Genomic DNA, 57,671 nt, shown 5'->3' on the forward strand with positions numbered 1-57,671 from the left:
TTATATGACTCCTAATCAAGAGAATTAAAAAAGTCCCAGCAATTAAGCCAGGACTTCCAGGTTGTTACATGAATTCTTTTACTAGTGCGTTGAATTGTTCTTCGTCTAATTGAAGATCTGCTTTTGCAAGAGGCTCTTCGCTATAATTAGGAACCAAATCTTGATAAGACTGTTGGTCCTTATTCTGATAGATCAAACCAGTTACTAGGCCATTATGCTCCATTAGTGTCTGCATCGCAGAAACTTTGTTGTGAGCGTCATAACCTTCAATGTCAGCCAATTTTGTCAAATTTTCTTTAAACCAGTCATATGTGTTCACTTTATTATATGTAACACACGGGCTAAACACGTTAATTAGAGAGAACCCTTTATGCTTGATTCCTTGTTCGATCAAGGAAGTTAGGTCTTTCAAATCAGTAGAGAAGCTTTGCGCTACAAATGTCGCTCCTGCTGTTAAAGCCATTTCCATTACAGACAGTGAGGATTCAATGGAACCTTGTGGTGTAGATTTTGTTTTGAATCCTACTTCACTACGTGGTGATGTTTGGCCTTTTGTTAGTCCATAAATCTGATTATCCATAACGATGTATGTAACATCAATATTTCGACGAATTGCATGGATGGTATGACCTAAACCGATGGCAAATCCATCTCCATCTCCACCTGAAGCGATAACCGTAAGATCTTTATTCGCCATTTTCACACCTTGTGCGATTGGTAGAGAGCGACCATGAATACCATGGAAACCGTAGGAATTGATGTACCCGGAAATACGTCCAGAACACCCTATTCCAGATACTACTGCAAGATTTTCAGGCTCTAAACCAACATTTGCGGCAGCACGTTGAATGGCAGCTTGTACCGAGAAGTCTCCACACCCAGGGCACCAGTTAGGTTTTACATTATTTCGAAAGTCTTTAAACGTTGCCATTTATAACAACTCCTTGCATTTTGTGTGGATTTCTTTCGGTAAGAATGGATCCCCATCATACTTTAAGAGACTACGGATTTTCTCATGCTCGCCAACATTCATTTTAAGGATGTTTGCAAGTTGTCCAGTAGCGTTATACTCCACAACAATAACTTTTTTAGCCGCTTTTACCAGTGGCGCGATTTCTTCTGTCGGGAATGGGTGGATCAGGCGGACTTGTGCATGGTTAGCTTTAACACCTTCCAATTCCAATCTTTCCATTGCCTCTTCGATCGTTCCGCGCGTCGAGTTAAATCCAACAAGTAGTACATCCGCTTCTTCATGCTTTGCATTAACATGAACAGGCGTATTGAATTTAAGGTTATTCAATTTACGAAGACGCTTGTCCATCTGTGCTTGACGGTTCGCAGCAACTTCAGAAGGCTTACCTGTCTCTTCGTGCTCTACACCAGTAACGTGATGGATACCGTGTTTCATGCCAGGAATCACACGGGGAGATACGCCATCTTCTGTTACTTCATATCGTTTGAAATATGCTTTATCGTCAGCAGCCGGAAGCTCTTGATTGATATCCAGCTTTCCGCGTCTAATTTCAATGTTTTTGTAATCTAATGCTTCTACCGATTGCTTCCCTAGAGACAATTGAAGATCAGTTAAAAGAATGACAGGTACTTGATATTCTTCTGCAATGTTAAATGCCTCGATTGTATCGTAGAAAGCCTCTTGTACAGTACTAGGAGCCATTACCACTTTCGGGATCTCTCCGTGAGTACCATAGATCATCGCCATAAGGTCAGACTGCTCAATCTTTGTCGGTAACCCTGTACTTGGTCCTCCACGTTGCGTGTCCACAACTACAAGCGGTGTTTCTGTCATACCAGAAAGTCCAATTGCTTCCATCATTAAGGATAGTCCCGGGCCTGCTGAAGCAGTCAAAGTACGTACACCTGCATAGTTGGCACCAATTGCCATGGTACAAGCAGCAATCTCATCTTCCGTTTGAATCACAGTACCGCCGAATTTTGGAAGCTTTTTGATTAAGTATTCCATAATTTCAGATGCTGGAGTAATTGGGTAAGCCGGCATAAAACGAGATCCTGCAGCAACTGCACCCAATGCAATCGCATCATTACCGATCATGAATAGTCGTTTATTGCCGTCTGCTTTTGCAAGCTGCATTGTTTCTAAATTTTCAGCTTGATCTTTAATGAATTGAACACCTGCTCGGATCGCTTCCATGTTTTTCTCAACAATGGATTCGCCTTTGCGTCCGAAAATTTCTTGCACCACTTCACGGAATGATTCCGCATCTAAATCAAGGATGGCACTTGAAGCTCCGACAGCAACCATGTTCTTCATCAATGATGTTCCAAGCTCAGTAGCAATTTCAGTGAATGGTACAGCGTACAATGTAGCTTTCCCGTCTTCAGGTATGCTTGGTTTAAACTTTGCATCTGCAATTACCACTCCACCTTCGCGGAGTTCATGATAGTTTACGTCGATTGTTTCTTGATCAAACGCTACTAATATATCAAGGTCGTCCGAAATGGAACGGACCTGAGTCGTACTCACACGAATTTTGTTGTTCGTATGTCCACCTTTAATACGAGAAGAAAAATGGCGATAACCATATAAATAATAGCCTAAACGATTTAATGCAATGGAGAAAATCTCACCGGTACTTTCGATACCTTCCCCTTGTTGCCCTCCAACTTTCCATGAAAGTTGATTGATCATGTGCCTTACACCCCTTTAACTGCGTTCGTTTTCAGAATTTTGTACAATATTTATTGTAGCATTATTCCCTTTATATAACTAGAAGTTACCTATTAAATATAAAACAGACTTAAAAACCGCTGAATATGTACTAAACGCTTTCATTGTAGACCTATTTATTTAAAAATACAAGTCTTTGAATTAATTTCTTTCGAAAAATTTGGATATTTTAACAGTATAGTACTTAAAGGCAAAATCCTTATAATTCCCGGTCATTTAGGGAACCTTTTATAAAAATTATCAAACAAAAACCCTCTGATTTCTGTTTCAGAATAGTATTTTAATAAGCTATTCACTAAATTACTATAATCTTCAATTTTGCCCAGTCCCTGAACTGTCTGGTCAATTCCGTCAAAGTCTGAACCAAACCCTATATGATCTACTGCACCTAATGTACAGAAGTGTTCTACATGACGAAGTATATCTGTAATACTCGCCTGTGAGTTGCTTGACAAAAATTGCGGGACAAAGGTGACCCCGATTGCACCATCCTTTTGAATGAGCGCTTGTACTTGTTCATCGGATAAATTCCTCGGATTATGACAAAGATCCTTGCAATTGGAATGTGAAGCAATCACATATTCACCTAATTCCATTACATCCCAAAATCCTTTAACAGACAAGTGGGAAACATCTGTCCAAATAAAATGGTCGTTGTTCAGCTTCACTACACTTTTCCCAAAAGAACTTAACCCGGCACCTCTTTCTTCTAAAATCCCGTCTGCAACTGCATTAGCATGGTTCCATGTTAATCCGACAGAAGAAATCCCTAATCGATACAAGGTTCTCAATTTCTCTATATCAGTTCCTATAGCGTCACAACCTTCTAAAGTCAAAATGGCTCCTATCTGACCTTCCTTAAGTTCCGCTATATCCCTCTTCGTTGTAATAAGCTTCATGTTAGGAAACCTCTGCAAGATCTCTTCATAAAAGATATCAATCATTTCCAACGCTACATCAAAAGCAGATTCTTTCCTCACTTTTTCAGGAACATATACAGCGAAACATTGCACCTTCGCAGCTGACTTCTTTAATCCGTCCCATGTCACATGCAAAATTTCACTATCTTTAAATGAAATCTCTCTATTTTCCCACATTCTCCAAAGCACATCACAATGTGCATCAAATATTCTCAAGAACAGCCCCTCCATTATTTGAACAGCAAGCATATGCACTATTGAATTAGAATAAAACAAACCTGTTTGCAAGTACAAGCAAACAGGTTTAGTAAACGAATATTTTTATCTCGGCTCCACTATCAGCTTGATGGCCGTTCTTTCTTCTCCGTCAATCAGAATGTCTGTAAATGCCGGGATACAAATTAAATCCACTCCACTTGGCGCAACAAATCCCCGAGCAATGGCAACTGCCTTCACTGCTTGATTAAGCGCACCAGCCCCAATCGCTTGGATTTCGGCACCTCCACGCTCTCTTAAAACCCCTGCTAAAGCCCCTGCTACCGAATTTGGGTTTGACTTAGCTGAAACCTTTAATATTTCCATTTCTAGCTCCTCCTTAACATTTACAGTATATGGTGAAAGATCCATAGATGAATGAATTGTTAATAATTTCATTCCTACTATATTCGGGAAGAGCTCTGTATATGCCTTAACTTATTGTGTAATCGTCAAAATATTCTATCTTCTCGGTTAATCAAAGAAAGGGTGGTCCTCATTAATCATCAATGGTTGGATTTTCTTGGCCTTACCTGTTTTCATGTCTACATCTATTAGAACCCCGTTTAATTGGGCCCGTCCCTCTGTCACTTCAAACCTCACAGGAAGCGCAGTTGTGAATCGTTTAAGCACTGCCTCTCTATCCACACCTAAAATACCATCATAAGGCCCTGTCATGCCTACATCTGTAATATATGCCGTGCCTTCTGGAAGAATACGATAATCATTTGTTTGCACATGTGTATGTGTTCCAACAACACCTGTAACTCTTCCATCTAAATACCAACCTATTGCTTGCTTTTCACTCGTTGCTTCAGCATGGAAGTCCACAAAGATAAACGGCGTTCTTTTCTTTGCTTCTTCTACAAGTTCATCCACTTTGTTGAAAGGACAATCTATTGGAGGTAAAAAAGTACGGCCTTGAAGATTGATGACCGCAAGCTCCTTTCCTTCAAATGGCAGATAGGCAATTCCTTTTCCAGGATTTGAACTTGGGAAATTTGCCGGCCTGATCATATGCTTTGCGCCTTCAATAAATTCAAAAATCTCCCTGTTGTCCCATGTATGATTTCCTAGTGTTACTAGATTGGCACCGGCTTTTAAAAATCCTTGATAGATTTTTTCCGTTATTCCTTTTCCGCCCGCTGCGTTTTCTCCGTTCACTATGGTAACTGCCGGTTTATATTTACTTTTTAGTTTTGGCAGGTATTCGCTCACCATTTTTCTTCCTGGTGATCCTACTACATCTCCAATAAATAATATTCTCACATTCACTAATCCCTTCTTACAATCAATTTCTCTTTTTAGTTTTACATATGTAGGCGCGGTATGCAAATAAACGAAAAAAAATAAAGCGGTGCAAGCACCACTTTATTTTGCATACTCTACGGCTCTTGTTTCACGAATGACCGTCACTTTAATATGTCCTGGATAATCCAGTTCTTCTTCAATGCGTTTTCGAATATCCCGTGCCAATCGATGAGCCTCAAGGTCGTCAATAGTATCAGGTTTCACCATGATACGAACCTCACGTCCTGCTTGAATCGCAAAGGACTTTTCTACACCTTCATAGCTTTCGGAAATCTCTTCCAACTTTTCAAGTCTGCGGATATAGTTTTCCAACGTTTCACTACGCGCTCCTGGTCTAGCCGCAGATAGTGCATCTGCTGCAGCAACCAAGACTGCAATGATGGAAGTTGGCTCTGTATCACCATGGTGGGAAGCAATACTGTTAATGACAACTGGATGTTCTTTATACTTTGTTGCCAATTCCACACCGATTTCCACATGGCTTCCTTCGACTTCATGATCGACAGCTTTTCCAATATCATGTAGTAAACCTGCACGGCGGGCAAGTGTTTCATCCTCACCAAGCTCAGCAGCCATAAGACCTGATAGAAATGCTACTTCCATAGAATGCTTCAGAACATTTTGCCCGTAGCTTGTACGGAACTTCAGTCGTCCCAGAATCTTGATTAAATCAGGATGTAGACCATGTACACCAACTTCAAATGTTGTCTGTTCGCCCATTTCACGAATATACTCATCTACTTCACGTCTTGATTTCTCAACCATTTCCTCAATACGTGCAGGGTGAATACGTCCATCTTGGACAAGCTTATCTAAAGCAATGCGTGCAGTCTCACGTCTGATTGGATCAAAACCTGATAGAATAACTGCCTCTGGCGTATCATCAATAATCAAATCGATACCAGTAAGTGTTTCAAGAGTACGAATATTACGTCCTTCACGACCAATGATTCGGCCTTTCATTTCATCATTAGGTAAGTTAACGACGGATACTGTTGTCTCAGCCACATGGTCTGCGGCACAACGTTGAACGGCTAATGAGAGGATCTCCCTTGCCTTTTTATCCGCATCTTCTTTTGCTCTGTTTTCACTTTCTTTGACCATAAGAGCAATGTCGTGGGATAATTCGTTCTCAACACGATCCAAAATGATATGTTTGGCTTCTTCTCGTGTTAATGCTGAAATGCGTTCTAGCTCTTCTTGCTGTTTACGCACTATATCATCCACTTTGCTTTCTAATTCTTCAATATGCTGTTGTCTATCGTTTAAAGAATCTTCACGCCTTTCTAATGCTACTTCTCGCTTATCAAGCGATTCATCTTTTCGATCCAGATTCTCTTCTTTTTGCATTAAACGATTTTCTTGTTTTTGCAGTTCGCTTCTACGGTCTCGAATATCACGTTCAGCTTCAGTTCGAAGTTTGTGAATTTCGTCCTTTGCTTCCAAAAGTGCTTCTTTTTTAAGCGATTCAGCTTCGCGTCTGGAATCTTCCACAATTTGATCTGCGACACTTCTTGCGCCAGCAATCTTCTGTTCTGCAATGGATTTACGAACATAAAAGCCAACAACTACACCGACGATTAGGGCAAGCAAAGCGGAGATAATAATTGGCATAAAATTATCCATCATTACACCTCCTCTTGCTATGAACTTTTTTCTTGCTAGATTTCATTGTCGGCATGTACATTGTAACAATGTTTGTCAATATACAGCTCAAGGGCTTTTGCTTTTTTATAGCTCTAAAATTCTAACAAAATGTAAATTATACATACTAATTGTAAATCTGTGAAAAATTATTGTCAAGCCTGTCCCGCTAAGGATATGACCTTTTTGGTAAACTAATCCTGTTTTTAATGATTTTTTTATAAATTTAGTGAAATTTTATAAAATTACAGGCCCTGTATTGATGTACAGGGCCTGGTTTGAGTATTAAAAATCTAATTCTTCTTGATCCATTTCTTCTTCCGCTGGTGCGGTTAAATCTTTATCCAATCCGTGATGATCACGGATTTGCTGGTGAATTTCTTTTAGGATATCTTTATTTTCTTTTAGGAATTGCTTTGCATTTTCGCGTCCTTGTCCAAGTCTTTCTTCATTGTAGGAATACCATGAACCACTTTTTTGGACAATATCCAAATCGGATCCCATATCAATTACTTCCCCTTCTCTTGAGATACCTTCACCGTACATGATATCCACTTCTGCTACTTTGAAAGGAGGAGCAATTTTATTTTTTACAACTTTAATTTTTGTTTTATTCCCGACAATATCATGACCTTGTTTCAACTGCTCAGCACGACGAACTTCTAAACGTACGGAAGAGTAGAATTTCAGGGCACGGCCACCAGGAGTCGTTTCCGGATTACCAAACATAACCCCGACTTTTTCACGAATCTGGTTGATGAAAATAGCAATGGTTTTTGATTTATTGATGGCACCAGAAAGTTTACGAAGTGCTTGGGACATTAAACGAGCTTGAAGACCAACGTGAGAATCTCCCATTTCCCCTTCGATTTCCGCTTTAGGTACTAGGGCCGCTACAGAATCGACAACGATAATGTCAACCGCACCACTTCTTACAAGAGCTTCTGCGATTTCCAATGCTTGCTCACCAGTATCTGGCTGAGAAAGAAGAAGCTCATCAATGTTTACGCCAAGTTTTTGTGCATATACTGGATCCAACGCATGCTCTGCATCGATAAACGCAGCCTGTCCGCCTTGTTGCTGTACTTCAGCGATAGCATGAAGGGCTACAGTTGTTTTACCAGAAGATTCAGGACCATATATTTCTACCACTCTGCCTCGAGGATATCCGCCAGCACCCAATGCAACATCCAATGCCAACGATCCACTTGGAATAGTGGAAATCTTACGTTCTGTTTGTTCCCCTAATTTCATTATGGAACCTTTTCCGAATTGCTTTTCTATCTGTTTTAACGCCATATCTAAAGCCGCTTTACGATCACTCACACAATTTCCTCCTCTTATCTATTAAACTAAATGATTAGTATCTATTAACTACTCTTACTATACCCTTTTTCAATTCGTTTGGCAACCAAAAAACGAACATCCATTCGGTTTTTTTATAGTGAGATTTTTGCGTAAAATATTGAATTTGCTTTAAGGGGAAAAAGGGATTTTGTGGGTGAGATTTTGGTGAAAATACAAAATTGGTTTTTTTGTCTCAAAAGAAAAAGCAGTTGAAGTTCCCCTCAACTACTTGAACAATTCTTTCAATAGGTAGTGGCAGCCATATTTAGCTGATCTATGTCTTATACCGTCTCTCGTTCCTGCTAGATGAATTTTATGAACGGTAGTTTCACCGTTAGGAAGGGCAATTCCGATAAACACTGTTCCAACAGGTTGATTATCCATTGTACCAGGCCCTGCAACTCCGGTAAAACTGATGCCGATATCTGTTTGCAGTAATTTCTTCACGCCGTTTGCCATTTCTTTTGCAGCCTGCTCACTTACTGCTCCATCGGTTTCAAGGGTGTGTTTTTTAACTCCCAGTACATTTTCCTTCACGCTATTAGTATAGCTGACAATGGCACCTTCAATCACTTCGGAGGCACCGGTGAAGCTTGTCATTTTCTCAGAGAACAAACCGCCCGTAAGGCTCTCGGCACTGCTTAGAGTGTAGTGGGAATCTTGAATCTTTTTAAAGAGAACAGAATAAATGGTATCTTCGTCATATCCAAAAAAGAATTCTCCCACTCTATCCAAGATCTCTTTTTCGCATTGATCTATTAAACGGTTTGCTTCATCAATAGATTGATGCTTTGCAGTTAATCGCAGTGTGACCTCGTTGTCTCCTGCTAGTGGAGCAATGGTTGGGTTTGTCTGCCTGTCAATGATATCTTCAATATCTGTTTCCAATTGTGATTCCCCAATACCAAAAAAGCGGAGCACTTTGGAGACAATTTGCTCTTTGACTCCAAGCTTATCTAGCAGGTACTCTCTGCCGTGGACTGAAAACATTGGCTGAAGTTCTTTTGGCGGACCAGGTAAAAGCATGTATGTATGAGAACCTTCAGTCAGCGCCATCCCCGGAGCCATTCCAAACTCGTTTACCAAAATAGAGGAGCCTTCTAAAACAAGCGCCTGCTTTTTATTGTTTTCACTCATCACTCGTTGTGATTTTTTATAATAATCCTTAATGTTGGTTAGAGCTTCTTCATCCATAACCAATTGTTTATCGAGCACTCTTGATATGGTTTCTTTAGTCAGGTCATCTTTGGTCGGACCAAGACCTCCAGTGAATATAAGAAGATTGGAACGTTGTTTTGCTGTTGTTATTACTTCTTCAAGTCTAGAAGGATTATCTCCGACCACTGTATGATAAAAGACGTTTATTCCTAATTCTGCAAGTTGTTTTGAAAGGTATTGGGCATTTGTATTACAGATTTGTCCCAATAGTAATTCAGAGCCTACAGCTATAATCTCTGCGTTTCTTATCATAGCACTCTCCCCTTTTACTGGTTCTGGATAACGTCGCTGTTGATCTCCGCAAACGGCTTCGCTTTCCGCGGGGCGACCTTGAGCCTCCTCACAACGCTTCAGGGGTCTCAACATTGCCGCTACTTCCCCGCAGGAGTCTTCGCCTTTTGCTCCAATCACCAGCTATAAGCTACTATAAAATAATCTTTTTTTGTCTATTTAGAATTAACAAATGCTTGTCTGTTTTTGTAGAAATAGTCCCAACCAGAGTAAATGGTAAAGATCATCGCTACCCATAGAGCAATAGTGGCAAATGGGAAACCGATCAGTTCAAATGGCAAGTTATGTAATAGTAGTGCAGATACCGCAATAATTTGAGCCCAAGTTTTGATTTTGCCTAGCATATTCGCCGCAACAACTTCCCCTTCACCTGCTAGAACTAAACGCAGACCGGTAACAGCGAATTCTCTGCTGATGATGACAATGACGATCCACGCTGGAGCCAATTGCAACTCGACAAGTGCAATCAATGCTGCCGACACCAATAGCTTATCTGCAAGTGGATCTAGGAACTTTCCAAGGTTGGTAACAAGGTTTAGTTTTCTTGCATAATAACCATCTACCCAATCGGTGATGGATGCTATGATAAAAATAAGTGCAGCAAGAAGATGTGTGTATGGAATCGACTCATCTCCAATGGCAAGATCTCCCCAATTTAAGGGTGCAAGCATTAGAATCATAAAGATCGGAATCATAAAAATTCTTGAAACAGTAATTTTGTTAGGTAAATTCACGTTCATTCCTCCAGCATTCAATATTGCTTTTCCACTATACATAAAATATACAGGTTTGTCTAATGTTTGCTTAAGGGTTTTAGGTCTATTATTTGCTTTGGTGAAAGCATTCTCCTATAGGTCTGTACAAAAAAAGCCATCATCCTGATGACTTTATTGTTGACCATTAGGTACAAATTTAATAGTGACTTTCTGTGTTGTTACGTCTTTAACTGGAAATGGAAATTCAAATGCTTCGCCGTTTATCTTAATTTTAGTGGCTGGAACCCAACCTACATTTAATAGAATTTCTTTTTCTGAAGATAAGTCTATTGTTTCCGAATTCCCGTCTTTAAGCTCTTTGTTAAGGTAGTAATCTCCGTCTGCATTGTTAACTCCTACCCAAGTGTTTCCGCCGTCTGCTGCAATCTCCACTTCAAATTTATCCGTATCCTTTAGTTCCAAGATCGCATTCGGACTGTTTGAACTTACTTCTGTTAAAGTACCTGTTGTCGGTTTTTCTTCAACAGGTTCTTCCTCTTCTACTGCTTCTTCCTCTGTTTCTTCAGGCTGTTCTTCTTTAGTATCTTCTGTTTCGTTTTCATCTTGTCCTTCATTTGCTGTGTCTGCAGGGTCATAGACTACATTCTTGTTATCCTGTTGAGTGTCAGATGAGCTTCCTACACCCCAATTTTGAAAGAGCACATAGATGATGGCAACCACTGCAACAAATGCTAAGAACATTAGAACTTTTGGGATAAAATTAAATACCTTTGTGTTTTTGGACGACGTTGGTACCTGTTTTCGAGTTTTCACTCTTGATAATTGTGGAATTTCATCTTTGTCATTTGCAGGAATATCATTTTGGTACTCCTCAAAGATAAGTTCCGGGTCAAGCCCCACAGCTTCAGAATATTGTCTGATAAATGCACGTGCATAAAATTGACCAGGCATGATGGAATAATTGCCTTCTTCTATTCCAATTAAATATCTTTTTTGTATTTTTGTAACGGTTTGTAAATCTTCCAGTGACAAGCCTTTTTCTTCTCTTGCCTGTTTCAGTCTATTACCTAGTTCTGTCAACAATTACACCTTCCAACATTTTTAGAAATCAAAACCCCCGAAAGGATTCTCATCAAACATATTATTTGGTTGCACCACATCATAGGTGATTTCTTCATCTTCATTATTTCTAAGTTCAATAATATAATCGAAATCATCTAGTTTATATTCTGTATTTTGCACGAAAATATCAGGATGTTCAACCACTTTTACAGCAGATATTCGCATTATTTCACGAATTAACTGCCAATGTTTTTCATTTGCCCTTTTGGTTGATACGATACCATCTATAATAAATAGGTTGTCCACATTATATTCATCTTCTATCAATTGACTTCGGATAGTTTGTTTTAGCAACGTGCTTGATACAAATAACCATCTTTTGTTAGCACATACACTAGAAGCAACGATTGATTCCGTTTTGCCTACACGCGGCATCCCCCTAATTCCAATAAGCTTATGACCGTCCTGTTTGAATAGTTCGGCAAGGAAATCAACCAATAAACCTAATTCATCACGTACAAAGCGAAACGTTTTTTTATCATCAGCATCCCTCTGTATGTATCTTCCATGTCGCACCGCCAAGCGATCGCGCAATTTTGGTTCACGCAGCTTTGTAACAGTTATATTATCCATTGTATTCAAGATAGATTCAAGACGGACTATTTGCTCATTTGAATCACTGAGCAAAAGCATTCCCCTTCTTGCATCATCCACCCCGTTTATTGTAACAATATTGATGGATAGCATACCTAAAAGGGATGCGATGTCTCCAAGTAGCCCTGGCCTGTTAATATGTATTTCATATTCTAAATACCACTCTTTTTTCTCCATCAAACCCCTTCACCCTCTCTAACTATTCGTTCTGCTGTATGTTACTTCTATCATATCCAATATTTCTTTAATAAGAAAGTAATTACTTATGAATAATCTCGAATTTTGACAAACAAAAAAAGAGAGGTAGAGGCCTCTCTTAATGCGTTGAGTCGTTTTGAACCAATTTTACCATCATATTAGCAATAGCATGTTGCTCTTCTGGACTTGCAACTTTCCAAAGGTCAGCTAGAACTCTCTCTTGCGGGTTTTTCGCTTCTACTTCTTTTGCAAGATAGTCACCGATTTCATAAGCAAGTTGAGAAATAGCCCCATTGTCCATTCCTTCATGTTCTGCATGATTCAAACGATCACCTAAAAAACCTTTCCATTGATCCCAGTTATCAAGTACTGACATATTAACTCCTCCTTCCACATTTGTTCAAGAGTTAGTATGTGAAGCTCCTGTCTCATTTATTCATCGTTTGTTAATTCCATCCGCCATTTACTCCTAAAACTTGTCCTGAAATATAAGAGGACTTTTCTGAAAGCAAAAAGCTTACAGAATCGGCAATTTCATAAGGTTGAGCTAATCTCCCCATTGGAATATCATCACTTATTTCCTGTTTTTCTTCCTCAGATAAATTATTCAACATTTTTGTTGATACGGCTCCAGGTGTTATCGCGTTTACTCTAATTCCATTCAAAGCCACTTCTTTGGCCAACGCTTTTACAAAAGAGAGCTGTGCACCTTTTGTCATCGAGTAAAGCACTTCACAAGAAGCCCCTATTTCCCCCCAGATCGAAGAGACAACGACAATATTGCCATTTTGCTTTCTAACCATTTCGGGTAGAAAAGCTTGGATGGTTGAATATAATGATGTTATGTTAAGTTGTATCATTTGTTGCTTTGTTTGTTCGTCGACATCTGTCATCAATCCATAAAAGGTAGTCCCTGCATTATAAATAATCGTATCAACAAATGTGTACGTGCTGTTTTTAAGCTTATGTACGCCATCTTCAGTGCTCAGGTCTGATTGGATGGGAATAACCTTTTCTTCGCCAAATTCATTCTGCAGCTTATGTATGGATTGATTGTCCTGGTTATAGTGGAGATAGGTTGTGTAGCCGTCTTTCAAAAGGTTTTTGGCAATTTCTCTGCCAATATCCCCGCTTGCTCCAATTAAAAAGTGCTGTTTTTCTCATGTATATCATCCTTTATAAAAAGAAGCCGGTTCGAATAGTGCCGAACCGGACTTCGTTGTATCTTTATTTTGGCACAACTTGGCACGTTGTGAATGCTTCTTCCTTGATAAAGTCCTTAGCAACGGCTTTTAGGTCTTCAAGCGTAATTTTCTCAAGTTGAGGCGTAACCTCAAAAAGATCCATATTATTAAAAGCATACCGGGTAAATTGGTTTGCAATGAATTCTGGTGAGTTAAGTGCTCTCAGGAAAGAACCAATTTTCTTCTTTTTAATTCGTTCCAGTTCCTGTTCTTCAATTGAGTTTGGATCAAATTGCAGCAATATATTTTGAACTCTCTCTGCTAATTTATCCGGTTCTGAAGTATCTCCGCCAAGCATGGCAAAGCCGAATCCATTTTCTCCAGTATAATCATAAGCAAATGTTTCATCAATCAGACCGTCATCATAAAGTTTTTGGTAGTGATCAGAACTTTTCCCGAACAATAGGTCGAGCAATATGTTCACTGTCAGTTCATGCTTGAGAAGTTCTGGTCCTTGTTTAGTTGGATTAGACTCTTTTATTCCAACCATACATTTTGACGTATGGACATTCATCTTTAGAACTTTCTTCTTTTCGCTCACGGAAGTTGGTTCTTCATCAAATTGACGTTTTATTTCTTCTTTTTCTTTGAACGTTTTCTGCGCTTGATTATCTTTGATAAATTGCATCATCTCTGATGTATCCATTGGACCGACAATGAATAAGAGCATGTTGCTCGGATGGTAAAACGTCTCGTAGCATGTGTATAAGGAATCTTTTGTTATCTTAGAGATGGAATCAATGGTACCTGCAATATCTATTTTAACAGGATGTGAATGAAACATGCTTTCAATCAATCCAAAATAGGCACGCCAATCGGCATTATCTTCATACATCGTAATCTCTTGTCCGATAATTCCTTTCTCTTTTTCCACAGTTTTTTCCGTAAAATACGGTGCTTGCACAAAGTCCATCAAAGTTTCAAGATTTTTTTCCACATTTGATGTACTGGAGAAAAGATAGGCCGTTCTAGTAAAAGATGTAAAGGCATTAGCAGATGCGCCTTGTTTACTGAAATCTTGAAAAACGTCCCCATGCTCTTTTTCGAAAAGCTTGTGCTCTAAAAAATGAGCAATTCCATCCGGGACGGTTACAAAATCGTCCTCGCCAAGTGGTACAAACTTATTATCTATAGAGCCGTACTTGGTTGTAAATGTCGCATATGTTTTATGAAAACCGGATTTTGGTAAAAGATACACTTCTAATCCATTGTCTAGTGTTTCGTGATATAAGTTTTCTTCTAGTTGTTTAAATTCGATCTTTTCCATCTTTTACGCCTCCTTTCCTGTCAAAAAGTAGGTAGTATCGAGTTCAACCATCTTGGCAACTTCCTGGATTTCCTCTTTTGTAACATTCTCTACCCCTTCAAGGAATGCCTCTATTGGTTTGTCAACTTCTGAAACTTCATTATTATAAAGAACTTCAATCAATCCTCTTGCAGTATCAATTGTTTCAAGAATTTGATTTTTAATGACCGCTTTCGTCTGGGAAATTTCACCGTCTGTATATTCCCCTTTTTTCATCGCCTCAATTTGTTGATTGATGATGGTCACTGCTTTTTCGTAATTGGAAAAGTCAATCCCAGACATAACAAGTAATAACCCTTTATGACTCTCTACTCTGGACGCAGCATAATAGGCCAAACTCTCCTTTTCCCTTACATTAATAAAAAGCTTAGAATGAGAAAAACCGCCAAAGATGCCATTGAAGACTTGCAAAGCATAGTAAAGATCATCTTTAAATGTCACGTTTGTTCTGAAGCCAATATTTAATTTACCTTGTTTAATATCTTGGCGTTCTATGACTTCGTTCGGTTCTTTCATATCTTTATTAGGCTGTTGGATGGAAGAGGTAACTTTGTTTTCCTGGTCAGGCAATACAAAGTACTTTTTAACGTATTCGTCTACTTCTTCTTCTTTTATATCTCCCACCAAATAAAGGTGAATATCATTGGTTTTCAACATGTTTTGATAATAGCTGTAAAGAGATTCTGATGTTATTGCCTCTACTTTATCCTTTTCACCGTTTGCACTTAGGCGGTAAGGTTCCTCTGCACACATTTCTTCGATAAGACGCTGACTTGCATAACGCATTTTATCATCGTATACAGATTGAATTCTTTGTTTTAATGCCCTTTTTTCCTTTTCCACTGTGGCTAGTTTGAAGCCATTTCCTTCTGTTACCGGCTTCAATAGTACTTCGCTTAACAATTCAATCCCTTTTTCAAGGAGTGGTGTGGAATCTTTTAGAAACTTTTCATTGGCAATCTCTAACCTTATGGATATGATGTGATCTTCGCCTTTTTTGCTAAGGTCCACAGCAAGGCTGGCACCATATAATTCATCAAGATATGCCCTGAATTGGGAAGGTTGCGGATGGGACTCTGTTGCGTTCTGAAGGACATACGGCAATATAGCACGAACCGTAACATCTTCTTCTGATAACGGAGCCTTTACTTTCAATACAATAGTATTCGTTTTGAACTTATTCGTCGGAATAGTGTGAACGTTAATTCCATTAAGCGTGTACGTTCTTTCATCAACTAGTTTCAAGAAATCTCCTCCTTTACTTTGATGCTTAGCACAACAGATTTTCATTCTGTTATTAATCGTATAAAAATATAGACAGTACTATTCTTTCTATAACGTTCAAAAAATAGTCCTAAACCCAATATAACGTTAAATTAGAAAGATTTACAAGTCAGATAGCCCAGAAATGCTCAAAATAAAAACACCACGAATTTGTGGTGTTCCGTAGTCTTTATGGACGCTTTCTTAAAACATGGAAGCTGAATTTGTCTGCTCTAAAATAGTTGAGTGAATAAAGAATTGGTTCGTCATTTTGATCATAATGCATTTGTTTTAATACGAGCAATGCCGTCTCAGGTTCACATTCAAGAATCGGTGAAATTTTATCATGGTAACCGATTGGTTCAATATGGGTTACCGCATAAGAAATATATCTACCCGCTTCTTTTTCAAGAAGTTTTAGGAGAGATTCGTTCTTATAGGATTGATAGTCTTCTACGATCGTGGTAGGAATTTTATCAATACAGTAAACAACCGGTAAATCATTGGCTGTTCTTACACGCTCAAAGTGAAGGACTTCACTGATTTCTTTGTTATTGAATTTTATTAATTCTTCATCGCTTGGTGTTTCAATGGTGGAAGTTAAAAAGACCGTCCCCGGCTTCATTCCAGCTTGTGAGATCATTTCCGTTACAGAATTTAGCTGTTCGATCCCTGATGAGAATACCGGCTTAGAATTAACAAAGGTTCCGACACCGTGTCTTCTTACGACAATATTTTCTTCTTCTAATACACGCAATGCTTCTCTCAATGTTGCTCTGCTAACACCTAGACGTCGAGACAATTCGAATTCGGAAGGTAATTTTTCTTTCTCTTTATACACCTTATTCTCGATATCTTGCTTTAATTTGTCTACAACTAGTAAATACAAATGTCTGCTGTCTGACCGAATCGTCATAACTGATCCCCCATTAACCGTTTACAAAACACTTTCATGTTTTCCTATTAATCCAAAATAATATAACACTTTTTAGGGGTAAAATAAATAGAAATTATAGTTTTTTGTCGAAAAAGTAAGCGTTTTATGCATTTTTTCATTTATATATGATAAAAAGGCGGCTTTTGATAGCCGCCTTTCCAATTGCTTTTTATGAACCCACATCTTCACTTTGATTTCCTGATATTAATACCGTTCGCGGTTTGCTGCCCTCATAAGGTCCAACTACTCCCCTTACTTCCATGGCGTCGATTAACCTTGCAGCTCTTGTGTATCCTATCCGGAATCGACGCTGAAGCATGGATACAGAGGCAGTCTGCATCTCTAGTACCAGCTGCACAGCATCATCATAAAGATCATCATTCACATCTTCCACTTCTTCATTGATATCCTGAGGAATCATTTCCTCCTGATATTGGGCCTTCTGCTGTTCGATGACAAAGTCTACAATGCGCTCCACCTCTTCATCAGATAGGAATGCGCCCTGTACCCTTATAGGTTTGGAAGCACCAACCGGCAGAAACAGCATGTCCCCTCGTCCAAGAAGTTTTTCCGCTCCTCCCATATCCAAAATCGTTCTAGAGTCTGTCTGTGACGAAACGCTAAAGGCGATCCTAGATGGGATATTCGCTTTAATAACCCCTGTAATAACATCAACAGATGGTCTCTGTGTGGCAATAATCAGGTGGATCCCTGCTGCACGAGCCATTTGGGCAAGCCTTGTTATACAGTCTTCGACATCGGAGGAAGCGACCATCATTAAGTCGGCAAGCTCATCTACAATTACCACAATGTATGGTAAGGAAGGCTGTTTTGCTTCTTCATCCTGATTGTGTCTCTTTATGTAGTCATTATACCCCTCGATATTTCTTGTACCCGTGTGGGAGAACAGCTCATAACGCCGTTCCATCTCATTTACCACTTTCTTCAGTGCTTGAGAGGCCTTCTTAGGATCCGTTACAACTGGTGCCAATAGATGTGGTACCCCATTATACATATTCAACTCTACCATTTTAGGGTCGATCATCATCATTTTTACTTCATGTGGCTTTGCACGCACCAAAATACTAGTGATAATTCCGTTTATACATACACTTTTACCACTTCCTGTTGCACCGGCCACAAGAAGATGGGGCATTTTATTAAGCTCTGCCACGACAGACTCTCCAGAAATATCACGTCCTAAGCCAATCAATAACTTCGCATCCGGCTTTTCGGCCTGTTTGGTATCTAAAACTTCTCTTAGGGATACCATTGCAACTTCATTATTTGGCACTTCAATTCCAATAGCCGACTTGCCCGGTATTGGGGCTTCAATTCGTATATCTTTGGCTGCCAGTGCAAGTGCCAAATCGTCACTTAAGTTTACAATCTTGCTGACTTTAACACCGACATCTGGATATACTTCATATTTTGTAACAGCCGGACCGAGATGAACCTTCGTTACTTTAGCTTTTACCCCAAAGCTAGCAAACGTCTTCTCTAACTTTCTAGCGTTCTGATAAATGTTTTCATGCTCTGTTGTCTGATGATTCGCAATCGGCTTGTTTAAAAGATCAAGAGACGGAAGAACATATTCCTTATTTTCTACTTCCGTAAAGGCCATAGGACCTGCAATGAGCTCCCCGGCTCCTTCTTGTCCAGCCTCTTTGTCTTCACTTGAAGATGCTACAGGTTCTGCTTCAACCTGGTTTACTTCTGACTCCCGGTCGTTAAAAGACGAAATGATAGGCGGAGAGATGATTTCTTCTGAAGTATCTTCCACAACAAGGACTTCTTCTGTTTTTTCTTTTTTCTCTGATTTTTGCTTTTTCTCTTCTGCTTGTTTCTCTTTTTTTCGTTTATTGCTGTCCTCTTTCCAACCTTTCATATCTTCCATAAATGCAACCCATTGATTTTTCGCAAAACCGAATAAGCCTGCAGCAACTTTGATTACCGTGTCATTGAGGGATTTTCCAGTGACTAATATGATACCAATCACGATGAATATCATAGCAATCCACTGTGCACCTCTTGCATCAAATAGCAGGTGGAACAGGGCAAACAATACCGCTCCCATCATACCGCCGCCAAGGTCTGTTGTACTTGTTTCTCCGTTGACTTCTAGCCAAAAAAGCTCCCATGTATTGCCGATAACGGATGGATCAGCAAATGAGCCTCCGCGTGACAACATCCTGAAAAGCGTAACATGGCTAAGTAATAAAACAGACATCATAATAACGTACACACCAACCAATTGCCTTGAGAAGAAGGTAGGAAGCTCCCTTTTCCAGATGATATAGCCCGACAAGAGCAATAACCCAAGAAGCATAAGCATATACCATTCTCCAACTAAAAAAACGAAATAACAGAACAAATGTTTGTCCTACCATACCAAGTTTGGCAATCGCTATACATGTAATGGCCAACAACAGCAGCCCCATCACTTCAAAGGTGACGGTGCGTTTCCATTCATCCCGGTTTTTGGTCTTTCTTTGTCTCTTTTTTCGTTTTGACATATTTCTCACCTATCTGACCATAATGAGAAGAAGAAAGCAGCCAACAAATACTGGCTGCTTTTTCCTCTGATGCTTGTATTATAACATAAGCCCTAACACTTGAAACGTTGTTAAAGAAAATTAATCGTTTGACCTGGAGAATACTCGCTACTAAGATAATGTGCCGGGTCTGTGCTCAAATTTCGGACAATCTGATAGTTGTTCATCTCTGTTTGTTGAACAACTAAGGAGACGCCGTTAAAATCAATCACACGTTGTTTTTCAAATTCGCCATTTTCCACTGGAAAGATCAATTCCTGCGGCATGGTCGTATAGAGAATCATTGCAACATCTTCCCTTCTTGCGTTTTATTTGGATTTTTTGCTTCTACCATCTCATTCAGCTTTCGAATCGCTTCACCAACTCCACCAACTTGATCAATTAGCCCGTACTCCACAGCATCTGCACCAACTACATTCGTTCCGATATCACGGGTGAGATTTCCTTTTGAGAGCATCAACTCCTTGAATTTCTCTTCAGGAATACCGGAATTTTTGGTTACAAAGTTAATGACCCTGTCTTGCATTTTATCAAGGTATTCAAAAGTTTGGGGAACACCAATAACCAAACCTGTCAATCGAACAGGATGAATGGTCATTGTGGCAGTTTCCGCAATAAAAGAATAGTCACAAGAGACCGCAATAGGTACACCGATGGAATGCCCGCCACCAAGCACGAGTGAGACGGTTGGTTTTGACAAGGAAGCTAGCATTTCCGATATAGCCAACCCCGCTTCGACATCTCCACCTACCGTATTTAAAATAACTAGCAGGCCTTCAATATTTGGATTTTGCTCAATTGCAACTATTTGAGGAATAACATGTTCGTATTTGGTTGTTTTGTTTTGAGGAGGTAATTGGACATGCCCCTCGATTTGACCGACTATGGTAAGACAATGAATTTTTGAGTCAGGTGGCATTTGGGCAACATTCGTTTGACCAAGCTGCTGGATTTTATTGACTAAGGAATCCTTCCCTGCATCCTGCTTGTTTGGCTCCCCTTGTGTTTGTTCTGATGATTGATATGTAAAATCAGACATGTGATAATCTCCTTCCGTCCCATCTAGAATAAGTTTTCTCAAGTATAGTATTGACGCGATGTTTTTTTTCATTCGCAACTAAAAGAAAAACAAAACCCGCAGTGCGGCATTAACTGCCACACTGCGGGTAAGAAATATTATACTTCCATGATGATGGGAAGGATCATTGGGCGACGTCTAGTCTTTTCATATAAGTGCTGATTGAGGGATTCTCTTATTTTCAGCTTCAAGCTTGACCACTCGAGAACTTGTTCTTTTACGGCATTGTCGAGAATTTCTGTCACAATCACATTTGCTCTGTCTAGAAGTTCCTCTGACTCCCTTACATAAACAAAACCTCTTGAAAGAATTTCTGGACCTGCAATAATTCTTTTTTGGCTCTTGCTGATGGAAACGACAACCACCATAATACCGTCTTGAGACAACAATCTACGATCTCTTAATACGATATTTCCAATGTCCCCGACCCCAAGACCGTCAATTAACACATTTCCGGCATATACTTTTCCAGCATATTTTCCAGTACCTTTGTTAAACTCAACAACTTCTCCTTTATTCAATAAGAAGATGTTATCTTTATTAATTCCAACGCTTTCTGCCACTTTAGAGAGCGCTCTTTGCATTTTGAACTCCCCTTGGATTGGAATAACATACGTTGGCTTAAGCAAGTTCAACATTAACTTAAGTTCTTCCTGACAACCGTGCCCTGAGGAATGAATTTTCTTTTGACCATAAATAACAACAGCACCGGCGCGGTATAGCTTGTCTATCACCTTAGCTACCGTTACTTCTGTCCCAGGTGAGGGCGAAGCTGCAATCATAACAATGTCTTGTTGTTTTATTTGAGCATGTTTATGAGTGCCTTTGGCCATTTTTAAAAGAGAAGACATAAGTTGGGAATGCGTCCCAATCGTAAGGACTACTACATTTTCATTCTTTTAGGCTGCCAAGTTCATTAACAGGTACAAGCAGGTCATCCGGTATGTGTAAGTATTCTAGTTCTGTTGCAATCGTGAAGTTTCGGTCTGTTGGATGAAGAAACAACAACAAGCTTTCTGTTGCTGTCTACAGCTGCCTGAACAATTTGTTGAATTCGTCCGACGTTAGTGGAAAGGCATGCAGCAAATACGCGTCCCTTTGCATTATATGTTACATCTGCAATTTCTTGTTTGACAACGGATTCGGAAACCGTATACCCAGGCTTCTCTGCATTGGTGCTATCTGAAAGAACACATAAAACACCTTTGTTGCCTATTTCCGCAATTTTCCCCAAATCTGAATTCTGTGATAACTGCGATTGATCAAATTTAAAGTCACCTGTATGCACGATTGCACCTTGTGAAGTATGAAAGCATATACCCACAGAATCAGGAATGCTATGGTTCGTTCTGAAGAAGGTCACTGTCGTTTGAGGTAACTCTAAGACAGTGGTATCATCTACCTCTTTAAACTCTACTTGTCCCTTAGATCCAAGCCCGTTCACAAGTTCTTTTGCAAGTGCCAAAGTAAATTTAGTACCATATACAGGAGCTTTAAACTTCCTTAGGATGTATGCTAGTCCGCCCATATGTTCTTCATGGCCATGCGTGAGGAAAATACCCTGAATCTTGTCCTTGTTATCCTCAAGATAAGTGGTGTCTGGTATTACCATATCAATACCAAGCATCCCGTCTTCCGGGATCATGACACCAGTATCCATGATATAAATGGAATCTTCCATCTCTAATACGTACATATTTTTGCCGATTTCCCCGATCCCCCCGAGGGCAAACACTTTAAGTTTCTCTATCTGTGGTGTATTCACTTTTTTACCTCCTATATATCTGTAACACGAATTATGACGATAATGCACGCTTTGCATCAAGAGATCTATTAAATTTTCAGCTACCTAGTGCCAAATCAATATCCGCTCCATGTCATTTGAAATTATTATAACGTATGAAAGAATTGGAATACAAGAAATATTATAATAACTGGAATTTAATGGGTTGAAAAAGAAAAAACCGGCAAACCGCCCGGTCTTTTTAGTTGCTTGCTTATGCTCCGCTGTTGATTTCCGCAAATGGCTTCGCTTTCCTAGGGGCGCTGCTGGAGCCTCCTCGGCAAGCCTGCGGGGTCTCCACCTAGCGCTATCTCCCTCAGGAGTCTTCGCCTTTTGCTCCAATCAACAGCTATTAATTACTAGAACGAGAAGTTACTGCTTTTACAGTTAACTCAGGTAAATACCTCTTCATAAACCAATAAGTTAATGAAGCCACCTAGTTGATTGGAGTGGAAGGCGGGCAGACGCCCGCGGGAGGAAGGGACAGGTGAGACCCCGCAACGGAGTGAGGAGGCTCACGGACCGCCCGCAGGCAAGCGAAGCGCCTGGAACGGAAATCAACAGTTTTACTCCCTACAAAAAAAAAACCAAAGCTTTTAACTAGCCTTGGTTTTTAGTATATTATACAGATTCTAATAATTTTGTTAACGTATATCTTTCTTCTTCTGTTAACGGCACCAACGGTAGTCTGACACCGCCGACATCCATTCCCTTTAATTGCAGGGCTGTTTTAACTGGGGACGGACTTGGAGCACTAAATAGTCCCTTCATGATAGGCAGCAACGATTGATGCTGTTTAGCTGCACTTGCAAACTCTCCTGTCTCAAAAGAACGAATCATCTCTTGCATTTGATTCCCTAAAACATGTGAGGCTACAGAAACCACACCATTCCCTCCTATAGAAAGAACCGGCAAGGTTAACCCGTCATCCCCACTATATAGGACAAATTCATCAGGTGTATTTGCAATTATTTCCGTCATGGCATCCAGGTTCCCGCTTGCTTCTTTGACTGCAACGATATTTTCAATAGCAGAAAGGCGCACAATGGTTTCAACTGACATATTAACAACAGATCTGCCAGGAATATTATATAGCATGACAGGCAGGGAAGTTTCGGATGCGATTGTACTGAAGTGCTGATAAAGTCCCTCTTGACTAGGCTTATTGTAATACGGTGCCACTAACATGATGGCATCTACACCTGCAGCCTCCGCTTTATTCGTCAGGTCAATAGATGCTCGGGTATTATTGCTTCCTGTTCCTGCTATTACAGGGATTCTACCATCGACAACCTTCACTACATGGGAGAAAAGGGCAAGCTTTTCTTCTGTTGATAGTGTAGGAGATTCTCCTGTTGTTCCGGCTACAACAACGGAATCCGTCCCGTTTTTAATCAAATAGTTAATCAATTGTGTTGTTTTTTCAAAGTCTATGTTCCCTTTATTATCAAAAGGGGTTACCATAGCTGTTGATACTTTACCAAAGTTAATCATGAACTGTTTTCTCTCCTTCTTCTGCGGTTGGGTGTAAGATCGTTATTTGTTTTTTTGCAAGATTAAAAGCCTTGTGTAAAGCATTCACCGCTTTAATCATATCTTCTTGTTTTACAAGTACCCAGATTGTAGTGTGACTATCTGCGGATTGAAGAATTTGTATGCCTAGTTCTGAAAGTGCCGTCACTATTTTTGAAGTAACCCCGGGTACCCCTGTCATTCCCGCTCCAACAGTTGCAACTTTTGCACAGTGACGGTTTACTTTCGGCTCATACCCCAACTTTCGCAATACATTTATCGCTTTTTCGCTCATCTCATCTGTGACAGTATAGACCACACTAGTAGGGGAAATATTGAAAAAGTCTACGCTTATCTGTTCATTTGCCATTGCTCGAAAGACTTCTGTTTGGATACCATAATTTCCTTCTTTTGCAAATACCTTTATTTGCGTGACATTCGGTACATGGGCTATCCCTGTTATCAAGCGGTCCTTCACATCAGCACCTTTACCCATTCTATCAAGGGAGGTGACTAATGTCCCAGTTGAGTTAGAATACGTCGACCTGATACGAATTGGAATCTTTGCTTGCATCGCAATTTCCACGGCCCGCGGATGGATTACTTTTGCGCCCTGATATGCCATGTTACATATTTCGTTATAGGTGACAACAGGCAATGGAGAAGCATCTTTGACAATACGCGGATCTGCGGTCATGACCCCTTCCACATCTGTAAAAATATCAATCCATTCTGCCTGAAGGGCTGCACCTAATGCGGCAGCTGAAGTATCACTTCCTCCACGCCCAATGGTAGAAATATCTCCGTTCTTCGTTTCGCCTTGAAATCCTGCTACAACCACCACTTGATGCAATTCTAGCATTTCAAGAAGTCTTTCACATTTCATTTCAATGATACGTGCATTTGTGTGGTCATTATTGGTTCGAAATCCGGCCTGTGGACCATTCAATGCTGTTGCGGAAATTCCTTCTTTTTGCAACAGGCTACTGAAAACAATGGAAGAGATAATTTCCCCACAGGATAAAAGCATATCTATTTCGCGCCTAGACACGTTGTTCTTTCCTTTTTCCACAAGGTTCAAAAGGGTGTCTGTTGCGTAGGGCTCCCCTTTTCTTCCCATGGCGGATACGACAACAACTACTTTGTATCCATCATTCACGGCTTTCTTTATATGTTTGACTGCAGCATGTCTACTGGTTTCATCCCTTACAGACGTTCCACCAAACTTTTGAACTATAATTTTCATATATTGACACCTCATCGCGGTTTAGAAACATCCTTAATACATACGAAAGATGTGATGAAAATAGTACCCTGTGAATGGGACTCCCTGTTCAAGAATGGCATTGGAATGAAACCCGACTTTGTTCCGAAAAGAAAAGGTCTTACAAAGACCTTTTCTCTATCTTTTTATCGGTTGATGACACCAAGTTTCACTAAGCTCTCAGCAATTTGTACGGAATTCCAGGCTGCACCTTTTAGCAAGTTGTCGGAAACAATCCATAAATGAAACCCTTTTTTGTTATCCAAGTCCTTCCTGATTCTACCGACAAACACATCGTTAGAGCCCACACAATTAGCAGGCATCGGGTAAACCTGTTCTGCCGGATTGTCTTGCAGTACAACGCCAGGAGCTTTTTCAAGCAACGCTCTCATATCTTGAACAGTCACATTTTCGTCTTCTACTTCAATATATACAGACTCGGAATGTCCTGTTACAACCGGAAGGCGTACACATGTCGCAGCAACCTGTAAGTTTTGGTCATGCATGATTTTTTTTGTTTCATTAATCATTTTTTAATTCTTCAAACGTAAAACCGTTTTCTTCAAACTTATCAATCTGTGGAATGGCATTAAATGCAATTTGATAATGCTTTTTATCACCTTTAACAGGTAGAATGCTTGGTATGAAAGCTTCTTTGTTTAAGATTGCCTGTGATTGGGACTCAAGCTCATCAATTGCCGCCGCACCTGCTCCTGATACAGCTTGATATGTGCTGACAATGACCTTAGTAAGACCATATGATTTACGAATCGGCTCTAATGCAACTACCATTTGAATCGTCGAGCAATTCGGGTTTGCAATGATGCCATTATGGGATTTGATGTCTTCCTCATTTACTTCTGGTACGACCAACGGCACATTAGGATCCATACGGAAGTAGCTAGTATTATCAACCACAATTGCTCCCCGCTTTGCCGCTTCAGGCGCAAGCTCCTTGGAAACACTTCCTCCTGCACTGAACAATGCTATATGAACACCCTCAAATTTATCAGGTGTTGCCACTTCAATTGTCACTTCTTCCCCTTTGAATAATACTTTTTTACCTGCAGAGCGCTCCGAAGATAATAGCGTAAGCTTCTTGATAGGGAAATTTCTTTCTTCTAATGTATGAAGCATCTGCTGCCCTACTGCTCCTGTTGCGCCTACTACTGCTACATGTAAACCACTCATCTATTAAGCACCTCTCCATTTTAAAAATAGCTCTTAATGTTTATCTGAGCTTTCAGAAAAAATATTCATATATAGTTTTTTATTTTATCATATTACTGAAATAAAGAAGAGAAGAAATTCTTACTTTTCTTCTCTTCTAAGCAAATTTTATTATAAATCGTCTTTATATCTTTCCACGATGACTGGTTGTATTTGCTTATGCTCTAATGCATGCTCCACTGTAGGCATGAGCATACTCATTCTTGCAACCATGGAATTTGGTTTTTTATCTGGTGCATCTTGCCCATAAGGAATAAAGTATATATTTTTGGTAGCCATTAATCTCATTAAATTTAATCCATTTAATCCAAGGGCATCATTTGTTGATATCCCTAAAACAACCGGGTTATGATTCCTTAGTGTTGCCTTTGCAGCCATTAGTACAGGTGAATCTGTAAGTGCATTGGCTAATTTACTCATTGAATTCCCAGTTAAAGGGGCAATGATCATACAATCCAATGGAATTTTCGGTCCAAGCGGCTCTGCTTTTACAATGGAATCTATTACTTTAAATCCTGTCATATCTTCAATCAGTTTTATCCAATCTTCGCCTTGACCAAATCTGGTATTTGTATGTTGAACGGTCGAAGTAACTACTGGCCTCACTTCTGCACCAGCATCAAGTAGCTTTTGTATCTCCGGTATAACTGCATCATACGTACAATGAGATCCCGTTAAACCAAAACCTAGCCGTTTACCTTTTAATTGCATGGTTAATTCCCCTTTCTCCCTTCCATTTCTTCTTTAAGTAATTGTGACAAGACATTCGCCACGATCTGCCCCGCAGTTTTCGGAGCAACAATTCCTGGAAGTCCTGGAGCTAATAATGCTTTAATTCCTCTTTTTTCGGCATATCGAAAATCAGTTCCCCCTGGTTTTGATGCCAGATCAATGATGAGAGTGTGAGCAGGCATTTTGGAGATTACATCCGATGTTACGATAGGATGTGGAATAGTATTAATACACACATCTACATCTGTAATATTCTCAGCCAAGTCATTTAGATGGAATGGAATAACGCCCATCTCAAAGATACGGGCAATATGTTCGGATCTTCTTGCGCCTACACGTACATTAGCACCTAGTGCGGCAAAAGTACGCGCTACACTCATACCGACTCTTCCTAATCCCAGCACTGCCACTTTGGAGTTATGAATCGTAATATCTGTATGTTGAATCACCATCATAATGGTACCTTCCACTGTCGGGATTGCGTTATAAATGGCAACATCATCACGATCAAACAATTGAACCAATTTCCTGTTTGTACTTGCCACCAATTGATTCAAATAAGGATTCGTAATACCGGAATAAATGGTACAGTGCTCTGGTGTGTTCTTGACTAGTTCCTCTGTCAGCACAATTTTTTCATTAGAGAAGATTGTATCAACCTGCCCCTCTAAATTTGTGCCGGGAACAGGAAGGATAATGGCATGGACAGTCGTGAAATCCACTTCATTCATTTGCTCCTTTGAAGCACCTGTAAAGCCGTGATCTAGTTGGTCAAATCCTACAAGCGAAAGCTTCGCGTCCAGCTCAATAAGCTTACGTATCACTTCCAGCTGCCTTGCATCACCGCCAATGACAGCTATGTGCAAACCGGTCAGCATATATCGTTCACCTTCTTCTACTTCGTGAAAGTTTGTAAATCTGGCTCAAGTTTTTCTTACTTCCACATCTTATGTAAGCTAGAGAAAATCTGTGCTTGAATCCAGGGAGAAAGGGAAGAGTTTGCAAGGGGAGTGTTATTTAGTATTATGTAAATATTTTGATTGAGTCTTTCTGAGCTTTCTGCCCGAAGACGTGGTGATTTCTTTCTTTCGGGCATATAGAAAGCTTCTATACTACCGAAATCTGTGTGATTCCTACCGTTCGGGCGTATAGAACGCTTCTATACTATCGAAGACCTCGGAATTCCTTCCGTTCGGGCGTATAGAACGCTTCTATACTACCGAAGAACTTGTGATTCCTACCGTTCGGGCGTATAGAGCGCTTCTATACTACCGAAGACCTCGGGTTTCCTTCTGTTCTGGCGTATAGAACGCTTCTATACTACCGAAGACCTCGGGATTCCTTCCGTTCGGGCGTATAGAGCGCTCCAAACAAAAAAAGACCTAGCTCGCGCCAAGTCAGTCATTCTTCCTCTTCCGGTATGTCAATAATAATCATATCTGTGCCGATCTTTTTAATATGATTCCACGGCACACGAATGTCACTGCCTTCCTTCTTCAACCCAAACCACTTCAACGAAGGAATGATGAGCGAACGTATCTCACCAGTATTTTCGTTGATCTCAAGATCCGTATGACCAAGTATCCCTAACCGTTCTGCACGTTTCACATCGACAATTTCCTTTCCGCTCATTTCACTTAACCTCATATAATAAAACACCTCCTATACTATCTATATTAGAAGGCGTCCAAAAAAAAACCTGCCAATGAAAAATGGCAGGTTTCCTCTTATTTTTCTTGAATTGATTTAGGCATTTCACCGCTAGGGCTGATCAAAGCAACAGAATATTCATCTGTGAAAATCTTGGTTGCCAAGTTATTGACAGATTCCTCTGTGATACTATTGATTCTTTCTAAGATATCATCTAGGGAGCGATGTCTTCCGAGAAGAAGCTCGTTCTTTCCGTTTCTGCTCATACGACTGTTTGTGCTCTCAAGACTCAACATAAGGCTACCTTTTATTTGTTCCTTACTGTTGACAAGCTCTTTTTTAGTTATTCCGTCATGTTTCAGTGTGTTAAGCGTCTGTTGAATGGTTTCAAACAGAAGATCTAATTGGTTGCTGCCAGTTCCACCATAAATGGTTAGCATACCATTGTCTTGGAAGGTGGAGTGATAGGAATAGACGGAATACGCAAGTCCGCGTTCTTCTCTGACATCTTGGAATAGACGACTGCTCATGCTGCCGCCAAGCACATTGTTCAACACAATCAGGTTGTAAATATCTTTATCACCAATTTGAAGCCCGTCGTAACCAATACAGAGATGAGCCTGTTCAGTTGTTTTCTTTTTGGCAATTCTTCCGGTTTCAAAGCTAGGTTTTACATACTCACGCTTTGAGTGACCAGTTTCATAACTTCCAAATAGGTTTTCAATCTCTTTCACAAATGACTCATCAATATTACCTGCTACGGAGATCACGACATTGTCAGGAGTATAGGTTTCTTTCATATAATCACGCAATGTATTTCCGTTAAAAGCAGATAAAGTTTCTTCTGTTCCAAGTATCGGATAACCTAAAGGATGGTTACCATAGGAAGCTCTTGCCAAAACGTCATGAACGATATCATCTGGTGCATCTTCATACATTTTGATTTCCTCGTACACAACATTCTTTTCCTTCTTCAATTCTTCTTCATCAAAGATGGAATGGAAAAACATATCAGCTAACACTCCAAGTGCATAGGAAGAGTGTTCATCCATCACTTTTGCATAATAACAAGTGTATTCCTTTGAAGTAAATGCATTTACCTGCCCTCCGATAGAATCGAAAGCCTCGGCAATTTCACGTGCATTTTTTGTTTCTGTTCCTTTGAAGAACATATGCTCAAGGAAATGAGATACTCCATTGTTTACATTGTCTTCATTTCGTGAACCTGTTCCAATCCATACGCCAATCGCAACCGATCGGACATGTGGAATATTTTCTAATACAATTCTTACTCCGTTTGAACATGTATGTTTAGTAAGCAACGATAATCCTCCTATTCAAGTTTGCCAAATCTAGTTGTGGTGAACGATCCTTTCTTCACTTAAAAGAGAAGAAACCGTCCCTAGTTCGAGCCCTTTATCTTTAATGGATGTAATAAGAGTTTCCAAACTGTTAGCTGTTGATGGCGTAGGATGCATAAGAACCATCGCACCAGGATGAATCTTCCCCATCACTCGATTAACGAGAACATCAGGTGACGGCTTCTGCCAATCAATGGTATCAACACTCCACATAATCGTCCCTAATTTCATCTCATGGGCAATGTTAACGACCTCGTCGCGGTAGCTTCCACTTGGAGGGGCAAACCAAGTGACTTTACTGCCAGAAATCGCCTCAATGACTTCATTTGTCTTTAAAAGCTGTTTCCTGACCGCAGTACTTCCCAATGTTTTCATATTAGGGTGTGTGTAAGAATGATTCCCCACTTCATGTCCAGCATCTATTATCATTTTAGCCATCGAAGGGTTTTCTTTAACCCATCTTCCTTCAAGAAAAAAAGTTGCCTGCACTCCATGATTTTTCAAAGTTTCTAGCATCCCTGGAATATGCTCGTTTCCCCACGCCACATTTATCAAAAACGATACCATTGGCTTTTCTGGGTGCCCTCTATAAATTGGTGAAGGTGGCAAGTCGGAAAGGTGAATTTTAGGCGATATTTGCTCCATTACGAGCTTTTTCTCGTCAAATACACCGCTCTTCTTCATGTTTTTATATGAGGCTTCAAGATCCACTTTTAAACCGTTAAGTCCGGGCTGGGCCTTCCAAACCTTGTCTATTTTAGCGTCTTGCGGAGCCACTTCATATGTTGATGCTTTTTGCTCAATCTCCACATAAAGTGCATCCTTTTTCTGGGCCACTTCTGCTATATCTTTAGAAAGTATAGCTGCTATATCACCCTGAAAAGGATGACTCACCGTGTTATATGTAAAAAATGCAATAATAACAAATGCCAACAGTTGAAACGTACTCCTTTTCATTCTTCCACCCACTCCTTCCTACTTAAAATTTATGTAGGAAGTGGACAAGGTAGAACAAATAAAGCTTGTTAGATATCAACCCCCATTAAATAAATGTTTATGGGGGAGGTACTGCAAAAAGCCCGGCGGTCAAACCAGGCTCCTATCTTAGGACATTTGTTCGTTTTTTTCTTTTTTCTCTTTAAGTAAGACTTTTCTAGAAAGATTCACTCTTCCCTGCTTGTCGATCTCCATAACTTTTACAAGAACTTCTTCCCCAAGTTTCACAATATCTTCCACTTGTTTCACGCGTTCTTCTGCAAGTTCTGAGATGTGGACAAGTCCATCTTTTCCACTGAATAGCTCAACAAATGCACCGAACTTTTCAATACGTTTTACTTTACCCATGTAGATTTCGCCCACTTGGACTTCACGTACGATATCTTCGATGATTTTCTTCGCTTTGTCATTCATCTCCATATTAATGGAAGAAATAAATACCGTTCCATCTTGTTCGATATCAATTTTAACACCAGTTTCTTCAATAATCTTATTGATTTGTTTACCGCTAGGTCCAATTACATCACGGATCTTATCAGGGTTGATGCTCATCATCAAGATCTTCGGCGCATAAGGAGAAAGCTCTTTACGAGACTCATCAATCGTAGCAAGCATGGAATCAAGAATATGCATACGTCCAATTTTAGCCTGTTGAAGTGCTTCTTCTAAAATATCGCGGGAAAGACCTTCAATCTTAATATCCATTTGAAGTGCCGTAACACCTTTGGCTGTCCCAGCAACTTTAAAGTCCATATCTCCAAGGTGATCTTCCATTCCTTGAATATCGGAAAGAACAGTATAATGCTCGCCTTTTTTAATTAATCCCATTGCAATACCTGCTACTGGAGCTTTAATAGGTACGCCTGCATCCATCATGGCAAGTGTGCTTGCACAGATACTTGCTTGAGAAGTGGAACCGTTCGATTCTAGAACTTCAGATACAAGACGAACTGTGTACGGGAAGTCTTTCTCGGAAGGAATAACCGGATCAAGGGCACGCTCACCAAGAGCACCATGTCCGATTTCGCGACGGCCCGGACCTCTCATTGGACCAGTTTCCCCAACACTGAATAATGGGAAGTTATAGTGATGCATGAAACGTTTCTCTTCTTCAATACCTAATCCGTCAAGAATCTGCACGTCACCAAGTGCACCTAAAGTACAGATGCTCAATGCTTGAGTTTGTCCACGTGTAAACAGACCTGAACCGTGAGTACGAGGCAATAAGCCGACCTCAGAAGCAAGTGGACGGATTTCGTCGCTCTTACGTCCATCAGGGCGTACTTTATCTTCTGTAATAAGGCGTCTTACTTCTTCTTTCACTAGCATACTTAGGATTTCGTTGACTTGCTTCAACACATCAGCTTCTGCTTCTTGCTCTTCATAGCGAGCAAGGACCTCTGCTTTCACTTCTTTGATAGCTGCTTCACGAGCATGCTTTTCAAAGACTTGAACAGCTTTTGTCATTTTCTCTTCAGCAAGTGCACGGATTTCATGTTCAAGGTTTTTATCAACTTCATAAAGAGTAACTTCTGTTTTCTCTTTCCCTACTGCTTGTACAATTTCTTCTTGGAAAGCAATTAAACGTTTGATTTCGTTATGACCAAACATGATTGCTTCTAACATTACTTCTTCCGGCACTTCATCAGCACCAGCTTCAACCATGTTGATTGCATCCTTTGTACCAGCTACAACCAAGTTGATATCACTCTTTTCAAGCTGGTCAACATTAGGATTAATAACGAATTCGTCATTGATTCTTCCTACTGTTACCCCTGCGATCGGACCTTGGAAAGGAATATCGGAAACAGAAAGTGCCAAAGAAGAACCAAACATCGCTGCCATTTCGGAAGAGCAGTTCTGATCTACACTCATCACGATGCTGATAACTTGTACTTCGTTACGGAAACCATCAGCAAATAGCGGACGAATTGGGCGGTCAATCAAGCGGCTAGCCAGTACAGCCTTCTCACTTGGACGTCCCTCTCTCTTAATGAATCCACCAGGGATTTTACCTACTGCGTATAATCTTTCTTCATAGTTAACTGTTAATGGAAAGAAATCTAATTTCTTCGGTTCTTTTGAAGCGGTTGCAGTGCTGAGCACAGCAGTATCTCCGTATCGGACCATAACAGCTCCGTTTGCTTGCTTCGCTAATTGTCCTACTTCTACCGTCAGGTTTCTTCCAGCCCAGTCGATAGAAAACACTTGTTTATCTTGTCCCATGAGTTCGTTTAACCCCTCTCTAGCTTTCATATGTATTGACCTTCTTCTCAATGCCTGCATCCAATCATCGGAATGCAGCTTAATTAGTAGAACAGTCTATGTGAAAATAAGTTTTAGTATTATGTATAGTATGAACGAAATAACTACTACATATCAATAGAATTCCAGCATGTATAGGAAAAAAATCGCTTTTTGGTGTTTATAAGCAATTTTTGAAAAATAACTTCTAAAATACTAATAAAAAAGCGGGAATTCTCCCGCTTTTTCTGACAAACTTATCGACGTAAACCTAATTTGTTAATTAGTTCACGGTAACGAGTTACATCTTTGTTACGTAGGTAAGTAAGTAAGTTACGACGCTTACCAACCATTTTCAATAGACCACGACGTGAGTGGTGATCTTTCTTGTGAGTACGTAAATGCTCGTTCAGGTTGTTGATCTGTTCTGTTAGGACAGCGATCTGAACTTCTGGAGATCCAGTGTCAGATTCGTGAGTTCTGAACTCGTTGATAAGTTCTTGTTTACGCTCTTGTGTAATAGCCATCCTATTCACCTCCTTAATAGTAAAAACCCCTATTACCGAGCAAGCGTTGGTGATTCGACTTGCCAAGCAATGGTTTTAGTACGTTTAATAGCATACCTCTTTTTACGTCAAAAAGCAAGTATCGTGCAGGTTTTTTTGAAAATAGTCTTCAGCAATTCCCTTGTCTTTTCTAATCTGAGCAACAAGTGCATCAATACCCGAAAACTTCTTTTCTTCCCTTATACAATCATGCCATTCTATTATTACCTCTGCTCCATAGATTTGCTGATCAAAATCCAAAAGATGAACTTCTATGGACGGTAAGCTTTCTTTTTCCTGTTTGTGAAAAGTTGGTTTATAGCCGACATTGCACACCCCATTGAACCATCTGTCATTCACGTTCATACGTACCGTGTAGACACCTGTTTTAGGAATCACATAATCATCAGCAAGGACTACATTGGCAGTAGGAAACCCGATTGTCCGGCCCCTCTTTTCTCCATGCCCGACTTTTCCACGTATTTGATAAAAACGGCCTAAAGTATTGGGCAGGTCGGAAACTTTGCCCTCCTTCAGCTGCTCTCTAATGAAGGTCGAACTTACTTTCAAATCATTTGTCGTGTATTTCTCCACAACAGTCTGATCAAATTGCTGTCTGGAATGAAACGGAAGGGTCTCCATTGTCCCTTTACCGAGACTTCCGTAGGAATAATCAAATCCAGCTACCACATGTTTAATGTTCAGCCCAATAATATATTGATCTACAAAGTCCTGCGGTACAAGTGACGCAAAAGACATGTCAAATTTGACCACATAAAGAATGTCCACCCCTAAAGATGCAAGCAATCTAATCTTTTCAGAAAGTGGCGTTATATAGCGGACATGTTGGACAGTCTTTCTCAAAACGACGGAAGGATGGGGATCCAATGTCATTACGGCACTTGCCACACCAAGGTCTTTGGATTTAGACAGTGCACTTTTAATCACTTTTTGATGTCCCAAATGGATGCCATCGAAAAAACCGAGGGCCACTGTAGCAGGGATACATTCTTCTTTTGAAAGGGAATGCGGATGCTCCAAATACACAACTTTCATCATTTATCACCTAAATCTTAATTAATCATGCAAGACCTTCACACACCAATTAGTCATGAAAAACTTTCTTTGGTTTCATAAGGCCTGGCTTTGATGGATGTTTCATATAGATGGCCAAGCATTTATCTTCATGGAATACACTAAAGTATTCATTTGATTCATCAATATTTTCCGGGTACGGCAAAACCGCACCATTATACACTTTCTCTGCTACTTTATCACTAATCTCCAACTTAGGCAATGAACTTAGTGCTTTTTCCATGGGCAACAGTTTCTCTTGGACCATACCTTGTTCTGCAAGCTCACTTAATTGTTCTAAAGTGATTGCTTGATCAATGGTAAAGTCTCCAGAAGAAATTCTGGTCAAATAGGACATGTGGGCAGGATAACCAAGCAATTCACCAATTTGTACAGCAAGGGTTCTTACATATGTACCTTTGCTGCAGTTTACTTGAAAGGTAAAATTTTAACTTGGCCTTTTTTCTTCTTCATATGTAATATCGCTTGTCAGGAAGATATCATGGATGGTCACTTTTCTTGAAGGTCTGTCGATTACCTTCCCTTCTCTTGCGTATTCATAAAGCTTTTTTCCTTTAATTTTTACAGCGGAATACATGGGAGGTGTTTGGTCAATTTCTCCTTTAAGTTCTTGAAGGACGGAAAGTATTTTTTCTTTTGCTATAGGGTTGTCCACCCATTTTTCTTCTACTACTTCCCCTGTTTGGTCTTCTGTTGTGGTTGCGGTGCCGATGGTGACCTCTGCTACATATGTTTTTTGTTCTGCAGTCAGGAATTCTACGACTTTTGTAGCTCTGCCAATACAGATGGGAAGGACTCCGGTCACTTCTGGATCTAGTGTCCCGGTGTGGCCGACTTTTTTTGTTTGTAGTATTTTCCTCACTTTGAATACGCAGTCATGTGAAGTGAAGCCTTTTGGTTTGTTTAAAATTAAAATGCCGTCCATTTAGGCCACCCCTTTCATTTTATAATAAATATTCCCCTGTAGATTGGAGTGCAAGGTGTGAGACTCCTGCGGGGGGATAACGGTAGGTTGAGACCCCCGAGCGTTGTGAGGAGGCTCAAGCACCGTCCCGCGGAAAGCGAACAGCTGGAACGCAAATCAACAGGGAGTTAATGTGAGCAATCATTATAGTCAACAAAAAGGATAGACAAGTGCTGCCTACCCTTTTTTGTTACTCTTCATCATCAGAGTCAGAGTCTTTTCTATTCAATTCGTGTATCAGGCTATTGATGTGGTTACCGTATGCGATGGATTCGTCAAACTCGAAGAAAAGCTCTGGAGTTTTTCTTAGGCGAATTCTTCGTCCAATTTCACTGCGGATAAAGCCTTTAGCTTTTGCCAAGCCAATCAATGTGTCTTGTCTTTTCTCATCGTCTCCAAGCACAGAGATGAAAACCTTGGCTTGTTGAAGATCTCCAGTAACCTGTACATCCGTTACTGTTACAAAGCCTACACGAGGGTCTTTGATTTTACGACCAATGATATCAGAAAGCTCTTTTTTCATTTGCTCTCCAACTCTGTTTGATCTGAGTGTCATACCTTTCACCCCTTTAAAGCCAATCAAGCGAAGTTTCTGCCCGCTCTATCTCTGGAAAGGAATCCAGGTAGTCGAGCACTTTTTGCAATTCTTTCTCGGTGATGGATTTGGACGAAGAGATGGATACAATTCCAATCTTCGTCCGTTGCCATACGTCCTGATGGTCAATCTCTGATATGGAAATATTAAACCTCTGCTTCAGCCTCGTCATAATGCGCTGAAGGACTGCCCTTTTTTCCTTCAAAGATTGAGCATCATAGATCATACAGTCACACTCTAGATATCCAATCATTTTCTTTCGATTTCTTGCATTACATACGCTTCGATGATGTCGCCTTCTTTAATATCGTTAAAGTTCTTGATTGTTACACCACATTCGTAGTTTGTCGCAACTTCTTTCACATCGTCTTTGAAACGCTTGAGTGTATCAAGTTCCCCTTCAAAAATAACAATTCCGTCACGAATTAAACGAATGCTGGAATCACGAGTGATTTTTCCTTCTGTTACATACGCACCTGCGATTGTACCTACTTTAGAAACTTTGAATGTCTGGCGAACTTCTACTTGACCGATTACTTTTTCTTCGAATTCAGGATCAAGCATACCTTTCATTGCCGCTTCAATTTCTTCAATCGCTTTATAGATGATTCGGTGAAGACGGATATCAACGTTTTCAACATCTGCAGTACGTTTCGCACCAGCGTCAGGGCGAACGTTGAAACCAATGACAATCGCATTGGACGCAGAAGCTAATATGATATCAGATTCTGTGATGGCACCAACGCCAGTGTGGATGATTTTAACTTTTGCACCTTCTACGTCGATTTTCTGCAGGGAAGCAGCCATTGCTTCTACAGAACCTTGAACGTCTGCTTTTACAATCAAGTTGATTTCTTTCATTTCACCTTGCTTGATTTGTTCGAATAAGTCATCAAGTGTTACACGCGTTTTTTCACTGCGTTGTTCTTGAAGTTGCTTTTGAGCACGCGCTTCTCCGACATTACGAGCCGTTTTCTCATCCGCAAACACCATGAAGTTGTCCCCAGCTTGTGGTACTTCATTTAGTCCAGTTATTTCAACTGGTGTGGATGGACCAGCTTCTTTCACGCGACGTCCAAGATCGTTGACCATTGCACGAACTCGACCGAACGTGTTACCTACAACGATTGGGTCTCCAATGCGAAGTGTTCCTCTTTGTACAAGAAGGGTAGCAACTGAACCTCTTCCTTTATCAAGCTGTGCTTCGATAACTGTACCAGACGCAGCACGTTTGGAGTTTGCTTTATATTCTTCCACTTCGGATACAAGAAGAATCATTTCTAGAAGTGTATCGATGCCTTCCCCCTTGATTGCAGAAAGTGGTACAAAGATAGTATCTCCGCCCCAAGCTTCTGACACTAATCCGTGTTCTGTTAATTCTTGCATAACACGGTCAGGATTGGCACCTTCTTTATCCATTTTGTTTACCGCAACGATGATTGGTACTTCCGCAGCTTTAGCATGGTTAATGGCTTCCACTGTTTGAGGCATAACGCCGTCATCTGCTGCAACTACAAGGATCGTGATATCTGTAACTTGTGCTCCACGAGAACGCATTGTTGTAAACGCAGCATGTCCAGGAGTATCAAGGAACGTGTATTTTTTTACCTTGTTCTACTTCTACTTGGTATGCCCCGATGTGCTGTGTAATTCCACCAGCTTCACCTGCAGTTACCTTTGTATTACGGATAGAGTCAAGAAGCGTTGTTTTACCATGGTCAACGTGACCCATGATGGTAACGACTGGAGGACGCTCTTCCATTACTTCTTCTGTATCTTCGGAATCGTATCCCTCAAAATCGGTTACTTCGAAGATAATTTCCTCTTCTACTTCCACATTGTACTCGCCAGCGATTAACTCGATGGAATCTTTATCAAGATCCTGGTTGATCGTCGCCATGACACCAAGCATCAAGAGCTTTTTGATGATTTCAGAAGGCTCTTTGTTTAGCTTGTTCGCAAGTTCTCCAACTGTCAGGGAACCAGTGAAAGTGATTTTAGAAGGAGTTTCTTTTTTCTTCACAGGTTGTGGCGGAGCTTGTTGTCCGCGGTTTTGATTTTGTTTATTGTTTTGTTTCTTTTTCCCTTTAGAAGAATGATTGTTATTGTTGTTATTATTGTTAAATGGCTTTTTAGGTGAAGAGGTGTTTTTTCCTTTTCCGCCTTGGTTGCCGCCTTGAGTTTGGTTGTTATTTTGTTTTTTAGGTGCAGAAGCAGTGTTTTGTGGTGCTGCTTTCTTTGGTGCTTCTGTTTTATTTGTGCCGTTCAATTTTTGGATCGTGTCGTCGTCTAATGTTGCCATATGGTTTGATACCTCAATATTCATTTCTTTTAGTTTTGTAATGACATCTTTACTTGATACGTTCTTTTGTTTTGCGTATTCGTACACGCGTAATTTCGTCATACATTCACCCCCAAAGATTAATCGAGCATGGAGAGTAGCTTTTTGGCGAACCCTTCATCGAGAATGGCGACCGAAACTCTCGCATCTTTTCCTATCGCTCGACCTAACTCATACCGATCGTCTACCGTTCTGATCGGTACGTTATAGTACGTACATTTATCTTGTAATTTTTTCATCGTGTTAGCAGAAGCGTCGCTTGCCAGTAGGACCAGCTTCGCCTTTCCTGCCCTCACTTCTTTAATGACAAGTTCTTCCCCTGTTATAGTCTTTCTTGCTCTTGTAGCAAGACCGACAATGGATAGCCATTGATTATTCATGTGTTGAGTTATTCTCCGTTTCTACCAGCTGAAGCAATTCATCATACAATGAATCATCAATCGCTACTTCCAGGTGACGGGCTAGGATGTTTTTCTTTTTTGCAAGGAGGATGCTCTCCTTGTTTCTTGCAAGATATGCCCCTCGGCCTGACTTTTTCCCTGTAGGGTCAATCGAAACTTCGCCTTCTTTAGAACGGACGATACGAATCAATTCCTTTTTCGGCTTCAGTTCTTGACTTGCCACACATTTGCGCATTGGGACCTTTTTGCGATTGTTCACCTGATTCACCTTCTTTTAAAAATCAGTCTTCAAAGTTGTTGTCATCGTAGAATTCATCATCGGAATTTTCTGTATCATTTTTGGATAGAGAAAGACTTGGGTAAATTCCTAGTTCTTCCGCTTCAGATTCACTCTTAATGTCAATTTTCCAACCTGTTAACTTAGCAGCTAGTCTCGCGTTTTGTCCACGTTTACCAATTGCCAAAGAAAGTTGGTAATCAGGTACGATGACAGTTGTTGCCTTTTCTTCTTCATTAACTTGAACTTCCAGTACTTTAGAAGGACTTAGTGCATTTGCAACGAACTCAACAGGATCTTTAGACCATCGAACGATGTCAATTTTCTCTCCTTTTAATTCATTAACAATTGCTTGCACCCTTTGTCCTTTAGGTCCAACACAAGCTCCCACTGGATCTACTTCAGGGTTGTCACAGTGAACGGAAATCTTTGAACGGTCTCCAGCTTCACGAGCTACGGACTTAATTTCTACGGTGCCATCATAAATTTCTGGAACTTCAAGTTCAAAAAGGCGCTTTAAAAGCCCAGGATGAGAACGTGAAACAAAAATTTGTGGACCTTTTGTGGTTTTTTCCACTTTTGTAAGGAACACTTTAATTCTATCATGAGGCTTGTAATGTTCATTAGGCATTTGCTCATTAACTGGCAACAATGCCTCAATTTTGCCAAGGCTCACATAGATGAATTTGGAGTCTAGACGCTGAACGATACCTGTCATAATATCTTCTTCACGTTCGATATATTCAGAATAGATGACTCCTCGTTCTGCTTCTCTTACTCTCTGAGTTACTACTTGCTTTGCAGTTTGCGCTGCAATACGTCCGAAGTCCTTTGGTGTCACTTCAATCTCAACAACATCATTTTCTTGATAATTCGGATCAATTTGACGTGCTTCCTGAATGGAGATTTCCAGACGGGAATCAAATACTTCATCTACCACGTCTTTTCTTGCAAATACGCGCATTGTACCTGTTTCTAGGTTCATATCCACTCGTACATTTTGTGCTTGATTAAAGTTTCTTTTGTAAGCAGATATAAGTGCAGCCTCAATCGCTTCAATAATTACATCTTTGCTAATGCCCTTTTCTTTTTCCATCAGGGTTAAAGCATCAAATAACTCGCTGCTCATACAACCAAGTCCCCCTTAAAATACCTATGATTCAAAATTTTTTCCCAACATCACCTAAACGAAGGTGTAATTGGATTGTCTGGTTCGTTTTAGAACCTGACAGCCAAACGTGCTTTCGCTACTTTTGGATATGGAATGGAAACTTCCTTTTTACGCGTTTTTATAGTCATGGAGAGTTTGATTGTTTCTCCATCGAAATCCAGAAGATCACCTTCAAAGGACTTCAAGCCGTCGATAGGTTCATACGTTTTAATGTTGACATATTTACCGACCGATTTCTCGATGTCTTCCTTCTTCTTTAGAGGGCGCTCAGCACCAGGAGAGGAAACTTCCAGGAAATAGTTATGAGGAATAGGATCTAGTTCATCAAGCTTTTCACTTAACTTTTCACTTACCGTTCCGCAATCCTCGATGTCGATACCGCCTTCTTTATCGACGAATACACGTAAAAACCAAGAGGACCCTTCTTTTACATATTCAATATCCACTAATTCTACATTCATTTCTTTTACGATGGGAAGAGCAAGTTCTTCCACCGTTTCTGTAACATTTTTGCTCATCATTTTCCTCCTTCGCAAACGCGAGACGATGTGTTTAAAATCTGAACAAAAAGACCCTGCCAATAAGCAGGGAATCATAAACAAGCAAGCTTATGTAAAGCTGATACGAAAATCTAACGTTCCCTTTTTTCTCATTGTCATGAAAAAACAAGGTGGCCAGAAAAAATGGGAATACAATACGAAAGAGTGGGTTTCCCCACTCTCTGCTAATTACCTGTATATAGCATTTCCAATGTAAATATATCATATCCGTATGAAATATGCAAATCTTTCTAGTGTTTTCAGGGGTTCACGAGGGTTTCAGCACTCAACTCCCTGTTTCCTTTCGTTGCAGATGTTCGCTTTCCTAGGGGCGGTGCTTGAGCCTCCTCGCTGCGCTGCGGGGTCTCAAGCTACCGCTATCTCCCTCAGGAGTCTCACATCTTCCACTTCAGTCAACAGGGTGGATACAACGGACCAGACATTTTCCATGAACATTAGAATAGGGATAGTTGGTTTTGGTCTGGTAGACCTGTTAGGCAGCCGTGGTTATCTAGGTACTCTAAAATTGTTTTGGAGATTCTTCCTCTTTGTTGCAGGTCTTCTTTGGATAAGAACTCTCCATCTGCTCTAGAATTTACGATGTTGATTGCTGCGTTTGTCCCAAGTCCCGGTATGGAGTTGAATGGCGGGATAAGGGAATCACCCTCTATTAAGAAATCAGTGGCACTTGATTTATATAAGTCCACTTTTTTGAACGAGAACCCTCTTTCACTCATCTCTAATGCCAGTTCCATTACTGTAAGTAATGACTTTTCTTTCGGTGAAGCTTCTAGGCCCTTTGCGTTGATTTCTTCTACAACCTTTCGGATGGCTGCAGAACCTTTAACCATTGTATCGATATCAAAGTCATCTGCGCGAACGGTAAAGTACGCTGCATAGTACATCAATGGGAAATGCACTTTGAAATATGCGATACGAACGGCCATAAGCACGTAAGCCGCGGCATGGGCTTTAGGGAACATATATTTTATTTTTAAACAGGAGTCGATATACCATGCCGGTACATCGTTCTTGATCATTTCCTCTTTAAACTCATCAGACAGACCTTTTCCTTTACGAACTGATTCCATGATCTTAAAGGCCATAGAAGGGTCGAGTCCTTTATAGATAAGATAAACCATGATGTCATCACGACAACCGATCACTTCACTTAATGTACAAGTCTTGTTGTGAATAAGCTCTTGTGCATTGCCAAGCCAAACGTCGGTGCCGTGAGATAATCCGGAAATCTGTACTAATTCAGAGAAAGTTGACGGTTTTGTATCTTCAAGCATCTGTCTAACAAACCTTGTACCAAACTCCGGAATCCCGAGGGTTCCTGTTTTACACATGATTTGTTCTTCGGTCACGCCAAGCGACTCCGTACCGCTGAATATCTTCATCACATAAGGATCATCTGTCGGAATGGTCTTTGGGTCAATTCCACTAAGGTCCTGAAGCATCCTGATTACGGTCGGGTCATCGTGTCCAAGGATATCAAGCTTTAGCAAGTTATCATGAATGGAGTGGAAATCAAAATGTGTTGTTTTCCATTCTGATGACTGATCATCCGCTGGATATTGGATTGGGGAGAAATCGAAAATATCCATATAATCGGGAACAACGATAATTCCTCCTGGATGCTGTCCTGTCGATCTTCTAACCCCTGTACACCCTGCTGAGAGTCTGTCCACTTCGGCTCCACGCAATATTAAATTCCTGTCATTCGCATAACCTTTTACATACCCATAGGCGGTTTTGTCTGCTACTGTACCAATGGTTCCCGCCCTGAATACATAATCTTCTCCAAACAGCACCTTTGTATAGTTATGGGCTCTTGGCTGATATTCACCTGAGAAGTTCAAATCGATATCTGGTACCTTATCTCCTTTAAAACCAAGGAAAGTTTCGAATGGGATATCATGGCCGTCCTTCGTGAATGCCTCGCCACAATCCGGACAATCTTTATCTGGCAGGTCAAATCCGGAGCCTACTGATCCGTCATCAAAGAACTCAGACTTTTTACATGACGGGCACACATAATGCGGAGGCAATGGATTTACCTCAGTGATCTCAGTCATGGTGGCCACAAAGGACGACCCAACAGAACCACGTGAACCTACGAGGTATCCATCGTCTAGAGACTTTTTCACGAGCTTTTGGGAAATCAAATAGATTACTGCGAAGCCATGACCGATAATACTTTTTAATTCCTTTTCAATCCGCTTCTCTACAATCTCCGGTAGATCATCGCCGTAGATGCTTCTTGCCCTGGAATAACTCATCTCCCGGATTTCTTCATCTGCACCTTCGATTTTTGGAGTGTAGAGGTCATCTTTGATTGGTTTAATTTCTTCAATCATACCCGCAACCTTTTGGGTATTGGTTACAACGATTTCTTTTGCTTTTTCTTCGCCAAGGAAAGAGAAGGCTGCAAGCATTTCATCTGTTGTTTTAAAGTGAACATCCGGCAATTGATGCCTGTTCAACGGGTTGGCACCTGATTGTGAACGAACCAAAATCTCTCGGTGAATTTTATCCGTTTCTTTTAAGTAATGTACATTACCGGTTGCCACAACAGGTTTTTCGAGTTTTTCACCAAGTTTGACAATGTTGGTGATGATCTCTTTTAGCGCTTTTTCATCTCGAACTAATTCCAGCTCCAATAAATGTGCATAATTGCTTGGTGGCTGAACCTCGATATAGTCATAGAATTCGGCTATCCCTTCTACTTCATCTGGGGATTTTTGCATCATACCCTCAAACACTTCGCCCTTGTCACAAGCAGTACCGACAATTATACCTTCCCGCAGCTTTTGTAGCTGTGATCTTGGAATACGAGGAACACGGAAAAAGTAGTTCATATGTGAAATGGAAACAATTTTAAATATGTTTTTCAACCCTATTTCATTAACGGCTAGTAGCGTAACATGAGAAGGTCTTGCCCGTTTGTAGGCATCTGTTGTACCGGAATGCTCATTTAATTCGTCATGGAATGTTATCCCTTTTTCGAACGCATCTTTTAGCATCTTAACAAGCAAATAGCCTGTTGCTTCTGCATCATAAATTGCACGGTGATGCTGTGTTAATTCAATATCAAACTTTTTACATAACGTATTCAAACGGTGATTTTTTAACGACGGGAATAGAAGGCGTCCCAATTCCAATGTGTCAATGACAGGGTTCTTTGCCTTTCCTAACCCTATACGTTGGAATCCTATATTCAAAAAGCCCATATCAAAACTTGCATTATGTGCTACTAAAATATCATCTTGCATCCATTCGGAAAATTGTTTCAACACATCTCCTACTTCAGGTGCATTCTGTACCATATCGTCGGTAATGCCTGTCAAATTTATAGTAGTAGCCGAGAGTGGGTGATGAGGGTTGGCAAAAGATTCAAATCGATCAATAATCTCCCCGCCTTTCACTTTCACAGCCGCAAGCTCGATTATCGTATCATACATAGCAGATAACCCTGTCGTTTCCACATCAAAGACCACGTAGGTTTCTTCTGCAAGATTTCGATGTGCAGGGTTATAGGCAATTGGTACACCATCGTCAACAAGGTTGACCTCAAGCCCATACAAAATTTTCACACCATTCTTTTTACCTGCAGCATATGCTTCTGGGTATGCTTGGGCAACAGCGTGGTCGGTAACTGCAATGGCTTCATGACCCCATTTTTTCGCTTGCGCCACTAAAGAAGAAATGGAGCTCACGGCGTCCATCGTACTCATCGGGGTATGCAGATGTAATTCCACCCTTTTTTCCCCTTCTGGTGCAGTATCCAGCACTTCTTTTCCATGAAATTCATTAATATCATTAGCCATCATCACAAGGTCACGGACAAATGTATCATTTTGGATGCTTCCTCTTACTTTCAGCCACATACCCTTTTTGACTGCTTGTAATAAAGGTACATCTTCTTTATCACGGGAGAACATCTTCACCATGATGGAATTTGTGTAGTCAGTAATCTTAAAAGTTAGAAGTGTTCTTCCGCTGCGAAGCTCTTTTGTCTCCGCATCGAATACATACCCCTGAACGGCAACACGTCTTTCCTCTTCCACAATTTCCGCCAATGTTTTGATTTCTGCATCGTCTTTAATGGTGTAACCTATCATCACCGGCCCACTAACGGAACCTTCATCTTTAGAGGATTCTTTTTTCTGCATTTCTGTTACAGCAGCCAAGGCTTTTTGTTTATCTTCTTGTTGTTTTTGTTCCACAAACTGCTGATATTCTTCCTCAGAATGTGAAAGGGTTGTGTCTAAGATAAAGGTAGGAAAGCCAAAACCTTCATATATAGAGCATATGGTTGAACTCAGCTTTTTCTTAACAGCAATTGCTTCCGCTTCATTTCTTGCTTTGAGCATAAACTTGTTGCCTTGCAGGGAAGGTGTTTGCCCGTTTAGTAACATCATGAGCGGTGGAGAACCACCTTGTAACTCTTTTAAGCATATTGGCCAATAGTCGGCTATATAAGAATCTTCAAAAGAACGGTTCTGAGCCGCTACAGTGAAGGATACATTTGCAATGTGTGCAAAGCTTTTAGTCAGTTTATCGTAAAAGAGCATATACACTTTTGCTGGGAGGATGTTTTCTAAAACAAAATGAAAGTGCCATCGTTTTGTTGTTTTTTCTACTGTTAGTTTTTCTATTCCAGCTTCTGCAAAGTAAGGAAAAATATCATCACTTGTCAATTCGAGCTGTTGAAGCAATAACCGGAATCTATCTTTTTTTTCTTGAGACATCTGGTCAAGCAAAGTCCTGTCCCCTTTCCCTTGCATAGTTGATCATCGATGTTTAAAGATCATCGATGTTTAATAATCTATTTTCGACATAATGGAAGGTACCGCCAGGATGGGGTACCTTCTTTTAATATGCATTTCTATTGTACTATATTTTAACGGAGTTTTTGTATTAATTCTTCCACAGACAGTTCTTCCATGTCGCCTGTTTCTCTCCACTTGACTTCAACGATTCTTTCCTCCGCTTTTTTACCAACTGTTACACGTACAGGTAGTCCAATTAAATCAGCGTCAGCAAATTTCACACCTGGACGTTCTTGGCGATCATCCATCAGAACAGCTAAACCTGAATTTTTTAATTCAGAGTAGATTTCTTCTGCCAAGGAAGCTTGTGCTTCATTTTTGATATTTACAGGAATGACGTGAACATCAAATGGGGTTACCGCTTTTGGCCAAACGATTCCGTTTTCATCATGGTATTGTTCCACGATCGCAGCAAGTACACGGGAAACACCAATACCATAACAACCCATAATCATTGGTTGGTTTCTTCCATTTTCATCAAGGAAGTTTGCTCCCATTGCTTCACTGTAACGTGTACCAAGTTTGAAGATATGACCTACCTCAATACCTTTTGCGAATTTAATGACACCTTGACCATCAGGAGAAAGATCTCCTTCCTCGATGAAGCGCAAGTCAGTGTATTGCGCGTTAAAGTCTCTGGATGGATTAACGTTGATGTTATGAATCCCTTCCTCATTGGCACCTGTTACAGCATTGACTAGATACTCAACAGCTGTATCTGCAATGATTTCAACAGAATCAGGTACTCCTATTGGACCTAATGAGCCAACTGAACAGCCCATTACCTTTTGAACTTCTTCAGCTGTTGCAGTCTCAACGACAGATGCCTGGTAGAAGTTTTTGACTTTCACATCATTAATTTCGTGATCTCCTCTTGCTAAAACAAGAACATATTTATCATCTACTTTAAAGACGATGGATTTAATCAAGTCGGATTTCTCCATTTGCAAGAAGCTTGCCACTTCATCTATTGTCTTTTGGTCAGGTGTATTCACCTTTTCCATTTCACGTGCTGCTTCCGATTTCTTTTCATAATTAGCAACGACCGGAGCCATTTCAATATTCGCCGCAAAGGAGGATTCAGTAGAATAAGCAATGGTGTCTTCACCGATATCAGATAGGACCATAAACTCATGAGTATCCTTACCGCCCATTGCTCCTGAATCTGCAATTACCGCACGGAAGTTCAGTCCAAGCCTTGTAAAAATGTTGGAGTACGCTGTGAACATTTTTTCGTATGTCTCATCTAGTGATTCTGCATTTGCATGGAACGAATACGCATCCTTCATGAGGAATTCGCGTCCTCTTAATAGACCAAAGCGCGGGCGTTTTTCGTCACGGAATTTTGTCTGAATTTGATATAGAGATAATGGTAGCTTCTTATAAGACTTAACTTCATCTCTTACAAGTGTGGTGATTACTTCTTCATGAGTTGCACCAAGGGCGAATTCTCGATTATGACGGTCGTTTAGTCTCATCAGCTCTGGACCGTAAGAGTACCATCTTCCCGATTCTTTCCATAGTTCGGCAGCTTGCATTGCCGGCATAAGCAGTTCCACTGCACCTGCGTTTTCCATTTCTTCTCTGACAACGTCTTCTACTTTTTTTAGCACTTTTTTCCCTAGTGGCAGAAAGCTGTAGATGCCGCTTGTGTTTTGGCGAATATAGCCTGCTCTTAGCAGTAGTTGGTGGCTTTTGACTTCAGCGTCTGCCGGGACTTCTCTTAGTGTTGGAATTAGCATGTTACTTTGTTTCATATCTACACCCCATAACCATTTCTATAAAATTTATGTAAATTGCAATTTTCCCCTGATGACTGAAGTGCAAGGTGTGAGACTCCTGCGGGGGAGTAACGGTAGGTTGAGACCCCTGAAGCGTTGTGAGGAGGCTCAAGCACCGTCCCGAGGAAAGCGAACACCTGGAACGGAAGTCATCAGGGAGTTGAAAAAGAAAACTTGCATCACATTTCATGATGCAAGTCCATGTGCTTCTATTTCTATATTTTACAGGAAGAATTTCTGAATGTCATTCCATGTTACAACAAGCATCAACAGCATTAACAATGCAAAGCCGATAAAGTGGACAAGTCCTTCTTTATGTCGGTCAACTGGCTTTCCTCTTACTGCTTCTGCTGCGAAGAACATCAATCTTCCACCATCCAGTGCCGGAATTGGTAGGAGATTGATAATACCTAAGTTGATACTAAGGACCGCAGCCCATCTCATCAATAGGAATACGCCGGATTCTGCCACAACTTCCGTTGATTTATAAATCCCAACAGGACCTGACAGCATGTCTAGGGAGAATTGACCAGTGATTAATTTACCTAACCCTACCACTATCTCTTTTGACCAGTTATACGTCTCAGAGGCGGCTTTAGGGAAAGAGCCCCAGAAAGACTGTTCCATCGGCATGTAAACACCGATAATTCCGCGAGTTTCACCTTCAATAGTTTCTGCTTTAGGGGTTATCGCAATCGTCTCGGATTGTCCACCTCTTTCAATCAAGAAATCAAGTTCCTCACCAGGATTTACTTGAATGATTTTCACTACCTCTTCCCAGGTCGAAACTTCTGTATCGTTAATGGCAACCACTTTATCACCTTGTTGCAAACCAGCAGCCTGTGCAGCTCCATCCGGAGTCAATTCTCCGATAACAGATTCGTTGATAGGGTAACCTTGTACCATTCCAAGGAATGTGAAGATGAAAAAGGCTAGTACAAAGTTCATCATAGGGCCAGCAAATATTGCCATCGTACGTTGACCAAGTGTCTTTGATCCAAATTGTCTGTTATAAGGAGCGTTTTGAATTTCTTGCCCGTCCATAACAAAGTACGATTCTTCACTCACCTTAAACTCTTTCAAAACTTCCTCTTCATTCATTTCATATCCTCTAATGACAAGTTCCTTCTCGAGGTCTGCATATTCAACCTCGATGACTTTTGCATCAGGGTGTTTATCTTTATTATTGACTACTACTTTGTTGACTTCTTCTTTAGCGTTAAACAGGAGGCCAATATGATAGCCTGGTTTGATTTCAATGGTTTCAGGATCTTCCCCAGCCATACGGACAAAACCTCCTATAGGAAGAAGTCTTATCGTATAGACAGTTTCATTTTTCTTGAAAGAAAACACTTTGGGACCAAACCCAATTGCAAATTCTCTACAAAGTATACCGGCTCTTTTGGCGAATACTAGATGTCCAAGTTCATGGACAAAAACAAGTACTCCAAAAATGATAATAAACGCGATTACAGTATTCACTAGATTTCCACCTCTAATCTATTAGTGAACGAACAAAATTTCTAGTTTCCAAATCCACTTCCCTAATCGTCTCTAGATCAGGATTTAGTTGAAAGGAATGCTTGGACATAGCCTTTTCGATAAATGTTTCTATGGCTAAGAATTCAATTTTCCCATTTAGAAAAGCATCAACAGCAACCTCATTTGCTGCATTTAACACAGTTGGCATGGTACCTCCTGCTTTTCCTGCATCAAAGGCATACTGTAAACAGCGGAAACGGTCAAAATCCATTTTTTCGAAATGTAGCTTACCCATTTCCATAAAGTTCAATCTTATACCTGTTGGATGTGGCAATCTATCCGGATATGTTAGTGCATACTGGATGGGAACTCTCATATCTGGTGTTCCGAGCTGGGCAATGATACTGGTATCATGAAACTCCACCATGGAATGAATGACGCTTTCCCTATGCAAAACCACTTGTATGTCGTCATAAGGGATATTAAACAGCCAATGAGCTTCTATTACTTCCAATCCCTTGTTCATCATGGTAGCCGAATCAATGGTTATTTTTGCACCCATCGACCAGTTTGGATGATTGAGTGCATCTTCTCTTGTTACACCTTCAAGCTGTTGTCTCGTACGGTCGCGAAAGCTTCCTCCTGATGCTGTAAGTATGATGGTTTCGATATTTTTTTCCTTTTCCCCTTGAAGACACTGGTAAATTGCTGAATGCTCACTGTCCACAGGAAGGATCGGCACCTGATGCTTCCTGGCTGCCTCCATCACGATATGACCAGCTGTCACGAGAGTTTCCTTGTTAGCGAGTGCAATCACCTTCTTATGTTCGATGGCATGCAGGGTGGGAACAAGTCCAACGCTTCCCATCACAGCATTAACCAACACATCGACTTCTTTGAGGGTAGCCACTTCAATTAAGCCTTCTTCTCCATAAACAAAGCGGGTGTCTGTCGAAGCAAATTGACTCTTCAGCGTTTCACAATCTTCTTTTGATTGTACGGAAACGACATGTGGTGAAAATTCTTGAATCAATTCTTGTGCGACTCTAACATTACCACCTACACTAAAAGCCAGTAAATGAAATTGATCATTATGCTGTCTTATTACTTCTATAGTTTGTAATCCTATTGAGCCTGATGCTCCCAATAAACTTATTTTCCTCACCAACACTCACCTCTCCAAAACCTTCTCTAATGTGTCAGAAAAGAAAGATATGTATAAAATGCAATAACGGCAATACAAAAAGAAGGCTGTCAAAGCGATCTAATATTCCACCATGACCAGGTAAAATAGAACCTGAATCTTTAATTTTGTAATGCCTTTTCAGAGCAGATTCCACCAAATCGCCAATTTGTCCAAAAATGGATAAAAGGCTAGCAATAATAATGGTGATAAAAAGCGAGTGATCGAAATCAACAACAAAGTGGAAAATTAATGCCAGAACAATCGCACAAATAACTCCACCAAGTGAACCTTCTACTGTTTTATTAGGACTAATCTCTGGCCACAATTTGGTTTTCCCCATTGATTTTCCAATAAAGTATGCTCCAGAATCTGTCGTCCATATTACGAATAATGCAAAAAACACGAACGCTAATGCTAGTTCTCTAATTTCAATGAAATAATAAAAGCCTAATCCAACATAGATGGTCGAAATTAATAAAAATCCGACATCATCGAATGTGAACCTATTCTTAGAAAGAACCGTGTACGATAATAGCAATAGGGCAATAAGCAGGATGAAATCCATTTTTGTGAGTATCAGCGAATCTGCCTCAAACATGTTTGAAGGTATCATCAAAAACCATAGAAGGAACAATGACAACACTCCAGGTACACTTGCCATAGACATACGCTTCATTCTCATCGCTTCAAATAGTCCGACTGTTGCAAGAAAATAGATAAATGCAACAAATGGAAGCTTTCCGTAAATAACGATTGGTAAAAAAACTGCGGCTGCAATGACAGCCGTTATAATTCTTTGTTTCATTGTATGTCCAACACCTTCTTATATACCACCAAATCTTCTCCCGCGCATTTGAAAACTATTAATTGCCTCATATAAATCGTTTTCTTCAAAGTCAGGCCATAGTACATCAGTAAAATAAAATTCTGCATACGCCAATTGCCATAGCATAAAATTGCTTAATCGTATTTCACCGCTAGTACGTATTAAAAGATCAGGATCCGGTAATAAATTGCTGAAAAGATATTCTGAGAACATCTCTTCTGTTAATTGATCGGTTGTAAGTGCATTATCCTTGATATCAGCAGCTACATTCTTTACAGCACGAAGGATTTCATCGCGTCCCCCATAATTTAATGCAAAGTTAAGAATAAGTCCAGTGTTATCCTTCGTCTTCTCCATTGCATTGTTAACAGCTCTAAGCGTATGTTCTGGTAGATCGGACTTATTCCCCATAAGCCGAACTTGTACATTCTCTTCCATTAATTCAGGAAGAAATGTACCGAGGAACTCTTCTGGCAGTTTCATCAGAAAATCGACTTCCAGTTTCGGTCTCTTCCAATTTTCAGTTGAGAATGCATACATAGTCAGAACTTTTACTCCCAGGCTATTTGCAGCCTTGGTGATTTTTCTTACCGTCTTCATTCCTTCATGATGTCCGGCTATTCTAGGCATAGCACGCTTTTTGGCCCATCTTCCATTGCCGTCCATGATAATGGCGATATGCTCTGGAATGGGATGATTCATTATTTCTTCTTTTAAGCTAAGCGATTTAGAGGTTTCTTTGCCTCTCCACTCTTGTATTTTCTTCAGCATAAAAATCCTCCATTAAAAATAAACAGACGTACCTATAGGGGTCTATCCATTTATAGTAACAGTATTAACAAAAAAACCCCCTGTAAACATTAGAGGGTCTTTCCATCTTTCTATTTTACATGTAAATCGCTTATACTTCCATGATTTCTTTTTCTTTTTCTTTTGTAACGGTATCAACCTTCGCAATGAACGCGTCAGTCTGCTTTTGGATGTCATCCGTATAGCCGCGTAACTCGTCTTCCGTGATTTCCCCGTTCTTTTCTAGTTTCTTCAAATCATCATTTCCATCACGGCGAATATTGCGGATTCCCACTTTCGCTTCTTCAGAAATTTTCTTAATTTGTTTTACTAGTTCTTTACGGCGCTCTTCTGTCAATGCAGGAATAGAAATACGGATTACTGTACCATCATTTGATGGGTTTAATCCAAGGTCTGCTTTGATGATCGCTTTTTCAATATCACCCAATGATGTTTTATCATAAGGTTGTACCACAAGAAGTCTTGCTTCAGGTACATTTAAAGAAGCCAATTGGTTGACTGGAGTTGGTGCCCCGTAGTAGTCAACTGTTACTTTATCTAAAAGTGCTGCACTTGCACGTCCAGCACGAATCGTTGCCAATTCTCTGGAGTAAGCTTGTACCGCTTTTTCCATTCTGTCTTTTGTTTGAGTAATAACTTGATTTGCCATAATTATTTCCCCCTCACAATCGTTCCGATATTTTCACCTAACACTACGCGCTTAATGTTTCCTTCTTCCATGATGGAGAAAACGATAATAGGGATATCATTGTCCATACATAAGGAAGATGCAGTAGAGTCCATTACAGCTAATCCTTCACGTAATACATCTAGGTAAGATAATGTATCATACTTAGTTGCAGTAGCATCGATAGTTGGATCTGCACTGTATACTCCATCCACATTGTTCTTTGCCATCAAGATGACATCTGCTTCGATTTCCGCTGCACGCAATGCTGCAGTAGTATCTGTGGAGAAGTATGGGTTCCCTGTACCAGCTGCGAAGATGACTACACGTTTTTTCTCTAAGTGGCGAATCGCTTTTCTTCTAATGTAAGGTTCAGCAACCTGGCGCATTTCAATCGATGTTTGAACTCGTGTTTGTACACCGGAGTTTTCTAGGCTATCTTGAAGTGCTAAGGAGTTCATAACAGTTGCAAGCATGCCCATATAGTCTGCTGATGCACGGTCCATGCCCATTTCGCTGCCTACTTTTCCTCTCCAGATGTTTCCGCCGCCTACGACAACTGCGACTTCTACGCCTAGTTCGGTTAGTTCTTTTACTTGTTGGGATACGGATTTGATGACGGTTGGGTTGATGCCGAAGCCTTGTTCACCGGCAAGTGCTTCTCCGCTTAGTTTTAGTACGATACGTTGAAATTTAGCTTGAGCCATAGTAACCTCCATTAATAAAAGGGTTGAGATTTTCTTTTACTCCTGTTTCCTTCCGTTCCAGGTGTTCGCTTTCCGAGGGGCGGTGCTTGAGCCTCCTCACTTCGGAGTCTCACACCTTGCACTACAGTCAACAGGGAAATAGGTCTGAGATATTCAGCCTATCCTTTTAAAAAGAGGAACACATATTGTGTTCCCCTCTTATATATGTTGTTACTCTTATTTTTTAACTTGGCTCATTACTTCTTCAGCAAAGTTGTCTTGGCGTTTTTCGATTCCTTCTCCAACTTCATAACGGATGAAAGATTTTACAGTAGCGCCTTTGCTTTCTACGAATTGACGAACTTTCATGTCAGGGTTCTTAACGAAAGATTGGTCAAGTAGGCAGATATCTTCGAAGTATTTTCCAAGACGGCCTTCTACCATTTTAGCTACGATGTTTTCTGGCTTACCTTCGTTTAGAGCTTGTTCAGTTAATACTTTACGCTCGCGGTCTGCTTCTTCTTGAGAAACTTCGTCACGAGTGATGTATTTAGGGTTGATTGCAGCGATGTGCATAGCAACGTCTTTTGCAGCTGCTTCATCAGTAGTACCTTCAAGAAGAGTCAATACTCCGATGCGTCCGCCCATGTGCAAGTATGCACCGAATGCGTCTGCGTCAGTTTTTGTAACGATCGTGTAACGACGAAGAGTCAATTTCTCACCAATTTTAGCAATTGCAGAGTTGATGTGCTCAGAAACTGCAACACCGTTGTCCATTTTTGCTTCAAGAGCAACTTCTACAGACTCAGGCTTGTTGGAGATAAGGAATTCACCTAATTCGTTTACAAGCGTTTTGAAGCCTTCGTTTTTCGCAACGAAATCAGTCTCGGAGTTTACTTCAAGGATTACCGCTTCATTTCCTTTTGTTACGATAGCAGTAAGACCTTCAGCAGCGATACGATCTGTTTTCTTTGCAGCTTTAGCAATCCCTTTTTCACGCAAGAAATCGATTGCTTTTTCCATGTCTCCGTTTGTTTCCGTTAACGCTTTTTTGCAATCCATCATGCCAGCGCCAGTTTTTTCACGTAATTCTTTTACCATTTGAGCAGTAACAGCCATTGTTCATTTCCTCCTTAGAATATGTAAATATTTTTTATTAAGATTGTCATATTTTCCAAAAAAAAGTGATAAAAGGCTTTCCCCTCTTATCACCTTTTTCTTAAATCAAATTATGCAGTAGTTGTAGCTGTCTCTTCGCCTTGTTTAGCTTCTAAGATAGCGTCTGCCATTTTACCAGTTAATAGTTTAACCGCGCGAATAGCATCATCGTTTGCAGGGATTACAACATCGATTTCGTCTGGATCACAGTTAGTGTCAACGATACCAACGATAGGGATGTTTAATTTTCTTGCTTCTGCAACAGCGATACGCTCTTTGCGTGGGTCGATGATGAACAATGCATCAGGAAGACCTTTCATGTCCTTGATTCCGCCTAAGAATTTCTCAAGACGATCAAGCTCTTTCTTCAACATTACAACTTCTTTCTTAGGAAGTACTTCGAAAGTACCGTCTTCTTGCATTTTTTCAATAGCTTTTAGACGGGAGATACGCTTTTGGATTGTTTCAAAGTTAGTTAATGTTCCACCCAACCAACGTTGGTTAACATAGTACATTCCAGAACGTTCTGCTTCTTCCTTCACAGAATCTTGAGCTTGCTTTTTAGTACCAACGAATAATACTGTTCCGCCGTTACCTGCAAGTTCTTTAACGAAGTTATAAGCTTCTTCAACCTTTTTAACCGTTTTTTGAAGGTCGATGATGTAGATGCCGTTACGCTCAGTGAAGATATATCTCTTCATTTTTGGGTTCCAGCGACGAGTTTGGTGACCGAAGTGTACACCAGCTTCTAATAATTGTTTCATAGAAATTACTGACATGTTATATTCCTCCTAATGGTTTTTTTTCCTCCGTTAACGTCATCTCCAAGCAAAACTGACGAATCAGCACCAATGCTCAGATCGGCAAACGTGTGAATTTATAACACCGAAAATAAATATATCACAATCACTTTTGACAATCAAGTTTTAAATAGGTTTCATTGTCGAAATTTCAATAGTAATTCTATTTCTGTTTTCCCTTTGTTAAGTTTTTTGGCAATTTCAGAAGAAGTGAGCCCATTTTCACTTAAATGTTTTACCTGATCATTTAAGTTCCATTCCTCAAATGGTTTCTCTGCGATCAAAGTTTCTTTATGCTCTTCCCGAACGTTTTCTTGCATTAATAATTCCTTTAAATCCGCCTCAGTAAGCGCATCTTCCCTTGCATCAAAGCTTTCTTGTTTGTCTGAATGGGAGATATCATGATTTGAATTGGACAGTTTTTGTAAAAAGGAATTGTTTTCTTCTTTTAGTTCTAATACATAGCTTGTGATGGTATCTTCTGCTTCTTGAATCAAAGTACGATACTCTTGTTCTAGTTGTTGAACTCTGGATAGCTTGAGGAAAAGTAAAATAATAAAAAAAATCGCAAGAAGAATGAGTGCGAAATTTACAATAGTAAAAATTATTAACATGTCTTCACAACCCTTTTATCATTTGCCTGCTGTCCTATGGGAAAGCAGGCGGCCATACACGCGTGTTACAACATAGGATTTAATTGTTTTCTTAGTTTGAAAATTGCCTTGGAATGTATTTGGGAAATACGGGATGTTGTAAGTCCCAATACTTGCCCAATCTCTGTCAAAGTAAGCTCTTCTTTATAAAATAAGCTGATAACTATTTGTTCATTTTCAGTCAGATTCTCAATCTGTTCGCCTAGAAGTTGAATGAGTTCCGACTTTATTAATTCTTCCTCTGGAGAAATAACCTTTTCGTCTTTAAGAACATATGCACCATGCGATTGTTCATCGTTTTCTTTTGGCATCTCATCCATGGAAAGTATGTTTGAATAAAAGACTTCATGCATGACGGTGGAGACTTCTTCCTCCGGCATATCTAGGTGTGCTGCAACTTCCTCCAGTGTGGCATTTCTCATCAGTTTCTGTTCTAGGTTTTCTAAAGTGGACTCGATTCTCTTTGCCTTTTCCCTTACACTTCTTGGGAGCCAGTCCTCTTTTCGTAAACCATCAATAATAGATCCTCTGATTCTGAAAGATGCATATGTATCAAACTTCAAATCCCTTGACGGATCAAATTTTTCAATTGCATCAAACAGTCCCACAAATGCCAGGCTCTTCAATTCTTCCCTTTTCACACTTTTAGGCAGACCGGTTGAAATTCGCTGGACATGGTAATGGACAAGTGGCATATATTTTTTCACTAGAAAGTCCCCTGCATCGGGATCTTTTTTTGTTTTCCAAAGATCCCAATAGGCGGAATCATTATTTGAAGTTGAAGTAGTCATGGCTTTCCTCCTTATATACTCCTAAGACCGAAAGCGGTTAAATGTAACATACTCCTTTATTAACGGTTTTTATCATTAATTTCCCGTTTTCAGGATTAAATTCAATGGTTCTTCCATTGTTTCCTCCACAGTCCTCACTGATTAATGGAATATGTAAGGCGGCAAGCTTCTCCTTTACCGCTTCTACATTTCTTGGTCCTATCCTCATCATGTCAGTTCCAGAACTGCTGAATTGGAACATCTGTGCTCCGCCTGCAATTTTGGCTTTCATGCTGTATGACTTGATTCCTTTTAATAGAAGTTTATCAACTAGATGCAAAATTCCTGTATCCGCATATTTATCTGCATTGACAGGAGCCTGTCTCGTCAAATTCGAATCTGGAAGCATGATATGGACCATTCCGGCAATCTTGGTAGAAGTATCATAAATAACAACCCCTACACATGAACCAAGTCCAGCAGTTCGAATCAGTTGAGGAGATTTCACTATTCCCATTTCCGCAATACCGACTTTAACGACTGAATCTACGCTCGTCATTATTTTTCACCCAAAGCAGCCAATATTTTTTCAAATGAATCTGGATAGG

Annotated in this window: 48 protein-coding genes and 5 pseudogenes (1 of these 53 running past the window's edge); all 53 read right to left on the bottom strand. The window is 40.3% G+C overall.

Translation table 11 applies throughout. The features are described from left to right. Window positions 1–64: 64 nt before the first annotated feature. A complete protein-coding gene (locus tag M313_RS0105640; protein ID WP_010193262.1) occupies window positions 65–931 on the bottom strand; it encodes a 2-oxoacid:ferredoxin oxidoreductase subunit beta in 867 nt (288 codons plus the stop codon). Then, window positions 932–2,668, bottom strand: coding sequence for a 2-oxoacid:acceptor oxidoreductase subunit alpha (locus M313_RS0105645; protein WP_010193264.1), 1,737 nt, complete (start codon window positions 2,666–2,668; stop codon window positions 932–934). Between the two features lie 251 nt (window positions 2,669–2,919). After that, window positions 2,920–3,915, bottom strand: a complete 996-nt coding sequence (locus M313_RS0105650) for a dipeptidase (RefSeq protein WP_392396754.1) — start codon at window positions 3,913–3,915, stop codon at window positions 2,920–2,922. A gap of 33 nt (window positions 3,916–3,948) precedes the next feature. Next, window positions 3,949–4,209, bottom strand: coding sequence for a stage V sporulation protein SpoVS (spoVS, locus tag M313_RS0105655; protein WP_010193268.1), 261 nt, complete (start codon window positions 4,207–4,209; stop codon window positions 3,949–3,951). Between the two features lie 147 nt (window positions 4,210–4,356). Continuing rightward, window positions 4,357–5,151: a TIGR00282 family metallophosphoesterase gene (locus M313_RS0105660; RefSeq protein ID WP_010193269.1), complete on the bottom strand. Its 795-nt coding sequence runs from the start codon at window positions 5,149–5,151 to the stop codon at window positions 4,357–4,359. A gap of 102 nt (window positions 5,152–5,253) precedes the next feature. Beyond that, a complete protein-coding gene (gene rny, locus M313_RS0105665; protein ID WP_010193270.1) occupies window positions 5,254–6,819 on the bottom strand; it encodes a ribonuclease Y in 1,566 nt (521 codons plus the stop codon). Between the two features lie 303 nt (window positions 6,820–7,122). Next, window positions 7,123–8,163, bottom strand: a complete 1,041-nt coding sequence (gene recA, locus M313_RS0105670) for a recombinase RecA (RefSeq protein WP_010193272.1) — start codon at window positions 8,161–8,163, stop codon at window positions 7,123–7,125. A 246-nt stretch (window positions 8,164–8,409) separates the two neighbouring features. Beyond that, window positions 8,410–9,654 carry a competence/damage-inducible protein A gene (locus M313_RS0105675; protein WP_034774387.1) on the bottom strand — a complete coding sequence of 415 codons (1,245 nt, stop codon included), beginning with the start codon at window positions 9,652–9,654 and terminating at the stop codon, window positions 8,410–8,412. Window positions 9,655–9,848: 194 nt separating this feature from the next. Next, entirely contained in the window at window positions 9,849–10,427 is a 579-nt protein-coding gene (gene pgsA / locus M313_RS0105680; RefSeq protein WP_010193274.1) for a CDP-diacylglycerol--glycerol-3-phosphate 3-phosphatidyltransferase, read from the bottom strand. Window positions 10,428–10,580: 153 nt separating this feature from the next. Further along, window positions 10,581–11,489 carry a helix-turn-helix domain-containing protein gene (locus M313_RS0105685; RefSeq protein ID WP_010193275.1) on the bottom strand — a complete coding sequence of 303 codons (909 nt, stop codon included), beginning with the start codon at window positions 11,487–11,489 and terminating at the stop codon, window positions 10,581–10,583. Between the two features lie 21 nt (window positions 11,490–11,510). Then, window positions 11,511–12,302, bottom strand: coding sequence for a DUF3388 domain-containing protein (locus tag M313_RS0105690; protein WP_010193276.1), 792 nt, complete (start codon window positions 12,300–12,302; stop codon window positions 11,511–11,513). A 139-nt stretch (window positions 12,303–12,441) separates the two neighbouring features. Continuing rightward, entirely contained in the window at window positions 12,442–12,699 is a 258-nt protein-coding gene (locus M313_RS0105695) for a DUF3243 domain-containing protein (protein ID WP_010193278.1), read from the bottom strand. A gap of 70 nt (window positions 12,700–12,769) precedes the next feature. Further along, window positions 12,770–13,465 carry an elongation factor P 5-aminopentanone reductase gene (gene ymfI, locus M313_RS0105700; protein ID WP_029326357.1) on the bottom strand — a complete coding sequence of 232 codons (696 nt, stop codon included), beginning with the start codon at window positions 13,463–13,465 and terminating at the stop codon, window positions 12,770–12,772. 85 nt (window positions 13,466–13,550) lie between these two features. Next, a complete protein-coding gene (yfmH, locus tag M313_RS0105705; RefSeq protein ID WP_010193281.1) occupies window positions 13,551–14,834 on the bottom strand; it encodes an EF-P 5-aminopentanol modification-associated protein YfmH in 1,284 nt (427 codons plus the stop codon). Between the two features lie 3 nt (window positions 14,835–14,837). Then, window positions 14,838–16,118, bottom strand: a complete 1,281-nt coding sequence (yfmF, locus tag M313_RS0105710) for an EF-P 5-aminopentanol modification-associated protein YfmF (protein WP_010193282.1) — start codon at window positions 16,116–16,118, stop codon at window positions 14,838–14,840. 208 nt (window positions 16,119–16,326) lie between these two features. After that, a complete protein-coding gene (locus M313_RS0105715) occupies window positions 16,327–17,052 on the bottom strand; it encodes a GntR family transcriptional regulator (protein WP_010193283.1) in 726 nt (241 codons plus the stop codon). Window positions 17,053–17,242: 190 nt separating this feature from the next. Beyond that, window positions 17,243–19,589: pseudogene (locus M313_RS22800) on the bottom strand (DNA translocase FtsK). A 110-nt stretch (window positions 19,590–19,699) separates the two neighbouring features. After that, window positions 19,700–19,912: a YlzJ-like family protein gene (locus tag M313_RS0105725; RefSeq protein ID WP_010193286.1), complete on the bottom strand. Its 213-nt coding sequence runs from the start codon at window positions 19,910–19,912 to the stop codon at window positions 19,700–19,702. After that, entirely contained in the window at window positions 19,909–20,667 is a 759-nt protein-coding gene (locus M313_RS0105730; protein ID WP_010193287.1) for a ClpP family protease, read from the bottom strand. Before M313_RS0105730 ends, M313_RS0105725 begins: the two co-directional genes overlap by 4 nt. A gap of 137 nt (window positions 20,668–20,804) precedes the next feature. Beyond that, window positions 20,805–22,471 (bottom strand): annotated as a pseudogene (locus tag M313_RS22805) (ribonuclease J). A 639-nt stretch (window positions 22,472–23,110) separates the two neighbouring features. After that, complete coding sequence (dapA, locus tag M313_RS0105740) at window positions 23,111–23,983, bottom strand: 4-hydroxy-tetrahydrodipicolinate synthase (RefSeq protein WP_010193291.1); 873 nt, start codon at window positions 23,981–23,983, stop codon at window positions 23,111–23,113. Further along, complete coding sequence (gene dapG, locus M313_RS0105745) at window positions 23,976–25,247, bottom strand: aspartate kinase (protein WP_010193293.1); 1,272 nt, start codon at window positions 25,245–25,247, stop codon at window positions 23,976–23,978. The genes dapA and dapG overlap by 8 nt, the downstream gene beginning before the upstream one ends. Before the next feature lie 164 nt (window positions 25,248–25,411). Then, a pseudogene (gene asd, locus M313_RS22810) lies at window positions 25,412–26,456 on the bottom strand (aspartate-semialdehyde dehydrogenase). Window positions 26,457–26,606: 150 nt separating this feature from the next. Then, the gene (locus M313_RS0105755; RefSeq protein WP_010193296.1) at window positions 26,607–27,206 is read right to left on the bottom strand and encodes a dipicolinate synthase subunit B; all 600 of its coding nucleotides are present in this window, start codon (window positions 27,204–27,206) and stop codon (window positions 26,607–26,609) included. 2 nt (window positions 27,207–27,208) lie between these two features. Further along, entirely contained in the window at window positions 27,209–28,105 is an 897-nt protein-coding gene (gene dpaA / locus M313_RS0105760) for a dipicolinic acid synthetase subunit A (RefSeq protein WP_010193297.1), read from the bottom strand. A 523-nt stretch (window positions 28,106–28,628) separates the two neighbouring features. Beyond that, entirely contained in the window at window positions 28,629–28,874 is a 246-nt protein-coding gene (locus tag M313_RS0105765; RefSeq protein WP_010193298.1) for a YlmC/YmxH family sporulation protein, read from the bottom strand. 80 nt (window positions 28,875–28,954) lie between these two features. Beyond that, window positions 28,955–30,199: a M16 family metallopeptidase gene (locus M313_RS25555; protein ID WP_010193299.1), complete on the bottom strand. Its 1,245-nt coding sequence runs from the start codon at window positions 30,197–30,199 to the stop codon at window positions 28,955–28,957. Window positions 30,200–30,229: 30 nt separating this feature from the next. Continuing rightward, window positions 30,230–31,195, bottom strand: a complete 966-nt coding sequence (locus tag M313_RS25560; protein WP_010193300.1) for a polysaccharide deacetylase family protein — start codon at window positions 31,193–31,195, stop codon at window positions 30,230–30,232. 147 nt (window positions 31,196–31,342) lie between these two features. Further along, a complete protein-coding gene (gene pnp / locus M313_RS0105780) occupies window positions 31,343–33,460 on the bottom strand; it encodes a polyribonucleotide nucleotidyltransferase (protein ID WP_029326358.1) in 2,118 nt (705 codons plus the stop codon). Window positions 33,461–33,735: 275 nt separating this feature from the next. Next, window positions 33,736–34,005 carry a 30S ribosomal protein S15 gene (gene rpsO / locus M313_RS0105785; protein ID WP_010193305.1) on the bottom strand — a complete coding sequence of 90 codons (270 nt, stop codon included), beginning with the start codon at window positions 34,003–34,005 and terminating at the stop codon, window positions 33,736–33,738. 102 nt (window positions 34,006–34,107) lie between these two features. Further along, a complete protein-coding gene (gene ribF, locus M313_RS0105790) occupies window positions 34,108–35,079 on the bottom strand; it encodes a bifunctional riboflavin kinase/FAD synthetase (protein WP_010193308.1) in 972 nt (323 codons plus the stop codon). Window positions 35,080–35,128: 49 nt separating this feature from the next. Then, window positions 35,129–36,043: pseudogene (gene truB / locus M313_RS22815) on the bottom strand (tRNA pseudouridine(55) synthase TruB). 229 nt (window positions 36,044–36,272) lie between these two features. Beyond that, complete coding sequence (rbfA, locus tag M313_RS0105800; RefSeq protein ID WP_029326359.1) at window positions 36,273–36,638, bottom strand: 30S ribosome-binding factor RbfA; 366 nt, start codon at window positions 36,636–36,638, stop codon at window positions 36,273–36,275. A 13-nt stretch (window positions 36,639–36,651) separates the two neighbouring features. Beyond that, a complete protein-coding gene (locus M313_RS0105805) occupies window positions 36,652–36,930 on the bottom strand; it encodes a DUF503 domain-containing protein (protein ID WP_010193313.1) in 279 nt (92 codons plus the stop codon). After that, a pseudogene (gene infB / locus M313_RS22820) lies at window positions 36,927–39,081 on the bottom strand (translation initiation factor IF-2). Before infB ends, M313_RS0105805 begins: the two are co-directional and overlap by 4 nt. A gap of 17 nt (window positions 39,082–39,098) precedes the next feature. Beyond that, window positions 39,099–39,398: a YlxQ family RNA-binding protein gene (locus M313_RS0105815; protein ID WP_010193314.1), complete on the bottom strand. Its 300-nt coding sequence runs from the start codon at window positions 39,396–39,398 to the stop codon at window positions 39,099–39,101. Beyond that, window positions 39,391–39,678 (bottom strand): RNase P modulator RnpM, encoded by a 288-nt coding sequence (gene rnpM / locus M313_RS0105820; protein WP_010193317.1) that lies wholly within the window; start codon window positions 39,676–39,678, stop codon window positions 39,391–39,393. Before rnpM ends, M313_RS0105815 begins: the two co-directional genes overlap by 8 nt. A 22-nt stretch (window positions 39,679–39,700) precedes the next feature. After that, window positions 39,701–40,825 carry a transcription termination factor NusA gene (gene nusA, locus M313_RS0105825; protein ID WP_010193318.1) on the bottom strand — a complete coding sequence of 375 codons (1,125 nt, stop codon included), beginning with the start codon at window positions 40,823–40,825 and terminating at the stop codon, window positions 39,701–39,703. A gap of 89 nt (window positions 40,826–40,914) precedes the next feature. Continuing rightward, window positions 40,915–41,385: a ribosome maturation factor RimP gene (gene rimP / locus M313_RS0105830; protein WP_010193320.1), complete on the bottom strand. Its 471-nt coding sequence runs from the start codon at window positions 41,383–41,385 to the stop codon at window positions 40,915–40,917. 476 nt (window positions 41,386–41,861) lie between these two features. Further along, the gene (locus M313_RS0105840; protein WP_029326362.1) at window positions 41,862–46,163 is read right to left on the bottom strand and encodes a PolC-type DNA polymerase III; all 4,302 of its coding nucleotides are present in this window, start codon (window positions 46,161–46,163) and stop codon (window positions 41,862–41,864) included. A gap of 152 nt (window positions 46,164–46,315) precedes the next feature. Then, the gene (locus tag M313_RS0105845; protein WP_010193326.1) at window positions 46,316–48,001 is read right to left on the bottom strand and encodes a proline--tRNA ligase; all 1,686 of its coding nucleotides are present in this window, start codon (window positions 47,999–48,001) and stop codon (window positions 46,316–46,318) included. Between the two features lie 246 nt (window positions 48,002–48,247). Then, window positions 48,248–49,507 carry an RIP metalloprotease RseP gene (gene rseP, locus M313_RS0105850; RefSeq protein ID WP_010193328.1) on the bottom strand — a complete coding sequence of 420 codons (1,260 nt, stop codon included), beginning with the start codon at window positions 49,505–49,507 and terminating at the stop codon, window positions 48,248–48,250. 13 nt (window positions 49,508–49,520) lie between these two features. Next, window positions 49,521–50,672, bottom strand: a complete 1,152-nt coding sequence (dxr, locus tag M313_RS0105855) for a 1-deoxy-D-xylulose-5-phosphate reductoisomerase (RefSeq protein WP_010193331.1) — start codon at window positions 50,670–50,672, stop codon at window positions 49,521–49,523. A gap of 34 nt (window positions 50,673–50,706) precedes the next feature. After that, window positions 50,707–51,498, bottom strand: a complete 792-nt coding sequence (locus M313_RS0105860) for a phosphatidate cytidylyltransferase (RefSeq protein ID WP_010193332.1) — start codon at window positions 51,496–51,498, stop codon at window positions 50,707–50,709. Window positions 51,499–51,516: 18 nt separating this feature from the next. Next, complete coding sequence (uppS, locus tag M313_RS0105865; RefSeq protein WP_010193334.1) at window positions 51,517–52,290, bottom strand: undecaprenyl pyrophosphate synthase; 774 nt, start codon at window positions 52,288–52,290, stop codon at window positions 51,517–51,519. A 130-nt stretch (window positions 52,291–52,420) separates the two neighbouring features. Then, complete coding sequence (gene frr, locus M313_RS0105870; protein ID WP_010193337.1) at window positions 52,421–52,978, bottom strand: ribosome recycling factor; 558 nt, start codon at window positions 52,976–52,978, stop codon at window positions 52,421–52,423. 2 nt (window positions 52,979–52,980) lie between these two features. After that, a complete protein-coding gene (pyrH, locus tag M313_RS0105875) occupies window positions 52,981–53,703 on the bottom strand; it encodes a UMP kinase (protein ID WP_010193338.1) in 723 nt (240 codons plus the stop codon). Window positions 53,704–53,919: 216 nt separating this feature from the next. Then, window positions 53,920–54,801, bottom strand: a complete 882-nt coding sequence (gene tsf, locus M313_RS0105880) for a translation elongation factor Ts (protein ID WP_010193340.1) — start codon at window positions 54,799–54,801, stop codon at window positions 53,920–53,922. Window positions 54,802–54,911: 110 nt separating this feature from the next. Then, complete coding sequence (rpsB, locus tag M313_RS0105885; RefSeq protein WP_010193342.1) at window positions 54,912–55,619, bottom strand: 30S ribosomal protein S2; 708 nt, start codon at window positions 55,617–55,619, stop codon at window positions 54,912–54,914. Window positions 55,620–55,777: 158 nt separating this feature from the next. Then, on the bottom strand, window positions 55,778–56,254 hold the full coding sequence (locus M313_RS0105890; RefSeq protein WP_010193343.1) for a DUF6115 domain-containing protein: 477 nt from the start codon (window positions 56,252–56,254) through the stop codon (window positions 55,778–55,780). A 65-nt stretch (window positions 56,255–56,319) separates the two neighbouring features. Continuing rightward, the gene (locus M313_RS0105895) at window positions 56,320–57,084 is read right to left on the bottom strand and encodes a FliA/WhiG family RNA polymerase sigma factor (RefSeq protein WP_010193345.1); all 765 of its coding nucleotides are present in this window, start codon (window positions 57,082–57,084) and stop codon (window positions 56,320–56,322) included. 37 nt (window positions 57,085–57,121) lie between these two features. Beyond that, window positions 57,122–57,622, bottom strand: a complete 501-nt coding sequence (locus M313_RS0105900) for a chemotaxis protein CheD (protein ID WP_010193347.1) — start codon at window positions 57,620–57,622, stop codon at window positions 57,122–57,124. Further along, window positions 57,622–57,671, bottom strand: the final stretch of a protein-coding gene (locus M313_RS0105905) for a chemotaxis protein CheC (RefSeq protein ID WP_010193350.1). It continues 577 nt past the right edge of the window; the window shows 50 of its 627 coding nt (coding positions 578–627); its start codon lies beyond the right edge, outside the window — the gene reads right to left on this strand; it ends in the stop codon at window positions 57,622–57,624. The genes M313_RS0105900 and M313_RS0105905 overlap by 1 nt, the downstream gene beginning before the upstream one ends.

This window comes from Bacillus sp. m3-13 (genome assembly GCF_000175075.1).
Taxonomy (GTDB): Bacteria; Bacillota; Bacilli; order Bacillales; family Bacillaceae_I; genus Sutcliffiella_A; species Sutcliffiella_A horikoshii_C.

Bases quoted from the DNA above. Each gene is read 5' to 3' on its own strand.
- M313_RS0105725 (WP_010193286.1), bottom strand. From the start codon at position 19,912: ATGATTCTCTATACGACCATGCCGCAGGAATTGATCTTTCCAGTGGAA.
- yfmH (WP_010193281.1), bottom strand. From the start codon at position 14,834: ATGGAAAAGATCGAATTTAAACAACTAGAAGAAAACTTATATCACGAA.
- M313_RS0105900 (WP_010193347.1), bottom strand. From the start codon at position 57,622: ATGACGAGCGTAGATTCAGTCGTTAAAGTCGGTATTGCGGAAATGGGA.
- M313_RS0105815 (WP_010193314.1), bottom strand. From the start codon at position 39,398: ATGAATAATCAATGGCTATCCATTGTCGGTCTTGCTACAAGAGCAAGA.
- pyrH (WP_010193338.1), bottom strand. From the start codon at position 53,703: ATGGCTCAAGCTAAATTTCAACGTATCGTACTAAAACTAAGCGGAGAA.
- spoVS (WP_010193268.1), bottom strand. From the start codon at position 4,209: ATGGAAATATTAAAGGTTTCAGCTAAGTCAAACCCAAATTCGGTAGCA.
- rimP (WP_010193320.1), bottom strand. From the start codon at position 41,385: ATGAGCAAAAATGTTACAGAAACGGTGGAAGAACTTGCTCTTCCCATC.
- M313_RS0105845 (WP_010193326.1), bottom strand. From the start codon at position 48,001: ATGAAACAAAGTAACATGCTAATTCCAACACTAAGAGAAGTCCCGGCA.
- rny (WP_010193270.1), bottom strand. From the start codon at position 6,819: ATGGATAATTTTATGCCAATTATTATCTCCGCTTTGCTTGCCCTAATC.
- nusA (WP_010193318.1), bottom strand. From the start codon at position 40,825: ATGAGCAGCGAGTTATTTGATGCTTTAACCCTGATGGAAAAAGAAAAG.
- dapA (WP_010193291.1), bottom strand. From the start codon at position 23,983: ATGATTAACTTTGGTAAAGTATCAACAGCTATGGTAACCCCTTTTGAT.
- M313_RS0105640 (WP_010193262.1), bottom strand. From the start codon at position 931: ATGGCAACGTTTAAAGACTTTCGAAATAATGTAAAACCTAACTGGTGC.
- M313_RS0105860 (WP_010193332.1), bottom strand. From the start codon at position 51,498: ATGAAACAAAGAATTATAACGGCTGTCATTGCAGCCGCAGTTTTTTTA.
- uppS (WP_010193334.1), bottom strand. From the start codon at position 52,290: ATGCTGAAGAAAATACAAGAGTGGAGAGGCAAAGAAACCTCTAAATCG.
- dpaA (WP_010193297.1), bottom strand. From the start codon at position 28,105: ATGCTGACCGGTTTGCACATAGCTGTCATTGGCGGTGATGCAAGGCAG.
- M313_RS25560 (WP_010193300.1), bottom strand. From the start codon at position 31,195: ATGAAAAGGAGTACGTTTCAACTGTTGGCATTTGTTATTATTGCATTT.
- M313_RS0105690 (WP_010193276.1), bottom strand. From the start codon at position 12,302: ATGGAGAAAAAAGAGTGGTATTTAGAATATGAAATACATATTAACAGG.
- M313_RS0105805 (WP_010193313.1), bottom strand. From the start codon at position 36,930: ATGATTGGATATCTAGAGTGTGACTGTATGATCTATGATGCTCAATCT.
- ribF (WP_010193308.1), bottom strand. From the start codon at position 35,079: ATGAAAGTTGTGTATTTGGAGCATCCGCATTCCCTTTCAAAAGAAGAA.
- M313_RS0105675 (WP_034774387.1), bottom strand. From the start codon at position 9,654: ATGATAAGAAACGCAGAGATTATAGCTGTAGGCTCTGAATTACTATTG.
- dapG (WP_010193293.1), bottom strand. From the start codon at position 25,247: ATGAAAATTATAGTTCAAAAGTTTGGTGGAACGTCTGTAAGGGATGAA.
- M313_RS0105895 (WP_010193345.1), bottom strand. From the start codon at position 57,084: ATGACTACTTCAACTTCAAATAATGATTCCGCCTATTGGGATCTTTGG.
- M313_RS0105730 (WP_010193287.1), bottom strand. From the start codon at position 20,667: ATGTCTGATTTTACATATCAATCATCAGAACAAACACAAGGGGAGCCA.
- M313_RS0105840 (WP_029326362.1), bottom strand. From the start codon at position 46,163: ATGTCTCAAGAAAAAAAAGATAGATTCCGGTTATTGCTTCAACAGCTC.
- M313_RS0105755 (WP_010193296.1), bottom strand. From the start codon at position 27,206: ATGCAATTAAAAGGTAAACGGCTAGGTTTTGGTTTAACGGGATCTCAT.
- rpsO (WP_010193305.1), bottom strand. From the start codon at position 34,005: ATGGCTATTACACAAGAGCGTAAACAAGAACTTATCAACGAGTTCAGA.
- rbfA (WP_029326359.1), bottom strand. From the start codon at position 36,638: ATGACACTCAGATCAAACAGAGTTGGAGAGCAAATGAAAAAAGAGCTT.
- rpsB (WP_010193342.1), bottom strand. From the start codon at position 55,619: ATGTCAGTAATTTCTATGAAACAATTATTAGAAGCTGGTGTACACTTC.
- tsf (WP_010193340.1), bottom strand. From the start codon at position 54,801: ATGGCTGTTACTGCTCAAATGGTAAAAGAATTACGTGAAAAAACTGGC.
- M313_RS0105695 (WP_010193278.1), bottom strand. From the start codon at position 12,699: ATGTCAGTACTTGATAACTGGGATCAATGGAAAGGTTTTTTAGGTGAT.
- M313_RS0105715 (WP_010193283.1), bottom strand. From the start codon at position 17,052: ATGACGATTCGGTCAGACAGCAGACATTTGTATTTACTAGTTGTAGAC.
- pnp (WP_029326358.1), bottom strand. From the start codon at position 33,460: ATGGGACAAGATAAACAAGTGTTTTCTATCGACTGGGCTGGAAGAAAC.
- M313_RS0105645 (WP_010193264.1), bottom strand. From the start codon at position 2,668: ATGATCAATCAACTTTCATGGAAAGTTGGAGGGCAACAAGGGGAAGGT.
- M313_RS0105890 (WP_010193343.1), bottom strand. From the start codon at position 56,254: ATGTTAATAATTTTTACTATTGTAAATTTCGCACTCATTCTTCTTGCG.
- frr (WP_010193337.1), bottom strand. From the start codon at position 52,978: ATGGCAAATCAAGTTATTACTCAAACAAAAGACAGAATGGAAAAAGCG.
- M313_RS0105765 (WP_010193298.1), bottom strand. From the start codon at position 28,874: ATGAGGTTAAGTGAAATGAGCGGAAAGGAAATTGTCGATGTGAAACGT.